The sequence below is a fragment of the Herbiconiux daphne genome (assembly GCF_024979295.1).
Taxonomy (GTDB): domain Bacteria; phylum Actinomycetota; class Actinomycetes; order Actinomycetales; family Microbacteriaceae; genus Herbiconiux; species Herbiconiux daphnes.
The window spans coordinates 1-57,366 of the sequence record NZ_JANLCJ010000012.1 but is presented as its reverse complement, the minus strand read 5'-3'; the positions used below and the strand labels follow the sequence as shown (position 1 = coordinate 57,366).

The 57,366-nt window shown below is 71.0% G+C and carries 53 protein-coding genes, 1 tRNA gene and 1 pseudogene (1 of these 55 only partly in view); 25 read left to right on the top strand and 30 right to left on the bottom strand.

The genetic code is table 11. The features are described from left to right. From coaD to N1032_RS20750, 3 genes are all read right to left on the bottom strand, one after another. On the bottom strand, positions 1-41 hold the beginning of the coding sequence (gene coaD, locus N1032_RS20760; RefSeq protein ID WP_259541974.1) for a pantetheine-phosphate adenylyltransferase. The gene continues 451 nt to the left of window position 1, outside the view; 41 of the gene's 492 nt are visible here — the first part of the coding sequence; it begins with the start codon at positions 39-41; its stop codon lies beyond the left edge, outside the window. Between the two features lie 34 nt (positions 42-75). Further along, positions 76-891 (bottom strand): hypothetical protein, encoded by an 816-nt coding sequence (locus tag N1032_RS20755; RefSeq protein ID WP_259541973.1) that lies wholly within the window; start codon positions 889-891, stop codon positions 76-78. Between the two features lie 106 nt (positions 892-997). Continuing rightward, complete coding sequence (locus N1032_RS20750; RefSeq protein WP_259541972.1) at positions 998-3,307, bottom strand: ATP-dependent DNA helicase RecG; 2,310 nt, start codon at positions 3,305-3,307, stop codon at positions 998-1,000. 61 nt (positions 3,308-3,368) lie between these two features. Between N1032_RS20750 and N1032_RS20745 the strand changes: the two genes are divergently transcribed. Further along, positions 3,369-3,968, top strand: a complete 600-nt coding sequence (locus tag N1032_RS20745) for an RsmD family RNA methyltransferase (RefSeq protein WP_259541971.1) — start codon at positions 3,369-3,371, stop codon at positions 3,966-3,968. A gap of 54 nt (positions 3,969-4,022) precedes the next feature. Here the strand turns inward: N1032_RS20745 and N1032_RS20740 are convergent, their stop codons facing one another. After that, positions 4,023-5,192: a thiamine-phosphate kinase gene (locus N1032_RS20740; protein WP_407933064.1), complete on the bottom strand. Its 1,170-nt coding sequence runs from the start codon at positions 5,190-5,192 to the stop codon at positions 4,023-4,025. Between the two features lie 27 nt (positions 5,193-5,219). Between N1032_RS20740 and N1032_RS20735 the strand changes: the two genes are divergently transcribed. Next, the gene (locus N1032_RS20735; protein WP_259541969.1) at positions 5,220-5,735 is read left to right on the top strand and encodes a DUF3515 domain-containing protein; all 516 of its coding nucleotides are present in this window, start codon (positions 5,220-5,222) and stop codon (positions 5,733-5,735) included. 32 nt (positions 5,736-5,767) lie between these two features. Here N1032_RS20735 and N1032_RS20730 read toward each other — a convergent pair whose 3' ends face one another. From N1032_RS20730 to N1032_RS20680, 11 genes are all read right to left on the bottom strand, one after another. Further along, complete coding sequence (locus N1032_RS20730) at positions 5,768-6,856, bottom strand: D-alanine--D-alanine ligase family protein (protein ID WP_259541967.1); 1,089 nt, start codon at positions 6,854-6,856, stop codon at positions 5,768-5,770. Beyond that, positions 6,768-7,916: an NAD(P)H-dependent glycerol-3-phosphate dehydrogenase gene (locus N1032_RS20725; protein ID WP_259541965.1), complete on the bottom strand. Its 1,149-nt coding sequence runs from the start codon at positions 7,914-7,916 to the stop codon at positions 6,768-6,770. Before N1032_RS20725 ends, N1032_RS20730 begins: the two co-directional genes overlap by 89 nt. After that, positions 7,913-8,728, bottom strand: coding sequence for a lysophospholipid acyltransferase family protein (locus N1032_RS20720; RefSeq protein ID WP_259541963.1), 816 nt, complete (start codon positions 8,726-8,728; stop codon positions 7,913-7,915). Before N1032_RS20720 ends, N1032_RS20725 begins: the two co-directional genes overlap by 4 nt. A gap of 4 nt (positions 8,729-8,732) precedes the next feature. Further along, positions 8,733-10,103, bottom strand: a complete 1,371-nt coding sequence (gene murA / locus N1032_RS20715) for a UDP-N-acetylglucosamine 1-carboxyvinyltransferase (RefSeq protein WP_259541961.1) — start codon at positions 10,101-10,103, stop codon at positions 8,733-8,735. 110 nt (positions 10,104-10,213) lie between these two features. Beyond that, positions 10,214-10,810: a 3-isopropylmalate dehydratase small subunit gene (gene leuD, locus N1032_RS20710; RefSeq protein WP_259541959.1), complete on the bottom strand. Its 597-nt coding sequence runs from the start codon at positions 10,808-10,810 to the stop codon at positions 10,214-10,216. Positions 10,811-10,812: 2 nt separating this feature from the next. Next, a complete protein-coding gene (leuC, locus tag N1032_RS20705; RefSeq protein WP_259542029.1) occupies positions 10,813-12,252 on the bottom strand; it encodes a 3-isopropylmalate dehydratase large subunit in 1,440 nt (479 codons plus the stop codon). A 961-nt stretch (positions 12,253-13,213) separates the two neighbouring features. Continuing rightward, a complete protein-coding gene (locus tag N1032_RS20700; protein ID WP_259541958.1) occupies positions 13,214-14,143 on the bottom strand; it encodes a hypothetical protein in 930 nt (309 codons plus the stop codon). Positions 14,144-14,469: 326 nt separating this feature from the next. Further along, positions 14,470-15,549, bottom strand: a complete 1,080-nt coding sequence (locus tag N1032_RS20695) for a TerC family protein (protein WP_259542027.1) — start codon at positions 15,547-15,549, stop codon at positions 14,470-14,472. A 246-nt stretch (positions 15,550-15,795) separates the two neighbouring features. Next, a complete protein-coding gene (locus N1032_RS28455) occupies positions 15,796-16,545 on the bottom strand; it encodes a PadR family transcriptional regulator (RefSeq protein ID WP_407933060.1) in 750 nt (249 codons plus the stop codon). Beyond that, positions 16,542-17,387: a DUF4097 domain-containing protein gene (locus tag N1032_RS20685; protein ID WP_259541956.1), complete on the bottom strand. Its 846-nt coding sequence runs from the start codon at positions 17,385-17,387 to the stop codon at positions 16,542-16,544. Before N1032_RS20685 ends, N1032_RS28455 begins: the two co-directional genes overlap by 4 nt. A 117-nt stretch (positions 17,388-17,504) precedes the next feature. Beyond that, complete coding sequence (locus tag N1032_RS20680; RefSeq protein WP_259541954.1) at positions 17,505-18,233, bottom strand: M23 family metallopeptidase; 729 nt, start codon at positions 18,231-18,233, stop codon at positions 17,505-17,507. A gap of 110 nt (positions 18,234-18,343) precedes the next feature. On the opposite strand from N1032_RS20680, the gene N1032_RS20675 reads away from it, so the two are divergent. The 4 genes from N1032_RS20675 (at position 18,344) to N1032_RS20660 (ending at position 22,360) form a co-directional block, all read left to right on the top strand. Further along, complete coding sequence (locus N1032_RS20675) at positions 18,344-20,176, top strand: glycoside hydrolase family 15 protein (protein WP_259541952.1); 1,833 nt, start codon at positions 18,344-18,346, stop codon at positions 20,174-20,176. A 96-nt stretch (positions 20,177-20,272) separates the two neighbouring features. After that, on the top strand, positions 20,273-21,421 hold the full coding sequence (locus N1032_RS20670; protein WP_259541950.1) for an inorganic phosphate transporter: 1,149 nt from the start codon (positions 20,273-20,275) through the stop codon (positions 21,419-21,421). Further along, positions 21,418-21,807: a hypothetical protein gene (locus tag N1032_RS20665; RefSeq protein ID WP_259541949.1), complete on the top strand. Its 390-nt coding sequence runs from the start codon at positions 21,418-21,420 to the stop codon at positions 21,805-21,807. The genes N1032_RS20670 and N1032_RS20665 overlap by 4 nt, the downstream gene beginning before the upstream one ends. A 58-nt stretch (positions 21,808-21,865) precedes the next feature. Beyond that, positions 21,866-22,360 carry an FBP domain-containing protein gene (locus N1032_RS20660; protein ID WP_259541948.1) on the top strand — a complete coding sequence of 165 codons (495 nt, stop codon included), beginning with the start codon at positions 21,866-21,868 and terminating at the stop codon, positions 22,358-22,360. A 12-nt stretch (positions 22,361-22,372) separates the two neighbouring features. Here the strand turns inward: N1032_RS20660 and N1032_RS20655 are convergent, their stop codons facing one another. The 4 genes from N1032_RS20655 to N1032_RS20640 all read right to left on the bottom strand — a co-directional run bounded on the left by N1032_RS20655 (position 22,373) and on the right by N1032_RS20640 (position 24,327). Then, the gene (locus tag N1032_RS20655) at positions 22,373-22,579 is read right to left on the bottom strand and encodes a hypothetical protein (protein ID WP_259541943.1); all 207 of its coding nucleotides are present in this window, start codon (positions 22,577-22,579) and stop codon (positions 22,373-22,375) included. Between the two features lie 43 nt (positions 22,580-22,622). Continuing rightward, entirely contained in the window at positions 22,623-23,147 is a 525-nt protein-coding gene (locus tag N1032_RS20650; RefSeq protein WP_259541941.1) for a hypothetical protein, read from the bottom strand. A 104-nt stretch (positions 23,148-23,251) separates the two neighbouring features. Then, a tRNA-Glu gene (locus N1032_RS20645) sits at positions 23,252-23,324 on the bottom strand. 52 nt (positions 23,325-23,376) lie between these two features. Further along, on the bottom strand, positions 23,377-24,327 hold the full coding sequence (locus N1032_RS20640) for a diacylglycerol kinase family protein (protein WP_259541939.1): 951 nt from the start codon (positions 24,325-24,327) through the stop codon (positions 23,377-23,379). A 58-nt stretch (positions 24,328-24,385) separates the two neighbouring features. Between N1032_RS20640 and N1032_RS20635 the strand changes: the two genes are divergently transcribed. Next, the gene (locus N1032_RS20635) at positions 24,386-25,024 is read left to right on the top strand and encodes an MBL fold metallo-hydrolase (protein ID WP_259541937.1); all 639 of its coding nucleotides are present in this window, start codon (positions 24,386-24,388) and stop codon (positions 25,022-25,024) included. Between the two features lie 78 nt (positions 25,025-25,102). Here the strand turns inward: N1032_RS20635 and N1032_RS20630 are convergent, their stop codons facing one another. Together N1032_RS20630 and N1032_RS20625 are read right to left on the bottom strand one after the other, a co-directional pair. Continuing rightward, positions 25,103-26,557 (bottom strand): phytoene desaturase family protein, encoded by a 1,455-nt coding sequence (locus tag N1032_RS20630; protein WP_259541936.1) that lies wholly within the window; start codon positions 26,555-26,557, stop codon positions 25,103-25,105. A 58-nt stretch (positions 26,558-26,615) separates the two neighbouring features. Continuing rightward, the gene (locus tag N1032_RS20625; protein ID WP_259541934.1) at positions 26,616-26,972 is read right to left on the bottom strand and encodes a nuclear transport factor 2 family protein; all 357 of its coding nucleotides are present in this window, start codon (positions 26,970-26,972) and stop codon (positions 26,616-26,618) included. A 210-nt stretch (positions 26,973-27,182) separates the two neighbouring features. On the opposite strand from N1032_RS20625, the gene N1032_RS20620 reads away from it, so the two are divergent. The 15 genes from N1032_RS20620 (at position 27,183) to N1032_RS20550 (ending at position 45,486) form a co-directional block, all read left to right on the top strand. Beyond that, positions 27,183-28,907, top strand: a complete 1,725-nt coding sequence (locus N1032_RS20620; protein WP_259541933.1) for a class I adenylate-forming enzyme family protein — start codon at positions 27,183-27,185, stop codon at positions 28,905-28,907. Between the two features lie 55 nt (positions 28,908-28,962). Continuing rightward, complete coding sequence (locus tag N1032_RS20615; protein ID WP_259541928.1) at positions 28,963-29,478, top strand: sigma-70 family RNA polymerase sigma factor; 516 nt, start codon at positions 28,963-28,965, stop codon at positions 29,476-29,478. Further along, positions 29,475-30,356 carry an anti-sigma factor family protein gene (locus N1032_RS20610; protein WP_259541927.1) on the top strand — a complete coding sequence of 294 codons (882 nt, stop codon included), beginning with the start codon at positions 29,475-29,477 and terminating at the stop codon, positions 30,354-30,356. The genes N1032_RS20615 and N1032_RS20610 overlap by 4 nt, the downstream gene beginning before the upstream one ends. A gap of 88 nt (positions 30,357-30,444) precedes the next feature. After that, positions 30,445-32,856 (top strand): excinuclease ABC subunit UvrA, encoded by a 2,412-nt coding sequence (locus N1032_RS20605; RefSeq protein WP_259541926.1) that lies wholly within the window; start codon positions 30,445-30,447, stop codon positions 32,854-32,856. 143 nt (positions 32,857-32,999) lie between these two features. After that, entirely contained in the window at positions 33,000-34,364 is a 1,365-nt protein-coding gene (gene aroA / locus N1032_RS20600) for a 3-phosphoshikimate 1-carboxyvinyltransferase (protein ID WP_259541925.1), read from the top strand. Continuing rightward, positions 34,361-36,388, top strand: coding sequence for an AMP-binding protein (locus N1032_RS20595; RefSeq protein WP_259541924.1), 2,028 nt, complete (start codon positions 34,361-34,363; stop codon positions 36,386-36,388). Before aroA ends, N1032_RS20595 begins: the two co-directional genes overlap by 4 nt. Continuing rightward, positions 36,385-37,623, top strand: coding sequence for an acyl-CoA dehydrogenase family protein (locus tag N1032_RS20590; RefSeq protein ID WP_259541923.1), 1,239 nt, complete (start codon positions 36,385-36,387; stop codon positions 37,621-37,623). Before N1032_RS20595 ends, N1032_RS20590 begins: the two co-directional genes overlap by 4 nt. Then, a complete protein-coding gene (locus N1032_RS20585) occupies positions 37,620-38,495 on the top strand; it encodes an SDR family oxidoreductase (RefSeq protein ID WP_259541922.1) in 876 nt (291 codons plus the stop codon). Before N1032_RS20590 ends, N1032_RS20585 begins: the two co-directional genes overlap by 4 nt. 96 nt (positions 38,496-38,591) lie before the next feature. Next, positions 38,592-40,808, top strand: coding sequence for an FAD-dependent oxidoreductase (locus N1032_RS20580; RefSeq protein ID WP_259541920.1), 2,217 nt, complete (start codon positions 38,592-38,594; stop codon positions 40,806-40,808). A 155-nt stretch (positions 40,809-40,963) separates the two neighbouring features. Continuing rightward, entirely contained in the window at positions 40,964-41,185 is a 222-nt protein-coding gene (locus tag N1032_RS20575; protein WP_259541918.1) for a hypothetical protein, read from the top strand. A gap of 47 nt (positions 41,186-41,232) precedes the next feature. Next, entirely contained in the window at positions 41,233-41,925 is a 693-nt protein-coding gene (locus N1032_RS20570) for an FMN-dependent NADH-azoreductase (RefSeq protein WP_259541913.1), read from the top strand. A gap of 87 nt (positions 41,926-42,012) precedes the next feature. Continuing rightward, positions 42,013-43,674, top strand: a complete 1,662-nt coding sequence (locus tag N1032_RS20565; RefSeq protein ID WP_259541912.1) for a sensor histidine kinase — start codon at positions 42,013-42,015, stop codon at positions 43,672-43,674. Further along, positions 43,671-44,342 carry a response regulator transcription factor gene (locus tag N1032_RS20560; RefSeq protein ID WP_259541910.1) on the top strand — a complete coding sequence of 224 codons (672 nt, stop codon included), beginning with the start codon at positions 43,671-43,673 and terminating at the stop codon, positions 44,340-44,342. Before N1032_RS20565 ends, N1032_RS20560 begins: the two co-directional genes overlap by 4 nt. Positions 44,343-44,468: 126 nt before the next feature. Then, the gene (locus tag N1032_RS20555; RefSeq protein ID WP_259541908.1) at positions 44,469-44,795 is read left to right on the top strand and encodes an SHOCT domain-containing protein; all 327 of its coding nucleotides are present in this window, start codon (positions 44,469-44,471) and stop codon (positions 44,793-44,795) included. Positions 44,796-44,877: 82 nt separating this feature from the next. Continuing rightward, a complete protein-coding gene (locus N1032_RS20550; protein WP_259541905.1) occupies positions 44,878-45,486 on the top strand; it encodes an HD domain-containing protein in 609 nt (202 codons plus the stop codon). A 103-nt stretch (positions 45,487-45,589) separates the two neighbouring features. Here N1032_RS20550 and N1032_RS20545 read toward each other — a convergent pair whose 3' ends face one another. Then, positions 45,590-46,231: a type II toxin-antitoxin system PemK/MazF family toxin gene (locus N1032_RS20545; protein ID WP_259541903.1), complete on the bottom strand. Its 642-nt coding sequence runs from the start codon at positions 46,229-46,231 to the stop codon at positions 45,590-45,592. 149 nt (positions 46,232-46,380) lie between these two features. On the opposite strand from N1032_RS20545, the gene N1032_RS20540 reads away from it, so the two are divergent. Beyond that, positions 46,381-47,721, top strand: a complete 1,341-nt coding sequence (locus N1032_RS20540) for a hypothetical protein (protein WP_259541901.1) — start codon at positions 46,381-46,383, stop codon at positions 47,719-47,721. A gap of 63 nt (positions 47,722-47,784) precedes the next feature. Here the strand turns inward: N1032_RS20540 and N1032_RS20535 are convergent, their stop codons facing one another. The 7 genes from N1032_RS20535 to N1032_RS20505 form a co-directional block, all read right to left on the bottom strand. After that, a complete protein-coding gene (locus tag N1032_RS20535; protein ID WP_259541899.1) occupies positions 47,785-48,804 on the bottom strand; it encodes an iron-siderophore ABC transporter substrate-binding protein in 1,020 nt (339 codons plus the stop codon). A gap of 130 nt (positions 48,805-48,934) precedes the next feature. After that, positions 48,935-49,735, bottom strand: coding sequence for an ABC transporter ATP-binding protein (locus N1032_RS20530; protein ID WP_259541897.1), 801 nt, complete (start codon positions 49,733-49,735; stop codon positions 48,935-48,937). Continuing rightward, complete coding sequence (locus N1032_RS20525; protein ID WP_259541895.1) at positions 49,732-50,811, bottom strand: FecCD family ABC transporter permease; 1,080 nt, start codon at positions 50,809-50,811, stop codon at positions 49,732-49,734. Before N1032_RS20525 ends, N1032_RS20530 begins: the two co-directional genes overlap by 4 nt. After that, positions 50,808-51,845: a FecCD family ABC transporter permease gene (locus N1032_RS20520; RefSeq protein WP_259541893.1), complete on the bottom strand. Its 1,038-nt coding sequence runs from the start codon at positions 51,843-51,845 to the stop codon at positions 50,808-50,810. Before N1032_RS20520 ends, N1032_RS20525 begins: the two co-directional genes overlap by 4 nt. After that, positions 51,842-52,879, bottom strand: coding sequence for a siderophore-interacting protein (locus N1032_RS20515; RefSeq protein ID WP_259541892.1), 1,038 nt, complete (start codon positions 52,877-52,879; stop codon positions 51,842-51,844). Before N1032_RS20515 ends, N1032_RS20520 begins: the two co-directional genes overlap by 4 nt. 14 nt (positions 52,880-52,893) lie before the next feature. Further along, entirely contained in the window at positions 52,894-53,313 is a 420-nt protein-coding gene (locus tag N1032_RS20510; RefSeq protein ID WP_259541890.1) for a hypothetical protein, read from the bottom strand. 103 nt (positions 53,314-53,416) lie between these two features. Then, the gene (locus N1032_RS20505; RefSeq protein ID WP_259541888.1) at positions 53,417-54,202 is read right to left on the bottom strand and encodes an aquaporin; all 786 of its coding nucleotides are present in this window, start codon (positions 54,200-54,202) and stop codon (positions 53,417-53,419) included. Positions 54,203-54,478: 276 nt separating this feature from the next. Between N1032_RS20505 and N1032_RS20500 the strand changes: the two genes are divergently transcribed. Both N1032_RS20500 and N1032_RS20495 read left to right on the top strand, forming a co-directional pair. Further along, positions 54,479-55,261: a YoaK family protein gene (locus tag N1032_RS20500; RefSeq protein WP_259541886.1), complete on the top strand. Its 783-nt coding sequence runs from the start codon at positions 54,479-54,481 to the stop codon at positions 55,259-55,261. Between the two features lie 80 nt (positions 55,262-55,341). Next, positions 55,342-56,073: an alpha/beta fold hydrolase gene (locus N1032_RS20495; RefSeq protein ID WP_259541884.1), complete on the top strand. Its 732-nt coding sequence runs from the start codon at positions 55,342-55,344 to the stop codon at positions 56,071-56,073. Positions 56,074-57,017: 944 nt separating this feature from the next. Here the strand turns inward: N1032_RS20495 and N1032_RS20490 are convergent. Next, positions 57,018-57,366: pseudogene (locus N1032_RS20490) on the bottom strand (hypothetical protein); the annotation flags it as partial.

Genomic DNA, 57,366 nt, shown 5'->3' with positions numbered 1-57,366 from the left:
ATGGGATCGAACGAACCGGGGACCACGGCGACATTGCTCATGGCCCCAGGCTATCAACGCGGCATTTCCCGGAGGTTACGACGACGAGAGCGAAGACGTGCGCGACTCCGACACCCGAGGCTGCGATGCCGAGGCCGGCGCGACAGACACCGTCTCGACCGACGGCGACACGGATGCCGCCACCGCGGTCTCCGGCACGCTGCCGGCCGCCGCCTTCTCCCGCTCCTTCTGCACGAACGTCGTGCAGAGCTCGATCGTCGACGCGAGCAGCGCGTAGAGACGGTCGTCGGGGTAGGGCGCGCACGCCGACCGCACGCCGTCGACCGCCATGGCGATCGTCACGTGCGTCTGCCGCGCCGAGATCTCGGCCCGCCGCCACCGCAGGTTGCGGTCGAGAAAACGCCGGGCCCAGGCTTCGGCCTCGGGCGCCTCGTCGAGAGCGGCCTGCAACTGCTGGTCGACGTCGACCCACTCGCTGCCGCCCGACTTCGTCAGAGCCTCCTGGCACACCAGTGCTCCCACCGCGAGCGCGTGCTGCCGATCGATCGATGCGATCGGGATGGCCGCCGACGCCGCCGTGATGGCGATGATGGAGTCGAGTCGCGGGTCGTCGCTGGTCAGCCCGATCACCGACGGGATCAGGGGCGCCAGCTTCGAGCGGCCCTCGTTCGACGTCAGGTCGTTGACCGCCCGCGCCATGTGCGCGAGACCGGCGTGCGTGCACGACGGATGATCGCTCCAACGCTCTCCGGCGAGGAAGGAGGCGAACTCCATGAAGCACGCGCCTGAGCGCGGCGAGCGGTGCCGGCCCGCGGAGAGCACCGGCATGATGTCGGGGCGCAGCATCTCGCGTGCGGAACCTGTGAATCGTCGTGATTTCGTGGTTTTCATACCCACCTCATCTGCACTTATGTCCACGTGTGTCCACGTGTGTCCACTGTGCCCCCGCGCGCGCGATTTTTCAATGGGTTACCGAGGGGTAAACGGCCCGCGTCGATCAGTTCTTGGCGAGGAAGCTCTCCTCGGTCTCGCGCAAGCGGCGTTCGAGGGCGTCGAGGAGGGCCGGATGCGCCTCGAGACCGGGATCGGCCGCCACGATCTCGAAGGCCACGGCCCGGGCATCCTGGATCACGTCGGCGTCTTTCACCACTCGCAGCAGTCGCAACGACGACCGGCCGCCCGACTGCAGACTGCCGAGCACGTCGCCCTCGCGTCGCAGCTCGAGATCGATCTCGGCCAGCTCGAAACCGTCGAGCGTGGCGGCCACGGCGTCGACCCGTTCGCGGGCGAGCGAATCGGCCTCGGCGTGGGTGACGAGCAGGCACAGACCGGGCACTCCCCCACGGCCGACGCGGCCTCGCAACTGGTGCAGCTGGCTCACGCCGAAGCGATCGGCGTCGAGCACAACCATGGTCGAGGCGTTCGGAACGTCGACGCCCACCTCGATGACCGTCGTGGCGACGAGCACGTCGATCTCTTTCGCGGCGAACGCCCGCATCACCGCGTCTTTCTCATCGCTCGGCATGCGGCCGTGCAGTGCTTCGATGCGGGCCCCGGCGAGCGCCGGCACGGTCTGCAGCAGCCGGAGGGTGTCGACCACGTTCGCCTTCGGCGGAGCGGGAACGGATGCCGGCACGGCGGATTCAGGCCCGGCGCCGTCTGACCCGCCGTCGCCCGCGCCCCCCGCGCCGTCGTCGGGCCCGGGGCCGTCGAGCCCGTCGCCCGAGTCGTCGGCCGGATCGATCGCCGGGCACACCACGAACGCCTGCCGGCCCTGGGCGAGCTCTTCGGCCACCCGCTGCCAGATGCGGCCGGCCCAGGCGGGCTTCTCGCTGAGCGGCACGCTGAAGCTCTCGATGCCCTTCCGGCCCGCCGGCAGCTGCGTGATGGTCGACACGTCGAGGTCGCCGAACACCGTCATCGCCACCGTGCGCGGAATGGGGGTCGCCGTCATGACGAGCACGTGCGGCGGAGTCGTGCCCTTCTGGCGCAGGGTGTCGCGCTGTTCGACGCCGAACCGGTGCTGCTCGTCGACGACCACGAGGCCGAGGTCGTAGAACTGCACGGCATCCGACAGCAGCGCATGCGTTCCGATGACGAGTCTCGCCTGCCCGGTGACCATGCGCAGCAGGGCCTTCTTGCGCTCGGCGGTCGAGAGCTGACCGGTGTGAAGTGTCGGCATCAGCTCGGCCGAGAGGTCGGGGCCGAGCACCTTGACGATCGAACGCAGGTGCTGCGAAGCGAGCACCTCGGTCGGGGCGAGCAGCGCCGACTGGCCGCCGGAGTCGGCGACCGCCAGCATGGCCCGCACGGCCACGAGCGTCTTGCCCGAGCCCACCTCGCCCTGCAGCAGGCGCATCATGGGGATGTCGCCGGCGAGGTCGCGCGCGATCTCACCGCCGACGGTCTGCTGGTCGCCCGTGAGCCGGAACGGCAGCGACCGGTCGAACCGCTCGAGGTAGCCACCCGGTTTCGGCGGGCGAGGGGTGGTGCGCACCGCATGAGCGGCTCGGCGCTGCCGCACGAGCGCGGTCTGCAGCACGAACGCCTCATGAAAGCGCAGGGTCTCGCGCGCCTTCATGTAGTCGGCGTCTTTCTCGGGCCGGTGGATGAGCTCGTAGGCGCGCTGGGCCGTGAGCAGGCCCCGCTCGTGCCGCACGTCGTCGGGCACGAGGTCGGGGATGCCTCCGCGGGCTCCGTCGAGCACGATCGCCACCGACTTCGCGACCTGCCAGCTGGTGATCGACGCCGTCGCCGGATAGATGGGGATGGGCATCTCGGCCCAGCGCCGCGCGGCCGCGTCGTCGAGGGCGGCGCCGGCCGCGCCATCCACTCCGCTCAGGGCGGCCGCCGCATCGGCGAGCGGGTCGAAGAGCTCGTAGTTGGGGTGCGCGAGTTGCAGCGCACCACGGTATTCGGTGACCTTGCCGGCGAAGATGCCGCGGGTGCCCGGCCGCAGCTCGCGGGCGCGGTAGGCCTGGTTGAAGAAGGTGAGGCTGATGATGCCCTCGCCGTCGGAGATGGAGACCTCGAGGATGGTGCCGCGCCGCGCGCGCATTTGGCGCTCGCGCACGTCGCGCACCTCGGCGACGATGGTGACCGTCTCGTTGAGGGGCAACTTCGCGATGGCCGTGAGCTCGCCCCGGCGGGCGTAGCGCCGCGGGTAGTGGCTCAGCAGGTCGGCCACCGTGCGCATGCCGAACGCCTTCTCGAACGCGGCGGCGGTGCGGCCGCCGAGCGCGCCCGGGAGCTTCGCGTCGAGGGCGGCGGTCACCTCGTGCCGTGAGGCGGGGGCCGGGCTGGTCATGCCCGCAATTCTAAGCGCCGCGGCCGACACCCCTGCGGGCCCTCGCGATAGGGTGCTCTGCGTGACCCGCATCATCGCCGGCTTCGCCGGTTCGCTCTCGCTCGCCGTGCCGCGCTCGGGCACGCGGCCCACCAGCGACCGGGTGCGCGAGGCCATCTTCTCGGCGCTCGAGGCGCGCGGCGGCCTCGGCGGAACGCGGGTGCTCGACCTCTACGCCGGCTCGGGCGCGCTCGGCCTCGAGGCCGCGAGCCGGGGGGCGGCGACGGTGACGCTGGTCGAGAAGAACGCCGCCGCTGCGCGCATCGCTCGGCAGAACGCGGGCGTCATCGAGAAGGCCTTCCAGAAGGCGGCGCGCAGCGCGGCTCCGGATGCCCGACCCCGCATCGGCGTGTCGGTGGCGGCCGTGCAGAGCTACCTTCGAGCGCAGCCGGTCGTGCCGGGGGCGGGGTTCGACGTGGTGCTCATCGATCCGCCCTATGACCTGCCCGACGAGGAGCTCGCCGAGGCCCTCGCGGCGGTCACGCCCCTGCTCGCTCCCGACGCGGTGGTGCTGGTGGAGCGCAGCAGCCGCTCCCCCGAGCCCACGTGGCCCGCGGGCCTCGAGCTCGATCGCTCGAAGAGCTACGGCGAGACCGTGCTGTGGTGGGCGTCTCCGGCCTGAGTGGCGGCCACTCCTGAGCGTCAAGCCGGCCCCGCGCGTGAGCGCGTCAGCGCGTCAGCCCGACTGGCCGTCCCAGTCGGCGTAGGGGTCCCAGCCGCCGAGATCGTCGTAGCGGCGATCGCCGATGAGCGCGTCGAAGGCGCCCGGAGTCACCGGCGCCACGACCGAGCCGAGCGACCGGAAGCCGTCGGGCAGCGCGACATCCGCCGGGAACGTCGCGAGCAGGGCGTGATCCTCGCCGCCGGCGAGCACGAAGTCGACCGCGCGGTCGCCGACCACCGCGTCGAGGTCGAGCAGGTCGCGCGCCTCCCGCGCGATGGCGCCGGGGTCGAAGGCGAGGGCGCAGCCGCTGGCGACGGCGATGCGGCGGGCGTCGAGCATGAGTCCGTCGGACACGTCGAGCATTGCCGTCGCTCCGCCGAGCGCCGCCGCCACTCCGAGCGCGATCGGCGAGATCGGGGCGAGCTGCGCCTCGACGAGGTCGGCGTGCTCCAGGCGCAGGGCGAGGCCACGCTCGGCGTCGGGTTCGAGCGCCTCGGCCGAAGCCGTCGCTGAACCCGTCGCCGAAGCCGCCGGTGAACCTGCGCCGAGCGCCGTCGCGCCGTCATCGGCACCCGCTACCGCCGCAGCACCCGCCACCGCCGCCCGGCGCGCATCGCGGAAGAGCAGCCAGATGCCCGCCCCCGCCCGCCCCAGGTCGCCCGACACCGCGATCACGTCGCCGGGCCGCGCGCCCGACCGCGTCACCGGATGGCGGCCGCCGAGGTCGCCGAACGCCGTCACCGCGAGCGTCAGCGTGTCGGAGACCGACAGATCGCCGCCCACCACACCGCAGCCGGGCGCGGCCGCGGTGCAGGCATCCCGAAGCCCGTCGGCGATGCCGAGCAGGGCCGAGACGGGCGTGCCGAGCGGTGCGGCGATGGCCACGACGAGCGCCGTCGGCCGGGCGCCCATGGCGGCGACGTCGGCGAGGTTCGACATGGCGGCCTTCCAGCCCAGATCGTGCGGCGTCGACCAGGCCGTGCGGAAGTCGGGGCCGTGCACCATCATGTCGGTGGTCACCACGTATCGCCCGTCGGGGGCGGCCACCATCGCCGCGTCGTCGCCCGGGCCGAGCAGCTCGGCGTCGGCGTGCGGCAGTCGCGGAAAGATCTTCTTGAGCGTCTCACCCTCGCCCAGCTGCGCGAGCGTCGGGTCGTTCGCAGCTAAACCGAAGTCGGGGATCACCTCTAAACGGTAGCCTGAACTGCCATGCCCGCACGCACCCTCTTCGCCACCCGCCCGGGCCGTTTCGTCGGCATCGTCGCCCTCGCCGCCCTCTCGGCGGGTCTGCTGAGCGGATGCGCCGGCACCGTCGCGCTCGAACCGGCCGCGGATGCCACCAACCCGACCTGCGCCGACGTCACCGTGCGCCTGCCCGACACGGTGGCGGATGCCGCGCGCCGCGAGACCGACGCCCAGGCCACCGGCGCCTGGGGCGATCCGGCGTCGATCCTGCTGCACTGCGGCGTGACCCCGCCCGGCCCCACCACGCTGCCGTGCGACAACGTCAACGGCGTCGACTGGATCCGCGACGACTCCGACGACCCGATCTACACCTTCACCACGTTCGGCCGCGATCCGGCGGTCGAGGTGGTGCTCGACTCGAACGTCGTGTCGAGCAGCTCGACACTCGTCGACCTCACGCAGGCGGTCTCGGTGATTCCGCAGACGAGCGCGTGCCTCAACGTGGGCGACACCTCGCCCATCCCCACCGACGCGCCCTAAGCGGTCAGCGCCCAGCGCTAAGCACTCAGCCCTCAGCGCTCGAGCGCCAGCCCGATCAGCTCGTCGATCAGCCGCGGATACGACAACCCGGTCGCGATCCAGCACTTCGGGAACATCGAGATCGGCGTGAACCCGGGCATCGTGTTGATCTCGTTGATGACGAAGCCGTCGGCGGTGAGAAAGAAGTCGACCCGCGCGAGGCCGGCCCCGTCGATGGCGGTGAAGGCGCGCGCGGCCAGCTCCTGCATCGTCGCGAGCTCTTCGGGCGTCAGCGCCGCGGGGCAGACGAGGTCGATACCGGGCGCGTCGAGGTACTTGGCGTCGAAGTCGTAGAACTCGCGATCGGTCATCACGATCTCGCCCGCCACCGACACGCGCGGGGCACCGCCGTCGCGGCCGCCCAGCACGCCGCACTCGACCTCGCGGCCCACGACCGCCTGCTCGATCAACACCCGGGAGTCCTCCCGCAGCGCGATCGTCATCGCGTCACCCAGCTCCGCGGGTGCCGACACCTTGCTCACGCCGACCGACGACCCCGCGCGAGCGGGCTTCACGAAGAGCGGCAGGCCGAACCCGGCGACCGACTCGGCCACGGCATCCGGAGCCGTCTGCCACTCCCGAGCCGACACCGTGCGCCACGGGGCCACCGCGATGCCGGCCGCTTCGAAGACGGTCTTGGTGAAGTGCTTGTCCATGCCGAGCGCCGACGCCAGCACCCCCGAGCCCACATAGGGCACGCCGATCAGCTCGAGCAGCCCCTGGATTGTGCCGTCTTCGCCGAACGGGCCGTGCAGGATGGGGAACACCACGTCGACGTCGCCGAGCGACCGGATGCCGCCGCCGGCATCCTGAACCGAGAGCTCCCGCGTCGCCGTCGAATCGGGCCACAGGATGCGGGTGCCGTTGTCGAGCACCCGCGGCAGCGCATGGATGTCGAGCCGGAACTTCGCGGGGTCGTCGTCTTCGAGCACGAAGGCGCCGTCGGCCGTGATGCCGACCGGGATCACGTCGTAGCGCGACCGGTCGATCGCCTCAAGAACTCCGCCCGCGGTTGCGCAGCTGATCGAATGCTCGCTGGAGCGACCTCCGAAAAGCACCACGACCGTTGTCTTGCTTGGCATCGAGAGTCCTTTCGCCCTGAGGCCCCGAGTCGTCGTCGGTGGTCAGGTGGGGGGCTATGTCTTTCGGATCGAGCGTACCGGCCAGCACTTCGCTCACCTGACGGCAGATGGGCATGTCGACGCCCTTCGCGCGGGCGAGCGCGAGCACGGGGGCCACCGAAGCCAGGCCCTCCGCGGTCTGCTGCATCGATTTCACGACGTCGGCGAAGCTGTAGCCCTGGCCGAGCAGGCGCCCGGCGGTGTTGTTGCGCGAGAGCGACGATCCGCTGGTCGCGATCAGGTCGCCGAGCCCCGCGAGCCCGGCGAGGGTCTCCGGATGCCCGCCGTAGGCCACCGCGAAGTCGGTCATCTCGACCAGACCCCGCGTGATGATCGACGCCTTCGTGTTCTCGCCGTAGCCGACGCCGTCGACGATGCCGATCGCCACCGCGATGAGGTTCTTGAGCACGCCGCCGAACTCGGTGCCGATGACGTCGGTGTTGATGAACGAGCGGAAGTAGCGGTTCGTCGCCACCTTGGCCACGGCCTCGGCGGTCTCGATGCTCGTCGACGACACCACGGCGGCGGTGGGCTGCTCCTTCGCGATCTCGAGGGCGAGGTTGGGCCCGGATGCCACGGCGATCCGGTCTCGGTCGATCTCGAGCACCTGCTCGAGCACCTCGCTCATGCGAAGGCCCGTGCCCTTCTCGACGCCCTTCATCAGGCTGATCACGGGCACGCCGTCGGGGATGAGCGACTTGATCTCGACCAGGTTCTGCCGCAGCGACTGGCTCGGGATGGACACGAACACCATCTGGGCGCCGGCGAGCGCTGCCGCGACATCCGAGGTCGCCGTCACCGCGAGCGGCAGGTTGACGCCCGGCAGGTAGTCGCTGTTGCGCTTGGCCTCGCGGATCTCTTTCGCGAGCTCGGGGCGCCGCGCCCAGAGCGTCACGTCGGAGCCGCCGTCGGCGAGCACCTTGGCGAACGTGGTGCCCCAGCTGCCGGCGCCGAGAACGGTGACGCGCGGGCGGGGCGGAGCGGCGCCGCGCTGAGGCGAACGGCCGGGGGTCTTGCTCACTCGGCGGCCTCGGCCTTTCCCGGCTGCTCGAGGCGGCCGTATTCGGTCTGGTTGTGGGCGGCCGGGTTCCAGCGCACCGCCGGCGCCTTCTCGTTGCGGAGGCCTTCGAGCAGACCGGTGATCGCCGTCATCAGGCGGTCGGTGGCCTCGATCAGGGCCTTCTGGTCGATGGGCTTCGCGCGCAGGTCATCGAGGTCGACGGGGTCGCCGAAGACGATCTCGATGCGTTTGCGCGGAAAGAGGCTGAGCTTCTTGGAGTAGCGCGGCAGCACGGCCTGGGTGCCCCAGTGGGCTGCCGGGATGAGCGGGATACCGTGCTCGAGCGCGAGCCGCACGGCGCCGGTCTTGCCGCGCATCGGCCACAGGTCGGGCTCGCGCGTGAGCGTGCCCTCCGGGTAGACGATCACGCCCTGCGCGTGCTCGACCAGCTGGTTCGCGGCCGAGAACGGCTCGTTGTTGCGGCCGGAACCCGAGCGCTGCACGGGGATCTGCCCGCTCTTGCGCAGCGCGAAGCCCACCACGGGGATGCGGAACAGCGAGTCCTTCGCCAGGAATCGCGGCGCCCGGCCGAGGTTCCAGACCGCCCAGGCCATGATGACCGGGTCGATGTTGGAGTAGTGGTTCGGGCTCAGCACGAACGGGCCCTCAGCCGGCAGCTTGTGCGCGTCGCGCAGGTGCAGTTTCGCGATGACGTTGAGGAACGGGATGACGACGGCGGCGAGCGCGGTGAACGCCACGGTGCGCTCGGTCTTCTTGCGCTTCTGCAGCTCGTGCCCGGCAGTGGGCGCGGCGGGAGTCGGGGAGGACGCCACCGGTCTACTCGGCGAAGTAGAAGTCTGCTCCGAGCTTCTCCAGCTTTCCGACGAAGTCGCCGTAGCCGCGAGCGATGAGCCCCACGTTGCTCACCGAGGACTGGCCCTTCGCCGTGAGGGCGGCGATGAGGTGGCTGAAGCCGCCGCGCAGGTCGGGCACCTCGAGCTCGGCGCCGTGCAGCGGCGTCGGTCCGGTGATCACGGCCGCCTGCTCGAGCGCGCGGCGCGGAACACGGCGGTTCGGGTCGGCCAGGCCGTCTTTGTGCACCTCGATGTTGGCGCCCATCTTGATCAAGGCATCCGTGAAGCCGAAGCGGTTCTCATAGACGGTCTCGTGCACGATCGAGGTGCCCTGGGCCTGGGTGAGGGCGACGATGAGGGGCTGCTGCCAGTCGGTCATGAAGCCGGGGTGCACGTCGGTCTCGATGACGACGGGCTTGAGCTCGCCGCCCGGGTGGTAGAAGCGGATGCCCTCTTCTTCGATGTCGAACGCGCCACCGATCTTGCGGAAGACGTTGAGGAAGGTCATCATCTCGGACTGCTTGGCGCCCGTGGTGAAGATCGAACCACCGGTGGCGAGCGCGGCGCTCGCCCAGCTGGCGGCCTCGTTGCGGTCGAACAGGGCGCGGTGGTTGTATCCGTTGAGGCTCTCGACGCCCTCGATGAAGATGGTGCGGTTGGGCTCGACCGAGATGATCGCGCCCATCTTCTGCAGCACGGCGATGAGATCCATGATCTCGGGCTCGATGGCCGCGTTCTTGAGCTCGGTGGTGCCGTCGGCGCGCACGGCGGTCAGCAGCACCTGCTCGGTGGCGCCGACGCTCGGGTAGGGCAGGTGGATGTTGGCGCCGCGCAGGCCGTTGGGTGCGGTGATGTTGATGCCCGACGGCAGCTTGTCGACGACCGCGCCGAAGGCCCGGAGCGCGTCGAGGTGGAAGTCGATGGGGCGGTCGCCGATGCGGCAGCCGCCGAGATCGGGGATGAAGGCGTGACCGAGGCGGTGCAGCAGCGGGCCGCAGAACAGGATCGGGATGCGGCTGGAGCCCGAGAGTGCGTCGATCTCGGCGCTCGTGGCGGTGGCGACGTTCGTGGGGTCGAGCTGCAGCACGCCGGTGGCGGCGCTGCCCGTGATCTTGACGCCGTGGATCTCGAGCAGGCTCGACACCACGTGCACGTCGCTGATGTCGGGGACGTCGCGCAGGGTGCTCGTGGTGTCGCCGAGGAGTGACGCCACCATCGCCTTGGTCACGAGGTTCTTGGCGCCTCGCACGTCGATGGTGCCTCTGAGGGGTCGGCCGCCGTTGATCACGATCGTGTCGGACGTGAGTCCGACCCGCTCGGCTGCCTTTCGCGCATCCTGGACGAGACTGTTCACTGACATCACCTGCACTGTCTGGTTGGCGTCTTGTCGACGTTCTGTCGGTTCGACGCTGGTTTCGTTGTGTTTTCGCGACCCTGGTGCTGGTTCTCAGCGGCTGCCGGTCGTTATTTCACGGGAAGGGTTCGAGGTCTCCAACTCGCGCGGTGGCTCTCGAATTCCGTGATCGCCGCCTCGTCGCGGAGCGTGAGCCCGATGTCGTCTAGACCCTCGAGCAATCTCCACCGAGTGTAATCGTCGATCGCGAAGGAGACTGTGAGGTCGCCCACCGTGGCGGTTTTCTCGATCAGGTCGACCGTGATCTCCACGCCCGGCTGGGCGTCGATCGACGCCCAGATGCGCTCGATGTCGGCCTCGTCGACCTGCCCGGTGAGGAGGCCCTGCTTGCCCGAGTTACCGCGGAAGATGTCGCCGAACCGCGCGCTCAGCACGGCGGTGAAGCCGTAGTCGCGCAGCGCCCAGACGGCGTGCTCGCGGCTCGATCCGGTGCCGAAGTCGGGGCCGGCCACGAGCACGCGGCCGTTGCGGAAGGGCTCCTGGTTGAGCACGAACTCGGGGTCGTTGCGCCAGGCGGCGAAGAGGGCGTCTTCGAAGCCGGTCTTCGTGACGCGCTTGAGGTAGACGGCCGGGATGATCTGGTCGGTGTCGACGTTGCCCCGCTTCAGCGGCACGGCGACGCCCGTCAGGGTGCTGATCTTCTCCATGGCTAGGCACCCACCGTTTCGCGCGTGGCGGCATCCTGTTTCAGGTCGCTCACGCTCGAAAGCGTGCCCCGGATTGCGGTGGCCGCGGCCACGAGCGGAGACACCAGGTGCGTGCGGCCGCCCTTGCCCTGCCGGCCCTCGAAGTTGCGGTTCGACGTGCTGGCACAGCGTTCGCCCGGTGCGAGCTGGTCGGGGTTCATGCCGAGGCACATCGAGCAGCCGGCGAAGCGCCACTCGGCGCCGAACTCCTCGACGATCTTGTCGATGCCCTCGGCCTCGGCCTCGATGCGCACGCGAGCGCTGCCGGGAACGACCATCACGCGCACGTTGTCGGCCTTCTTCTGGCCCTTGATGACGCTCGCGAATGCCCGCAGGTCTTCGATGCGGCTGTTGGTGCACGAGCCCATGAAGACGGCGTCGACCGGGATCTGCTTGAGCGGCGTGCCGGCCTTGAGGTCCATGTACTCCAGCGCCCGCTCGGCGCTCGCGCGCTCGTTGGGGTCGATGATGGTCGACGGGTCGGGCACGCTGTCGCTCAGCGAGACGCCCTGGCCGGGGTTGGTGCCCCAGGTGACGAAGGGTTCGAGGGTGTCGGCGTCGAGGAAGACCTCGGCGTCGAACACGGCGTCGTCGTCGGTGCGCAGGGTGCGCCAGTAATCGACGGCGTCGTCCCAGTCCTGGCCCTCGGGCGCGTGCGGGCGGCCCTTCAGGTAGTCGAACGTGATGTCGTCGGGCGCGACCATGCCCGCACGGGCACCGGCCTCGATCGACATGTTGCAGATGGTCATGCGGCCATCCATCGACAGGCTCCGGATGGCGCTGCCGCGGTATTCGAGCACGTAGCCCTGTCCGCCGCCGGTGCCGATCTTGGCGATCACGGCGAGGATGATGTCTTTCGCGGTGACGCCCGGGCGGAGGGTGCCTTCGACGGTGATGGCCATCGTCTTGAAGGGCTTGAGGGGCAGGGTCTGGGTGGCGAGCACGTGCTCGACCTCGCTCGTGCCGATGCCGAACGCCATGGCGCCGAACGCGCCGTGGGTGCTGGTGTGGCTGTCGCCGCAGACCACCGTGATGCCGGGCATCGTGAGGCCGAGCTGTGGGCCCACCACGTGCACGATGCCCTGCTCGACGTCGCCGAGGGAGTGCAGGCGGATGCCGAACTCCTTGGCGTTCTTGCGAAGCGTGTCGATCTGGGTGCGGCTGGTGAGGTCGGCGATCGGCTTGTCGATGGCCCAGGTGGGGGTGTTGTGGTCTTCGGTGGCGATGGTGAGGTCGGGGCGGCGCACGGGGCGGCCCTCGGCGCGCAGACCGTCGAAGGCCTGGGGGCTCGTGACCTCGTGCACGAGGTGCAGGTCGATGTAGAGCAGGTCGGGGCTGCCGTTCTCGCCCTTGACGACGAGGTGGTCGTCCCAGACCTTCTCGGCGAGGGTGCGGGGCGGGATGCCGGCGGCGGCTTCGGCGTCCGCTTCGGCGTCGGCGTCGGCGTCGGGCTCGGGGTCGGCGGGGGTGGCGGCGTCCGGGGTGGGGGTCGGGCTGGCGGTCGTCGCCGAGGCGATGCCGTCCGCGGCGGCGGGAGCCGGGTCCGTCGCGGTCGGTGCCGGCGCGGGGTCGGTCGTGAAGCCCGCGGTGGGGGCGAGTTCGGCCTCGGCGGCGGCGATCTCCTCCGAGAAGCGGGACTCGACGGCGTCGATCTCGGCTCCGGTCACGTCGCCCGATGCGAGGCCCGCGCGGGCTTCGGCGGCCTGTTCGGCGATCTCGACCTCGGGGGCGGTGATCGTGGCGGCATCCGTCGACTCGGCCGTGATGATCGCGTCGACGATGGCGTCGGCCTCGAGACTCGCCTCGACCTCGGCGGCGGATTCGGCGAGGTCCACGGGCTCGGCCGCTGCGGCCTCTGCCTCGGCGATCTCGTCGGCCAGGTCGGCTTCGGCGGCGGCGGCCCGGGCGTCGGCCGTCAGCAGCTCGCGGATGTCGATGGCGACGGTGTCGGCAGAAACGGTGTCAGCAGAAGTGGTGTCGGGCGTGTTCTCAGGGGCGTTGGCGTCCGCGCCGCGCTCCGGAGTCGATGGGGTGCTCATAGGTTTGCATGTCCTTCGGGGAGTAGGGGGTCAGCCAACGACAAACTCCGCGACGAGGGAGGCCTGGAACTAGGACTCGTCGCGGCAACGAAGGAGAAGCCGACCGAACAGCACCTCCCGATCGTACCACCGCCCTCCGCGCCCGCCCGTGCCCTCTTTCACGCCCGCACCGCGCCCTCTCTCAAGCCCGCACGGTGCCGTCTGGCACGCCCGCGCCGTGCCCCCTCTCCCTCCCCTCGAGAAGTCACTTTCCGTTGCAATCGAACCGGGTTTGCGACACATTTCGACTTCTCGAGGGGTGGGGTCTCGGCTTGCCGGCGACACCTCAGGGCCGCCAGCCCGCGAGGCGCAGGGCACGCTCGGCGCGTGCGGCACCCGAGTCGGGCGTGTGCGTCATGCCGTACTTGCGCACAGAGACGTAGCGGTAGTCGGCGAGGGCGAACTCCTCGCGGCGGGTGATGTCGCGGTCGTGCTGAGCGGCGTCGGTGCGGTGGTGGTCTCCGTCGTACTCGACGATCACCCGCCAGAACGGGTAGACCATGTCGGCGCGACCGATGAGCTCGCCTGAGAGATCGTGGATGTCGCGATTCAGCAGCGGCTCCGGGAGGCCGCGGCGCACCATGGCGAGCCTGAGCCTGGTCTCTTGACGGGACTCCGCCCCGTCACGCACGGCGGCGAATGCCTCCCGCACCCGGCGCGCATGCCGACCGGAATACGACGACACCCGCTCGGCCAGTCGCAGCAGCGGCACATAGGGGCGGCGCTCGGCGGTGTCGTAGCGCGGCGTCAGCACGAGGTGGTCACCGGCGGCAACGAGGTCGTCGAACGACAGGACGCCGGCGAGAGCGATGAAGGTGTCGGCCGGCCCTGTCACGCGCAGACCGTACCTCCGCTCGAAGGGGGTGCCGCACGGCGACGTGTGACCGACGACGCCGTGCACCCGCACCCGGGTGGCGGGCGCGACCGTGGACACGTGCAACTCGACGCTCTGCTGCAACCGTTCCGGGAGCGGCACGTGCCAGAGCAGGGCGGCCGTCGCGTGACTGAACGCGGTGTCGGCGCGCAGTCGCAGGTCGAGCGCGCGGCAGAGAGGAAGGAGGCCGGGCGCATCGTCGCGCGGCATCCGCACGCCGGGGAACGGCGCTGCGAGGTCGGGGCCGCGCATCCTCTGTTCGCCGACTCCCGCGGCGCGCCCCTCAGCGGTCGTGAACGCGCGATCGCGCAACGCATACGGCAGAACGGAACGATGTGGCATGCCGCTACTGTGCCCGCTGCCGGGCCGCCCTGCTGCGTCATCCGCAGATCTGTGGACAACGCCCACCCGCCCACCCACGAGAAGTCAAAATGTGCGCCAAACCGGCACGAGTTACACCGAAAAGTGACTTCTCGGCGAGGTGGGAGCTGGCGCACGAGAAGTCAGGATGTGTGCCGAATCGGGCCGAGTTGGACCGAAAAGTGACTTCTCGGCGAGGTGCGGGTTGCGTGCCCCGCTGAAGCGGCCGCGAGAAGTCGAAATGCGGCCCAAGTCGGCCCGGGTTGGAACGGAAAGTGACTTCTCGGCGGGGTGGGGGAAGGGAGGGGCTACTTGTCGCGGTCGGGAGCCTCAGGGGCGGGGGCGGGGGCCGCGGCCTCGGGGGCGGGGGCGGGGGCGTCGCGGTCGGGGTGGGCGGCGTCGGCGAGTTCGGCGGCCGGGGACTTGCCGTCGCGGCGCATCTTGATGAGGGAGGCGACCGTGGCGACGGCCATCGAGAGGATGATGACGGCGAGCGAGGTCCAGGTGTCGATCTCGGGGATCCACTCGATGTGCTCGCCGCCGTTGATGAAGAACACCTCGTTCTCGTGCAGGGCGTGGAAGACGAGCTTCACGCCGATGAACGCGAGGATGAACGCGATGCCGTAGTGCAGGTAGACGAGCTTCTCGAGCAGCCCACCGAGCAGGAAGTAGAGCTGCCGCAGCCCCATCAGCGCGAACACGTTCGCCGTGAACACGATGAACGGCGACTGCGTGATGCCGAAGATGGCGGGGATGGAGTCGAGTGCGAACAACAGGTCGGTCGACCCGAGCGCGAGGAACACGATCAGCATCGGCGTGAACATCTTCTTGCCGTTGAAGGTGGTGCGCACCTTCGCGCCGTCGAAGTCGGGGGCGATGTTGACGCGCTTGCGCAGCATGCGCACGAGGCCGTTCTCGCCGTCGCCCTCGTCTTGCTTGCCGAAGGCCTGCTTCCACGCGGTGTAGAGCAGGAACGCGCCGAAGATGTAGAAGATCCAGCTCAGGGTCTCGATCAGCTGTGCGCCGATCAGGATGAAGATGCCGCGCAGCACGAGCGCGATGATGATGCCCACCATCAGGGCTTCCTGCTGGTATTTCCGCGGCACGTTGAAGCGCGACATGATGATGACGAACACGAACAGGTTGTCGATCGACAGGCTGTATTCGGTGAGCCAGCCCGCCAGGAACTGCCCCGCGTGCTCCCCGTCGGCGAAGAGCAGCATGAGCAGCGCGAAGATCAGCGCGAGCACCACGTAGAACACGACCCAGAGCGTGGCCTCTTTGAACGAGGGCACGTGCGGCCGCTTGAACGCGATGATGAGGTCGGCGGCCAGGATGAGCACGAGCACGACCAGTGACGTGATCTCGAATGCGAGGGGAAGCTCCAGCACGAGGGCCTTTCGAAAGTGGGATGCGGGCAGCACGAAGCGCCGAAAGTCTCTCCCGCGCGATCGCCGCGATCGTGACCACGGCCGAGACCGTGACCATATCCGTGACGAGAACGCCGCTGCCCCCGGGTGCCCGGCGACGGACACCGTGATGACGATGACAGCGAAGTGGGATACTCCCCTTCTCCCAGCGATACTACAGGGGGCGAGGGCCCCCTGCAGTCCGCCTGCTCGAGCCGCCGGCGCCTACTCGGCGCGGGCTCCCCTGAGCTCGTCGCGGAACTCGCCGCGCACCTCGTCGAGCCGGAGCTTCAGGCGCGACACCAAGTGCGGGTCGAGCTCGCCCCGCCCGGCCGCCGTGCGCAGGTCGAGCCGCAGCTGCTGCCGGAACTCGGTGATCGTGGCATCCGCATCGCGCAGCGCCCTGGTCGAGTCGGCGCGGGTCGAGCCCGCTCCCCCGGTGCCCGTGCCGCCGCCCGCCGACGCGCCCGAGCCGCCTGCGCTGCCCGAGCCGCTCGAGCCGTCCGAGCCGCTTGCGCCGCCCTGGCCCGACGCCGCACCGGATGCCGCGGAGGCGGTTCCGGCCGCCCACCCGGCCTTGGCGCTCGAGCGGGCCTCGCGGGCCGCCGACGCCAGATCGGCCTTGAGGCTCTTCATGGCCTGGTTGACGCCCGTGCGCACCTCGTCGGCCAGCCGGCGCACCGAGTCGGAGAGTTCCGCCTCGATGTCGTCGAGATCGCCGCGGCGGGACTCGAGCTCGGCGCGACCGGCATCCGTGATCGAGTAGACGGTCTTGCGCCCGTCGGCCGACTTGGTCACCAGCCCCTCTTCTTCGAGCTTCGCGAGCCGCGGGTAGATGGTGCCGGCGCTCGGGCTGTAGGTGCCGCCGAAACGCTCGCTCAGCGCCTGGATGAGCTCGTAACCGTGCTTGGGCGACTCGTCGAGCAGGCTGAGCAGGTAGAGCCGCAGATGGCCGTGGCCGAAGACGGGGGTCATACCGAGGCCCCCTCGTCGAACGACGGGCCGGGGGCCGGCGTCGGCTCGTCGCGGAAGATCACCGTGATGTTGCCCGACACCGAGTTGGCGCGGAACTCCGTCCACGACCCGTCGAGCGTGCCGGTGACGCCGTTGTAGCCCGCGCCGCGGAGGCCCTTGATGGTGCTGGGGCCGAGCTGCAGCGTGCCCGAGACCGAGTTCACGTTGTAGCGCGCGGCCACCTCGGGGTCGAGGCGCACGGTGAGATCGCCCGAGACGGTGTTGTTCTGGATCTCGTCGGGCGTGCCGGTGGAGTCGACGAACACCTCGGCCGAGACGCCGTCGGACGAGAACCGGCGGATGGCGCCCGACGCGGCGATGTCGCCCGACACCGTGTGCGCGTTCACGAGCCCGGTGTGGTCGCGGATCGAGATCTCGCCGTTGACACTGTTGACGTCGAGGTCGCCCACCACCTGGTCGACCACGATGTCGCCCGACACGGTGCTGATGCGGGCATCCGTGGCGAGGCCCGAGATGAGACCGCTCGCCGAGATGACCCCGAACTTGAGGGCCACGTCGCGGGGCACCATGAGGCTGATGTCGACACGCGCGTTGCTGCGCCACGACCTGAACACCTCGATGAAGTTGTCCCACCGGAGTTGGGGGTGGTCGATCTCGAGGTGGTCGCCGTCGATCGAGATCTTGAGGTCTTTGCCGGTGACCGAGTGCACCTCGATGCGCGCGCCCGGCTCGTCGTGGCCGATGACGTCGACCTGGCCCGCGATGAGGCCGATCTTCAGCGAGCGCACGAGCTCGATGTCGATGACTTTCGGACCGTTGACGATCCACTTCTCCAATGCCACGGTTTCTCTCCTGCCTACCACGCGATATATCGCGTCTTCGATGAGAACACGTTATATCGCGAGTTCGGCGAAGTCAAGATATATCGCGACTAGAACATCGAGAGACGAGGGGCCGGCTCAGGGGGCGATGCCGTGCTCGGTCAGGAACGGGATGGGGTCGTAGCGCACGCCGTCGGCGCCGTAGAGCTCGAAGTGGGTGTGCTCGGTGGTGGCGTTGCCGGTGCGGCCGGTGAGGCCGATCACCTGGCCGGCCGTGACGATGGATCCCACGCCCACGGTGAGCGAGCCGTCCTGGAAGTGCATGTACATGCTGCAGACCGCCGCGCCGCCCACCTTGTGCGCGATCGAGAGGTAGACCCCGCCCGTGCCGCCGTCACCGGATGCCGCGATCACGACGCCGTCGGCGATGGAGTGCACCGGCACCCCCGGCCCGTTGAGCATGTCGATGCCCTTGTGGAAACCCTCCGCGCGCGGCCCGAACCCGTCGGACATGCGGTTGCCGTCGGGATAGACGGGCGAGAACGCGACCGACTCGGCGACCGCGTCGGAGCCGGCCTGGCACTGCGCTCCCCCGTAGCCGCCCTCGCTCGTCGACACCGCGACGGCCTTCGGCGTCGGAGTCGGGGTGGGGGTCGGCGTGTGCACGACGTAGCCGTCGCGCGACACCGAGGGCGCTGCTCCGTCGAGGGCGGCGAACGACTGCTCGCCGCCGACGGCCGCGTCGATCTCGACGTTGTCGAACGAATCCGGGGTCGTGAGTGACGCGGCGGGCACCGACGTGGCGACGGCGACACCGAACACGAACGTCATGGCGACGACGCCGAGCAGTGGGCCTTGGTACTTCATCCGCCCCATTCTGTTACGGGCGTCTGCACAACACAACCGAGCACCACTCCGAGCCACACACCCGAGCGCGTCTGCGGCCGGATGCCAGCCGAGGTTGACACAATCAGCAGATGGCACTTCCCATCGAGGACTACGCGATCATCGGAGACTGCCACACGGCGGCTCTCGTCGGCACGAACGGCAGCATCGACTGGCTGTGCTTCCCCCGGTTCGACTCCCCGTCGACCTTCGGGGCACTGCTCGGCACCGAGGAGCACGGGCGGTGGCTGGTGGCCCCGACCGATGCGGCCGCGACATCCACTCGTTCCTATCTCGGCGACACGTTCATCCTCGCCACCCGGTGGGAGACGCCGACGGGGGTGGTGGAGGTGATCGACGCGATGCCGCACGGTGATCGCCGGGCCGATGTGGTGCGGCGGGTGCGTGGGCTCTCGGGCACCGTCGAGATGCGGCAGGAGGTCGCGATCCGGTTCGGCTACGCCGACGCGCTGCCCTGGATGCGGCAGGCGCCCGAACACGGCGTGAACGCGGTGGTGGGGGTGGCCGGGCCCGACGCCGTGGTCATCCGCGGGCCGAGGCTGGTGGCGACGAACCACTTCCACGAGTCGGTGTTCACCGTAACCGAGGGCGAGCACGTCGACATCGTGATGACCTGGTTCCCCTCGCACCGCCTGCCCCCGGCCGCGGTCGACGTCGACGAGCGGCTCGAGTCGAGCGCCGCCTGGTGGCGGGAGTGGGCCGCGGCGGGCGCCATCTCGGGCCCCTACGCCGACGCGGTCACCCGGTCGATGCTCGTGCTGAGGGCGCTGACCCACGAAGACACCGGCGGCATCGTGGCGGCCGCCACCACGAGCCTGCCCGAGCAGTTCGGCGGCTCGCGCAACTGGGACTACCGCTACACCTGGATCCGCGACGCCTCCCTCACCGTCGCCGCCCTCATGCTGCACGGCTACGAAGACGAGGCCGGCCACTGGCGGCGCTGGCTGCTGCGGGCGATCGCCGGCGACCCCGCCGACATCCAGATCATGTACGGCCTGTCGGGCGAGCGGTTCCTGCCCGAGTACGAGCTGACGAGCCTGCCAGGCTACAACGGCTCGTCGCCGGTGCGGGTGGGCAACGGCGCCTCGGGGCAGTATCAGGGCGACATCTTCGGCGAGCTCATGGTGGCTCTGCGCGAGGCCCGGCGCATCGGGGTCGACGAAGACGAGTTCTCGTGGCCGCTGCAGCGGGCCCTGCTCGGCTACCTCGAGCAGAACTGGCAGCGGCCCGACAACGGCATCTGGGAGATCCGCGGCCCGCAACAGCTGTTCACCCACTCGCGCGCCATGATCTGGGCGGCCTTCGCGTGCGGCGTCGAGGCCGTGCGCGTCTACGGCCTCGACGGCGACGTCGAGCGCTGGGAGCACTTGCGCGACACCATCCGGGCCGAGATCGAGACCCGGGGCTACGACCCGGTGCGCAACACCTTCGTGCAGCACTACGGCACCACCGAGGTCGACGCCTCGCTGCTGCTGCTGTCGCAGATCGGGTTCGTCGAGCCGAACGACCCGCGCATGCTCGGCACCGTCGCGGCGATCGAGAACGACCTCATGCGCGACGGCCTGCTGCTGCGCTACCGCACCGAGTCGGGGGTCGACGGGCTGCCCGGCGGCGAGCATCCGTTCCTCGCCTGCTCGTTCTGGCTCGTGCAGCAGTACGCCCACTCCGGCCGCACCGACGACGCGGCCGCGCTGATGGACCATCTGGTGTCGCTGGCCAACGACGTGGGCCTGTTGTCGGAGGAATACGACGTCGTGAACCACCGCCACGTGGGCAACACCCCGCAGGCGTTCTCGCACCTCGCCCTCGTGCGGGCGGCCGACGCCATCGCGACCGCGCTCGGCACGAGCACCGTGCGGGTGCCGGCGACGGATGCCGGAAACCCGCCGTTACTCGAGAGTTAACCTGCGCCCCCGAGCGAGGCACCGGCTGCGGGCATAGGCAGGTCGGTGGGGCCGCGACCGCGGCTCCTGCCGAACAGCCGACGGAAGGCCGCCCGCATGGATGTGCTCATCACCGTTCTTCTGGTCGTCGCGATCGCCCTGGTGTTCGATTTCACCAACGGCTTCCACGACACCGCCAACGCCATGGCGACCTCGGTCGCCACCGGCGCCCTGAAACCCCGGGTAGCCGTGACGATCTCGGCCGTGCTGAATCTCGCCGGCGCCTTTCTCTCGACCGAGGTGGCGAAGACCATCTCGGGCGGCATCATCAACGAGGGCGAGAACGGGGTCGACATCACGCCCACGATGATCTTCGCCGGACTGGTGGGCGCGGTGCTCTGGAACCTCACCACCTGGTATCTCGGCCTGCCGTCGAGCTCCACCCACGCCCTCTTCGGCGGCCTGATCGGCGCCGCCATCATCGGGGCGGGGTTCGACGCCGTGAACTTCGCCGTGGTGCTCTCGAACGTGGTGATTCCGGCACTGCTGTCGCCGCTCGTGGCGGGTTCGGTGGCGCTCGTGGCGACCTATGCCGCCTATCGCATCACGAAGCAGGCGAAGGCGCGGGGCTCGGAGACCGGGTTCCGGCACGGCCAGACCGTGTCGGCGTCGCTCGTGTCGCTCGCGCACGGCACCAACGACGCCCAGAAGACGATGGGCGTCATCACCCTGACGCTGATCGCGGCGGGCTATCAGGATGCCGGTTCGGGGCCGCAGTTCTGGGTGATCGTCAGCTGCGGTCTCGCCATCGCGCTCGGCACCTACCTCGGCGGCTGGCGCATCATGCGCACGGTCGGCAAGCGCATCACCGACATCCAGTCGCCTCAGGGATTCGCCGCCGAGACGAGTTCGGCGGCCACGATCCTGGTGTCGTCGCACCTCGGCTTCGCGCTCTCGACCACCCAGGTCACGTCGGGCGCGGTCGTGGGCGCCGGTCTCGGCCGCCGGCTCGCGACCGTGCACTGGGGCATCGTCGGGCGCATCGCCACCGGATGGCTCGTCACCCTGCCCGCGGCCGCGCTCGTCGGCGGGCTGGCGGCGTGGGCCGCGTCGACCAGCACGGTGGGGCTCATCATCGTGGTGGTGCTGGCGCTCGCGGTGGGCACCACGTTCTTCGTGCTCGCGCGCAAGCACCCGGTGAACCACGAGAACGTCAACGACGTCGACGAAGCGGGCGCGGAGCCCGAGAAGGCGGGTGCACGATGAGCGGGCTGATGCTGAGCGATCAGATGGCAGGCGGGCAGGTCGTGAGGGCCGCCGTGGTCGCCTCGGGCGAGGGGCAGTTCCTCGGGGTGGACTGGGGGTCGTTCGTGGTGGTGTTCGTGGCAGCGTTCGCCGCGACCATCGCGGTGGTGGCGTCGTATGCGCTCGGGCTGCGGCTGCTGTCGCTCGGCGGCGGTGGTGGCGGCGGTGGCGGCGGTGGCGTGGATGCCTCGGGTGGCAGTGGCGGCGGCGCGCATGGCTCTGGTGGCAGTGGCAGCGGCATCCGGCACCGCCCGGTGGCCGCGACCGCCGGCGCCTGGGCCTGCTTCGCGTTCGGTGTCGCGGCCGTGCTCTACGGGCTCTATCTGATCATCCCGCAGTTCCACTGACCCTCGGATGCGTGCGGGCCGACTTGCAGCGCGCACGCATCCGATTAGGCTCGAACCGATGCAGCCACTCACCGAGGCGGAGATCCGCGGGTCGTTCACGAACACGAGCGCGCACGAGCTCGCCCACATGACCCTGCCGGGGTTGCACGAGATCGTGTGGGAAGACCGCGAGTTCCTCGGCTGGCGCGACGCGCACGCCATCCACCGCGGCTACATCGTCTACTGGCGCGACGGGCGGCCCACCGGCATCCTGCTGAAGGCCGCCGGCTCGCGCACCCGCCCCGGCATCTCGGCCATGTGCTCGCTCTGCCGCACTCCCCTGCCGGGCGGTCAGGTCACCCTGTTCACCGCGCCGCGTGCCGGCCAGGCCGGCATCGACGGCAGCACGGTGGGCTACTACATCTGCTCCGACCTCACCTGCTCGATGCTCATCCGCATCGTGCCGCCGAAGTCCGACATGCAGCCCGACCCGGCCGAGATCATCTCGTCGCGCGCCGAGGGCCTGAGCTCCCGGCTGCACTCGTTCACCGACGACGTGCTGCGCGCGAGCTGAGGCACAGGCTGATCAGCCGTCGTTCTCCTCGAGGGTCTCCTCGTCGGTCGACACGGCCTCGTCGGGGTCTTCGGGCTCGTCGGCGATCGTCGGGTCGACGCCCGAGGGCACCGCCTCGGTGGTGGGACCGTTGCCCACGACGCCTTCGCCGTCGGGGTAGCCCGCGCCGTCGGGGTATTCGATGTCGCTCAGGTCGACCGGTTCGTTTGTGTCGCTCATGCTCTGTCCTCGCTCATCACGTGCCGTCGCCGGCCCGGGTTCGTCACCCGTGTGCCAGAAGCTTAACCACGATCACGACGGCAGCGAACACCAGCTCGCCGACGAACACCGCGAGCTTCGCCCACCAGGGCAGCCGCGCGCGGGCGACGGCGGCGAAGGCGATCACACCGAGGCCGAACGCCATCGTGGTGATGGCCACGAAGATGGCGATGCCGAGATCGAGCAGGCCGATGCCCGCCGCCACCAGGAACCCCAGCGGCACGACCGCGGTGGCGAGACCGGATGCCGACACCCCGATGTAGCGCGCCATGGCCTTCGCGCTCGGCAGGCGCCCGTCGACGGCCAGCTCGGCGATGACATCGGCGAAGAAGCCCGCCAGCACGGCGCCGATCACGCCGATCAGCAGGGCGATCGCGACCGTCCACGGGTCGGTGTCGTCGACGTGCACCCCGAACGCGAGCAGCACGGCGAGGCCGGTGAACGTGACGTAGATGCGCTCGCGCACCCGCGGTTTCACCTCGGTGGGGTCGCCCAAGCGCAGATCGTTCTGTCGGGAGGTCTTCGCCATGCCTCAATAGTGCCGTGCAACAGGGCTCGCACCGTGCCCGACGGCTCGCGCGGCGCCCGCGGCACGAAAAAAGCCCCCGGCATGGCCGAGGGCTTTTCTGGTTGTGACCCCAGCGGGATTCGAACCCGCGTTACCGCCGTGAGAGGGCGACGTCCTAGGCCGCTAAACGATGGGGCCGCGTTGACAACTCATCGAGTATGCCACAGACCACAGGGCGACTCAAATCGGCTCACACGAGCACGGCGAGCGCGCCCGGCACCACCTCGATGGTGAGCGGAAGCGGCCCGAACCGCTCGCCGTCGGCGTAGCCGACGATGCCCGGGCACGACACCGTCACGCGCCTGCCGCGCCGGAACTCGACGATGTCGAGCCCGGCGTGAGCGCCCGAGAAGACCTTGGGGAACAGGCGGATGAACCGCGTGCGCGACACCGGTTTCACGATGAACACGTCGAGCAGCCCGTCGTCGAGCAGCGCGTCGGGAGCGATCTTCATGCCCCCGCCGATGGTGGTGTTGTTGGCCACCGAGAGCAGGCACGAATCGACGTCGCTGCTCGCGCCGTCGATCTCGAGATGGTAGCGGCGGGCCTTGAGCGTCACGAGCTCGGCCACGAGCGCCCTCACGTAGCGGGCCGCTCCCTTCGGGAAGCGCATGCCGTTCGCCCGCTCGTTCACCCTGGCGTCGAACCCCGCCGAGAGGGCACCCGCGAACCACCGCGCGCCGGCGACCTGGCCGGCACCCGACGACTCGTCGACCCCGGTCACGCGCGCCGCGTCGACCACGCGCGGCGCCCGTTCGAGAGCGTCGCCGAGAGCCGCGATCGCGGCATCCGCATCGCCCGTCGGCAGTCCGAGTGCGGCGGCGAAGTCGTTCCCGGTGCCCGCCGGCACGATGCCGAGCGGCACGCCCGTGCCGGCCACGAGGTTGACCCCGAGATTGACCATGCCGTCGCCGCCCACCACCACGAGGGCATCGGTGGGCTCGGCGAGCGCCTCGCGCGCCACCCGCACGAGACCGTCGAAGTCGGGGGCGCTGAGCGGCCTCACGTCGTGCCCCCGGGCTTTCAGCGCCGCCACCGTGGCGGGGCCCACCGGGCGCGATCTGCCGAACGAGGCGTTGGGATTGATCGCGACGACGATCCGCAGCGCTTCGCCGTCGTGCGCCGACTGGGGTGAGACCATACCGACTGATTATTCCCCACCTTGCGACAACCCCGGCGCGGGTGTTGAGTCGTGCATCATGAGACTCACGAAGTTCGAACACGCCGCCCTTCTGCTCGAACAATCCGGAAAGAAGCTGTTCATCGACCCGGGGTCGTTCACGACCGCGATCACGGATGCCGCCAACACCGTCGCCGTCGTCATCACCCACGAGCATCCCGACCACTGGACGCCCGACCAGCTGCGGCGCATCCTCGACGCCTCCCCCGACGCCACGATCTACGGCCCGGAGGGGGTCGTGCGGGCGGCCGGCGACTTCGCGATCACCCGGGTCGACCCTGGTGAGACGGTCGAGACCTCCCCGTTCACGCTGCGGTTCTTCGGCGGCCGGCACGCGGTCATCCACTCGTCGATCCCCGTGGTCGACAACGTCGGAGTGCTCGTGAACGACCAGCTCTACTACCCGGGCGACTCGTTCTTCGTGCCCGAGGGCCTCGACGTCGACGTGCTCGCGGTGCCGGCGGGGGCGCCGTGGCTGAAGATCGCGGAGTCGATGGACTACCTGCTCGAGGTGAAGCCCCGCCGAGCCTTCGGCACGCACGAGATGGTGCTGTCGGTTGCCGGCAAGTCGATGGCCGCCGACCGCCTGCGCTGGGCCACCGAGCAGGGCGGCGGCGAGTACCTCGACCTGCAGCCGGGCGACTCGGTCGACCTGTAGCCCGGGCTGGGCCGGGCGGAGGGCGCTGCGGTGTTCCCGGCATGGCGGGCTGGCGGGCAGCCCGCGCGACGCCGCCCGTCAGGGCGCGAGCGACGGCGGCTCGGTGATGCCGAACACGTCGCGCAGCGCCTCGCGCGCGGCCTGCCAGCCCGCCATGCCGTGCACGCCGGGCCCGGGCGTGGTCGATGCCGAGCAGAGGTACACGCCGTCGAGCGGTGTGCGCCACGGGGTCGCCGAGAGCACGGGCCGCGCCAGCAGCTGCCCGAACGTCGCGGCGCCGCTCGCGATGTCGCCGTCGACGTAGTTCGCGTTGTAGAGCTGCAGGGCCGAGGCCGGAATGGCGGCCGAGGCCACGATCCGGTCGCGGAAACCCGGGGCGAACTGCTCGATGCGCTCGGTGACCGCCTCGGTCATGTCGCGCCCCGAGCCCCGCGGAACATGCGTGTAGGCCCACACCATGGCGTGCCCCTCCGGCGCCCGGCCGGGGTCGAACGCGCTCGGTTGCGACAGCAGCACGAACGGCGTCGACGGATGCCGCCCCTGCGCCACTTCGCGCTCCGCGGCGTCGACCTCGGCGGCACCGCCACCGAGATGCACCGTGCCCGCGAGCGCCACCGCGGCATCCGCCCACGGCACCTCGCCGTCGAGCACGAAATCGACCTTCGACGCCGCGTCGCCGTAGCGGAACTCGCGCAGCGCCCGGCGGTAGCCGCGGGGCAGCAGGTCGCCCCCGATAGCGTCGAGGGCCCGGGGCGTCACGTCGAGCAGCACCGCGTGCGCCGACGGCAGGTCGTGCAGCGAGTCGATGCGCGTCTCGGTCACCACCTCGCCGCCGTGCGCCACAAGGTCGGCGACGAGGGCGTCGACGATCGCCTGCGATCCTCCCACCGGAATCGGCCAGCCGCCCGGCGTGTGCGCGAGCGTGCCGAGCAGCAGCGCCGTGCCGCGGGCTCCGAGCGAGCCCACCCGCCCGATCGAGTGGGCGCTCACGCCGGCCAGCAGCCCGCTCGCCGCGTCGGTCGAGAACCCCGCGGCCGCCGAGCCCGCCGTCGCGAGGGCACGGGCTCCGAACTCCGCCGCGACCACCGGATGCCGCGGCCGCCGCACGAGCGGCCCCATCGTCAGGTCGACCACGGCGTCGTGGTGCCGCACGAGCGGTGCGAACAGGCGGCGCCAGGCCTCCCCGTCGGCGCCGAGACCGTCGGCCGTGCGCTCGAGGTCGCGCCATGCCAGAGCGGCGCGGCCCCCGGCCAGCACCTGCGCGTAGGAGACATCCGGAATCGCGAACGACACCCGCTCGTCGAGGCCGAACGCCTGGAAGAACGGCGACGCGAGCGCCATCGGGTGCACCGCCGAGCACACGTCGTGCAGGTGCCCGGCGAGCGTCAGCTCAGCCGAGCGCGCTCCCCCGCCGGGAGCGCCGGCCGCCTCGAACACCCGCACCGAGAGGCCCGCCCGCGCCATCGTGACCGCGGCGGCGAGTCCGTTCGGCCCGCTGCCCACCACGGCGACATCGACCGGACCTGTTCCCATGCGGCCAGACTACCCACCGGCCCGCAGGCGCCCCTCCCGCCTCGCGCGGGCGCTGTGCTCAGTCGGTCTTCTGCTCCATCCACCACTCGGTGAACGAGGTCGCACGGCCGTCGGGCGCGAGCTTGATCAGCCACAGGTTGCTGTAGACCGGGCCGCCGGAATAGACGGTCGTGGCCTGCACCACGGCGAGCTCGTCGTCGGCGATCACGGGCTGCCACGAGAACGTGGTGTCGCCCGGGTCGTCGCGCGCGTCGAGCCAGCCGGCCACGATCTCGTCGGGGCCCGTCCACGGTTCGGCGTAGGGCTCGGTGCGGTACTCCGCGTCGGGTGTGAACAGCGCCCGGATGTCGCCCGGGTCGTTCGACTCCCACGCGCGCCGGTAGCCGTCGATCCATGCGCTCACGTCTTGGGCCATGAGCCATGGTCGCCCACCGGTGGAGCCCGCCGCAAGAGCGCCGCACGTGCCGCCGCACGAGCGCCGCGCGTGCGCCCGCGCGAGGCCGCCTCGAGGGCACGGCGACCGCGCGGGAATGGCACGGGCCCCCCGCCCGGTTGTATACCTGACTGGTAGCAGAGCCCGCCGGACAGCAGAGCCCGACTGAGAGCACAGAGAGCAGAGGCCTTCATGAGCATCATCGCCGACGACGTCGTGGAGACACCTTCCCGGCCCGGCAATTCCGACTACGACCCGTCGGCGTTCCGCGCGGTGTTCGAGCAGCACTTCACCTACGCGTCGGCCGTCGAGCGCAACACCCACCGCTACGCCAACCGCACGGCGATCACGGACTCCACCACGGGCGAGTCGTGGACCTACCGGCAGCTCGGCGAGGTCGCCGGCGCCCTCGTCGCCGGCCTCGCCGCGCGCGGCATCGGTGTGGGCGACATCGTCGGCTACCAGCTGATGAACCGGCCCGAGTTCGCGTTCCTCTACGTGGCGTCGCAGGGTCTGCGGGCGGTGTCGTCGCCGATGAACTTCCGGCTGGCACCGGCCGAGACGGCGCACATCCTCACCGAGTCGAAGCCCCGCATCTTCGTCTACGAGGCCGCGGCCGCGGCGGATGTCGCCACGGCGCTCACCCTCACCGACCACGTTCCCGACACCCTCGTGGCCGTCGGCGACCCCGAGGCCGTGGCCGCGGCGGCACGCCTCGTGCCCGGCACCGTGCCCTTCGCCGACCTGCTGGTCGACGGGGCCCCCAGCTTCCGGGCCCCCGAGGGCGGCACGGTGTGGGACGAGACCTCCCGCCTCTACACCAGCGGCACCACCGGCATGCCGAAGGCCGTGCCGCTCACGAGCCTCAACGAGGTGCTCACCGCCCACGACGCCATCATGCATTTTCCGCTCGGGCCGACCGACAAGACCATGAACATGTCGCCCTGGTTCCACCGCGGCGGCAACTACTGCGCGGGCCCGAACACGGCGTTCTACGTCGGCTCGGAGGTCGTCACCCTGCCGCAGTTCGAGCCGGGCCTCGTGCTCGACCTGGTCGAGCGGCACGGGCTCACCTATGTCATCGGCGCCCCCACCAACCTCGAGCGCCTGGCCGACGCGCAGGAGGCCTCGCCCCGCGACCTCTCGTCGCTCTCGGGCATCGTCACCATGGGCGCACCGCTCGAGCGCGCCGCCGCCCTGCGCTACCAGCGCACCATCACCCCGCGCATCGCGAACGGCTACGGCACCACCGAGGCGTTCTGGAACACCTACCTGCGCCCCGACGACCTGCCCGACGCAGCCGGAGCATCCGGTCGCGCCTGCCTCGACGACGACGTGGTCGTGGTGAACGTCTACCCCGACAGGATGGCCGACCCCACCGACACCGTGCCCCAGGACGGCACGACGGTGGGCGAGGTCATCATGCGCTCGGTGAAGAGCGGCTACTCCTACATGCACAACCCCGAGGAGCAGGCGAAGAAGTTCCGCGACGGCTGGGTCTACCCGGGCGACCTCGCCACCTGGAACGACGACGAGATCGTCACGATCGTCGGCCGCAAAGACGACATGATCATCTCGGGCGGTGAGAACGTGCACCCGGTGCAGATCGAAGAAGTGCTCGCGGGGCATCCGGATGTCGCCGATAGCATCGTCACGGGTCTGCCCGACCCCGAGTGGGGCGAAGTGGTGGTGGCCTACATCCAGCCGCGGCCCGGAACGCTCGCCGACCCCGTGCAGGCCGCCGCCGAGCTCGACCGCTTCGCGCTCGCCAGCAACGCCCTCGCCCGCTTCAAGCGACCCCGGCGCTATGCCTTCGTCGACGAGCTGCCCTACACGGCCACCGGCAAGAAGCAGCACTTCTTGATGAAGCGGCAGGCTCCGGATGACGCGGCGAACGGTGTCTTCGTCACCGTGTGATCCGCAGAATTGAACGCAGCGGCCCGCTGTCGCGTTGTGCAGGGTGGAGGTGCGTATGTCGGATGAGCAGGCGGAGTTGCTGCGCGCCATTCACGACGCCCACGGTCCGGCGCTGTTGCGCTACGTCGTGCGCCTGACCCACGACCACAACTTCGCGCAAGACGTGGTGCAGGAGTCGCTGCTGCGGGCGTGGAAGAAGCCCGCCATCCTCGAGCAGAGCGACGAGTCGGCGCGCGCGTGGCTGTTCACCGTGGCCCGCAACCTCGTGATCGACGACCGGCGCAGCGCCCGTCACGCCCACGAGTTCAGCACCGACGAACTACCCGAACCGGCGGCGCGGTCGCAGCGCGACGAGACCGACGCCGTGCTCGACAAGTGGTTGCTCGCCGACGCGCTGCTCTCGCTCTCGCTCGAGCACCGCACGGCGGTGGTCAGCTCCTACTATCTCGGCCACACCGCAGCCGAGATCGCCGAGCGCGAGAACGTTCCCGTCGGCACGGTGCGGTCGCGCACCCATTACGCCCTGCGCGCGCTACGGCTCGCGCTGCAGGAGAGGGGGGTGACGGAATGAGCGGCGACGACATCTCCCGCGACAACCCGTATCGCGACGACCCCCGCCGCGACGGCCCTCACGCCGATTCCTACCGCGAGTGGGACGCCTCCTACGTGCTCGGCATGCTGACTCCCGACGAGCGGCGCGCCTTCGAGCGGCACCTCGCCGGCTGCCCCGGGTGCACCGCCGCGGTGGCCGAGCTGGCGGGGCTGCCTGGCATCCTGAGCGCTCTGTCGCCCTCGGAGGCGTCGGCCCTGCTCGAGCCCGACGCCTCGGCGACGGCGGATGCCCGTCTGCTCGGGTCGAGCCACCGGCCCGAACTCGTGCAGGGCCTCGCCCGGTCGGTGCGACGGCGCCGGTCGCGCACCCGGCGTGGCGTGATCGCGCTCATGGCGGGGGCCGGGGCGGTGCTCGCCGTGGGGGGTGTGCTGCTGGGGGTCGGCGTGGGGAGCCTGGGCGGGCCGGATGCGCCACCCGTCGCGGTCTCGAGCTCGACTCCCGCGCCCGAGACTCCGGCCGACGGCGCGATCGCCCGCGCGATGGCGCAGGTGGAGCCCGGCTGGCTCGACGCCGACCTCGCCGTCACCGAGAAGGGCTGGGGAACCCGGTTCGACTGGAACTGCAGCTACCGCGACGCGGCGCCCTCCGGCACGGGCGCGCCCTCCGGGACCGGCTCACCCTACGACACCGGGTCCACCGAGACCACCTCTCCCACCACCTACGATCTCGTCGTGACCGACCTCAGCGGCACGCAGACCACGGTGGCGAGCTGGTCGGTGAGCGGCGGGCAGGCCGGCAACCTCTCGGCCTCGACGAGCATCCCGACCCGCGACATCCGGTCGGTCGACATCCGGGTGGCCGGAACCGACAAGCCGCTCGTGCGCACCACCCTCTGAGACTCGTCGCCCGCGCCGCAGGGCGGGCGTCGGGATCCGAGCAGTTCTCGAGAAGCGCCTGTCGGCGGCCACCCCTAGGCTGACTGCCATGGATTCCACGAGCCACGAACTGATCCGCGTGCAGGGTGCGCGGGTCAACAACCTCAAAGACATCAGTGTCGAGATTCCGAAGCGGCGGCTGACGGTCTTCACGGGCGTCTCGGGGTCGGGCAAGAGCTCGCTCGTGTTCGGCACCATCGCGGCCGAGTCGCAGCGGCTGATCAACGAGACCTACAGCGCGTTCCTGCAGGGCTTCATGCCGGCCCTCGCGCGCCCCGAGGTCGACGTGCTCGAGGGCCTCACGACGGCGATCATCGTCGACCAGGAGCGCATGGGCGCGAACGCCCGCTCGACGGTCGGCACGGCGACCGACGCCAACGCGCTGCTGCGCATCCTGTTCAGCCGGCTCGGGCAGCCGCACATCGGCTCGCCGCAGGCCTTCTCGTTCAACGTCGCCTCGATCTCGGGCGCCGGAGCCGTCACCATCGAGCGCGCGAGCGGCACCACGAAAGAGCGGCGCAGCTTCTCGATCACGGGCGGCATGTGCCCGCGTTGTGAAGGCCGGGGCTCGGTCTCCGACATCGACCTCACCCAGCTCTACGACGACAGCAAGTCGATCAGTGAGGGCGCCATCACCATTCCGGGCTACACGGGCGACGGCTGGATGGTGCGCATCATCATGAATTCGGGCTTCTTCGACCCGCACAAGCCCATCCGCGACTTCACGGCGAAAGAGCTGGCCGCGTTCCTGCACCACGAGCCCGTCAAGATCAAGGTCAACGACGTCAACCTCACCTACGAGGGCCTCATCCCGCGGGTGCAGAACTCGTTCCTGTCGAAAGACAAAGAGGCGGTGCAGCCGCACATCCGGGCGTTCATCGACCGCGCGGTCACCTTCACCACCTGCCCCGAGTGCGACGGCACCCGGCTCAACGAGGGCGCCCGCTCGTCGAAGATCGTGGCCCGAGGCGGTGCCACCGGGGGCACCGGGGGCACGAGCGACGAGGGCGGCATCAGCATCGCGGATGCCTGTGCGATGCAGATCAGCGATCTCGCCGAGTGGGTGCGCCGCGTCGACGAACCCTCGATGGCGCCGCTGCTCGACTCCCTCACCCACATGCTCGACTCGTTCGTCGAGATCGGCCTCGGCTACCTCGCGCTCGACCGGCCCGCCGGCACGCTGTCGGGCGGTGAGGCGCAGCGCATCAAGATGATCCGGCACCTCGGGTCGGCCCTGACCGACGTCACCTATGTGTTCGACGAGCCGACGGTCGGGCTCCATCCGCACGACATCCAGCGCATGAACGACCTGCTGCTGCGCCTGCGCGACAAAGGCAACACCGTGCTCGTCGTCGAGCACAAGCCCGAGACCATCGTGATCGCCGACCACGTGGTCGACCTCGGCCCCGGGGCCGGCACCGCGGGCGGCACGGTGTGCTTCGAGGGCACGGTCGACGAGCTGCGATCGAGCGGAACGCTCACTGGCCGGCACTTCGACGACCGGGCCGCGCTCAAAGACGAGGTGCGCACCCCGACGGGGGCGCTCGAGATCCGGGGAGCGACCGCGAACAACCTGGTCGACGTCGACGTCGACATCCCGCTCGGCGTGCTGACCGTCATCACGGGCGTCGCGGGGTCGGGCAAGAGCTCGCTCGTGCACGGCTCGCTGCCGCGCTGGTCGGGCGGAGCCGAGACCGGCGTGGTGTCGATCGACCAGAGCGCCATCCGCGGTTCGCGCCGCAGCAATCCCGCGACGTACACCGGGCTGCTCGAGCCCATCCGCAAGGCCTTCGCGAAAGAGAACGGCGTGAAGCCCGCCCTGTTCAGCGCCAACTCCGAGGGCGCGTGCCCCAACTGCAACGGCGCGGGTGTGGTCTACACCGATCTGGCGATGATGGCGGGAGTCGCCACCACGTGCGAGGTGTGCGAGGGCAAGCGGTTCGAGGCATCCGTGCTCGACTACCACTTCGGCGGGCGCGACATCAGCGAGGTGCTCGCGATGTCGGTCACCGAGGCCGAGGAGTTCTTCGGGTCGGGCCCGGCACGCCTGCCCGCCGCCCACGCCGTCCTCGCCCGGCTCGCGGATGTCGGCCTCGGCTACGTGTCGCTCGGCCAGCCGCTTACCACCCTCTCCGGCGGGGAGCGCCAGCGCCTCAAGCTGGCCACCCACCTGGGCGAGAAGGGCTCCGTCTACGTGCTCGACGAGCCCACCACGGGCCTCCACCTCGCCGACGTCGAGAACCTGCTGGGCCTGCTCGACCGGCTGGTCGACTCGGGCAAGTCGGTCATCGTGGTCGAACACCACCAGGCGGTGATGGCGCACGCCGACTGGATCATCGACCTCGGCCCCGGCGCCGGGCACGACGGCGGGCGCATCGTGTTCGAGGGCACGCCCGCCGATCTGGTCGCCGATCGCTCGACGCTCACCGCGCAGCACCTCGCGACATACGTCGGAGCGTGACGTGGCGACGCCGACCCGATCGGAGTGACAGTATGGACGGACGAACCTTTTCGATTCCACGCGACTGCCCTGCCCCCTCGAGACGAGATCGACTCGGCGCCGCGAGTTGACGCATAGGAGGTGCAGCTGGCGTGCAGTTGTTCGTGAGTGGATCCCAGACCCCGATCTCCGGCGAACTGAACATCCCCGTTTCGAAGTACCACGCGCATCGCGCCCTGGTGCTGGCCTCACTCGCTCCCGGCCGGAGTGTCATCCGCGGTCTCTCCGAGACCCGTCAAGTGGTGTGGACGATCGGAGTGCTGAGAGCCCTCGGCACGAAGATCGAGATCGAGGGTGACAGCTACATCGTGCACGGCGGTCGCTATCACACCCGGGACGACGTGGTCGATCACGGCTCGATCTCGGCCGAGGGGCTGCTGAACGTCGGCTCGTCGGGCACCACCCTCTACTTCATGACGGGTCTGGCCGCGCTCGCCGACCGCCCCATCACTCTGACCGGAATGAAGTACTTCCGCCGCCGGCCCATCAAGGCCCTGCTCGACGCCCTCGACCAGATCGGGGTGCGCTACACCGCCGAAAACGACTGCCCGCCGATCACCGTGCAGCCGGGCGAACCCGAGGGCGGCCACGTCTCGATTCCGGGCACCCTGTCGCAGTGGCTCTCGGGCCTGCTGCTGCTGGCGCCGTTCGCCCGGCGCGAGACCACCATCGAGGTCATCGGCGAGCTCAACGAGCAGCCCTACATCGACCTCACGGTGCGCATGATGCGGCATTTCGGCCTCGAGGTCGAGCACTCCGACGACTGGCGCACGTTCACCGTGAAGCCCGGGCAGCAGGCCACCCCGGCCGAATACACGATGCCGCCCGACATCGGCTCCGCCGCGTTCGGGCTCGCTGCAACCGCCATCCGGCCCTCGGATGTCGTCTTCCGCGGCCTCACCGCGACCCGCTCGGCCGACACCGATCATCCCGAGGCCGAGTTCCTCGACCTCGTGGCCGCGATGGGCCTGCCGATGGAGCACGACCCCGAGACGGGGTTCGTGCGCGTGCGGCACGACGGCATCGAGCTGGCGCCGCTCGACATCGACTGCCAGCCGATCCCCGACCTGCTGCCGGTGCTCTCGACGCTCGCCACATTCGCCTCGGGCACCTCCCGTTTTCGCAACGTCGCGCACATCCGGCTCAAGGAATCCGACCGGGTCAACGCCATGCTGCAGCTCAACAAGCTCGGCGGCGACCTGACCGACACCGGATCCGAGTTGCTCATCTCGGGGGTCGATTCGCTGCACGGCGCGCCCATGTCGTCGTTCAACGACCACCGGGTGCTGATGTCGCTCGCGGTGGCCGCCACGCGGGCCACCGGTGAGTCGCGCCTGACCTACCCCCGGGCCTACCGCATCAGCTATCCCACCTTCTTGCAGGCGATGACCTCGGTAGGCCTCGAGATGTCGATCGCGGCCCCCGCCGTCGAGGCCAAGTCGCAGTCGCGCCGGGCGCTGGCCTCGTGACGGGCGCACCGAACACCGCCGCCGGAGTCCCCGCCACCGCCCCGACGCCCGCGGCTGCGCCGCGCGCGGCTGCCGCGGCTGCCGCGGCTGCCGTGCCTGCCGTGCCTGCCGGGGCCATCCTCGCGGAGCCGCTCACCGCTCCCGTCGACCGGCTCGCCGCCACGTCCCCTGACGCGACAGCGGTGATCGAGGTCGGCGAACGCCCGCGCACGCTCACGTGGGCCGAGCTGCGGGCCGAGGCCGACCGGGTGTCGGCCGTTCTGCTCGGGCTCGGAGTGAAGCCGGGCGAATCGGTCGCCTTCCAGCTGCCGAACTGGGCCGAGTGCGTCACCGTCACCCTCGGGGTGCTGCAGATCGGCGCCGTGGTCGCCCCCATCATGCCCGTCTTCGGCGAGCGCGAGGTGGCGATGGTGCTCTCGCGCTCTCGCGCCCGGGTGCTCATTCTGCCGCGGTCGTTCCGCCGGCGGCGCCACGCCGACGAGCTCCCCGGAGTCGTGCGGGAGGCGGCATCCCGCGACCTCCCCCTCGCCGTGCAACACGTGCTCGTCGTGCCCGACCTCGACCCCACGGGCACCCCCCGCGCCGGCACCGACCCCGCTGCACCCCCCACCTCCCTCGCGAGTGGTCACTTTTCGCCCCAAAACGCTGCGGGAACCACCAATAGTGACCACTCGCGTGAAGGGGAGGCCACGCCCCCCACCTCCGCGCCCGCCGCGCCCCGCACCTCCGCGCCCCCCACCTCCCCCGCGAGTGGTCACTTTTCGCCCCAAAACGCCGCGGGAACCACCGAAAGTGACCACTCGCGTGAAGAGGAGGCCGCGGGCGACGCCGGGGCGGCCGCCGGGTGGACGTGGCACGACTTCGACGGGGCGCTGGCGGGCGCGCGAGTGGATGCCGCGGCTCTCGAGGCGCGCCGGCCCACGGCCGACGACGTCGCCCAGCTGCTGTTCACCTCGGGCACGACCGGTGAGCCGAAGGGCGTGCAGCACGCCCACCGCACCCTCGGCCTCGCCACCGCCATGGAGGTCGCGCACCTCGGGCTCACGGGCGACGACCGGGTTTACATCCCGTCGCCGCTCGCCCACCAGACCGGGTTCCTCTACGGCCTGGTGCTCAGCTGGCGCCTCGGTGTCGCCGCCGTGGTGCAGCCGATCTGGAGCGCCGAGGTGGCGCTGCGGCAGGCCTTCGGGCAGGCCCGGGCGAGCTTCGTGCAGGCCGCGACGCCGTTCCTGATGGATGTGGTCGAGGCGGTCGAGCACGGCGAACCCGCGCCCTCGAGCCTGCGCATCTTCGTCGCCACGGGGGCCGCCGTTCCGCGCGAGCTCGCCGAGCGCGCGACGCGAGTGCTGCAGACCGCCGTCTGCGGCGCGTTCGGCACCACCGAGACCTGCCTCGGCACTCTCTCGGCGCCCACCGACCCGCCCGGGTCAGCCTGGGGCACCGACGGCCGGCCGCTCGACGGCATCCGCATCCGCATCGTCGACGACGCCGGCATCCCGCTGCCCGCCGGGCGCGAGGGCAACTACGAGCTACTGAGCCCCACGATGTTCCTCGGCTACCTCGACCGCCCCGACCTGACAGCCGAGGTCTTCACCGCCGACGGCTGGTACAAGACCGGCGACCTCGGCATCGTCGACGCCGACGGGTTCCTGCACGTGACCGGCCGGGTGAAAGACGTGATCAACCGCGGCGGCGAGAAGGTGCCGGTGGTCGAGATCGAGAACCTGCTGTTCACGCATCCGTCGGTGAAAGACGTGGCGATCGTGGCGATGCCGGATGCGCGGCTCGGCGAGCGGGCGTGCGCCTTCGTGGTCACCGCCGACGATGCCGAGCCCCTCGAGTTCGCCGAGATGCAGCGGTTCCTCGCGGCCGCCAAGGTCTCGAAGTACTACTGGCCCGAGCGGCTCGAGACCATCGACTCCCTCCCCCGCAACCCGGTGGGCAAGATCCAGAAGAACCTGCTGCGGGAGCGCGTCGCCGCGCTCGTCGCCGGCAGCACGACACGAGAGAAAGCAGAAGCGTGAGCGACACAGTGAGCGACACCCGATTCGACGAGGCGGCGTTCCAGAGCCTGAAGTCCGAGATCGACGCCTGGGTGCGCGGGCCGGGCGAGGTCTGGGCCGAGCGCATCGAGGCCGAGGGCGACGTGCCGCGCGCCCTCTACGAAGAGCTGCGCGACCTGGGCTACATGAGCCTCGCCGCCCCCCGAGAGCTCGGCGGCCGCGGCATCCCGTTCACCCGCTACCTCGAACTGATGGAGATCTTCTCGCGGTCGCATGCCTCCATCCGCATGCTCGCGCACGTCAACAACGGCACCTGGCGCGCGATGGAACCGTTCGCGAACGACGTGCAGCGCGAGGTGATCAAGAAATCGGTGGCCGGAGACGTGCTCGTGGCGTTCACCCTCACCGAGGCGACCGCGGGCACCGGGGCCGACCTGCGATCGACCGTGCGGCGCGAGGGCGACACCTACTACCTCAACGGCGAGAAGCACCTCATCACCTTCGGCGTGAAGTGCGACTACTGGCTGCTGTTCGCCCGCCTCGAGGGCACCACCGGTCAGAACGGCACCGTGGCCCTGCTCGTGCCGAACACCGGGCTGCCGGGCGCCGAGGTCATCGACGACTCCGTCACGATGGGGGTGCGCGGCACCGACCACGCCATCCTGCGCTTCACCGACACCCCGGTGCCGGTGTCGGCGCGACTCGGCGACGAGGGCGACGGGCTGAAGGTCGCGCTCGGCGGATTCCTGCTGCCGAGCCGCGTCTCGGTTGCCATGAGCTGCGTCGGACTCGCCGAACGCGCCCAGGAGCTCGCCATCCACTACGCCCTGAAGCGCGAGACCTTCGGCAAGAAGCTCGCCGAGCGGCCCGTCATCCAGGCCTATCTCGCCGAGAACTACGCCGACATCGCCGCCGCCCGCGCCCTCGTGTTCGAGGCGGCCCGCGCATTCGAGAACGGGGCACCGGATGCCGGCCCCCTCTCGAGCGCGTCGAAGATGATCGCCGTCGACATGCTCACCCGCGTCACCGACAAGGCGCTGCAGATTCACGGCGGACAGGGCTACTGGCACCGTAACCCGATCGAGCGCGTCTATCGCGACGCCCGGGCGCAGCGGTTCGAGGAGGGCACGAACGAGATCCAGAAGACGATCGTCGCCCGCGCCGTGCTGGCCGAGGCCGCCGCCACCGCGGCCGCTCTGAAGGCCGAGGCGGCCGCGGGCGAAGAGGCGCAGCTCGAGGCGGAGGTGCAGGCATGAGCGAGAGCATCCCCGCCCCCGCCGCTCCGCCCCGCGTCGTCGTCATCACCGGCGCCTCGCGCGGCATCGGCCGCCTGCTCGCGCAGAAGCTCGGCACCCAGGGCGCCGCCGTGGTGATCAACTACAAGGTCAACGCCGACCTCGCCGAGGAGTCGCTCGCCGACGTCGTCGCCGCCGGCGGTTCGGGCATCGCGGTGCAGGCCGACATCGAGTCGCCCGACGACATCGACCGCCTCTTCGACGTGGTGCGCGACACCTACGGTCGGGTCGACGCCTTCGTGGCGAACGCCGCCGCCAGCGCGTTCAAGCCCGTCTCGCAACTCAAGGTGCACCACCTCGACCGCAGCTACGCCATGAACACGCGCTCGTTCGTGCTGGGTGCCATCCGTGCGGCCGAGCTCATGCCGACGGGCGGGCGCATCCTGGCCATCACGAGCTACGGCTCCTTGCGCGCGTTCCCCACCTACGCGGCGCTCGGGGCGGCCAAGGCGGCGAACGAGGCCTACGTCAAGTTCATGGCCACGGAGTTCGGCCCGCGCGGCATCACGGTCAACGCCGTGAACGGCGGTCTGATCGACACCGACTCGCTCGACTACTTCTACAATCGGGTGCCCGGCATGGCGCCGATCGAGACGGTGTTCGAGAAGATCCCGCTCGGCCGCCCGGGAACCGCCGACGACATGGCGGATGCCGCCGACTTCCTGCTCTCGGCCAAGGCCGGCTACATCACCGGCCAGGTGCTGCAGGTCGACGGCGGCCTGACGATCGTGTCGCCGCCGTTCTGGGCCGACACCACCGGCGACCTGCGGGCCGCGGTGCTCGGCGACGCCGCACCGGGGTTCGGGCTGCCGGGCCACCTCGCCGACGAGTAGCCTGAACACCCGCACCACCCGCACCACCTGCAGCACCCGCAGCAGCCGCGGCAGCCGCACCACCCTCAGCACCACACGACCAGACGGAGCACCCCGATGCACGGCGACGCCGCCACCCCCGCGCTCGAGCGCACGTTCTCGCCCTGGCGGCTCGGGGCGCTCGAACTGCCGCACCGGGTGATCACCGGCAGCATGCACACCGGCCTCGAGACCCTCGACGACGGCGGCGCCGCCCTCTCGGCCTACTTCGCCGAGCGCATCGAGGGCGGTGCGGCCCTCATCATCACGGGCGGGCTCGCGGTCAACGCCGAGGGCTCCGGCGCCGACGACTTCAGCCGCCTCGGCGACGAGGCGAGCGACGCCCGCTTCGCCGCTGCGGCCGCGGCCGTGCACGCGGCGGGCGGGCTGATCGCGGCACAGCTGTTCCACGCCGGCCGCTACGCCCTGCTCGACGGGGTGACGGATGCCCAGGGCCGCCGAGTGCATCCGGTCGCGCCGTCGCCGCTGCCGTGGCGCGCCGCGGGCGCGGAGGTTCCGGTCGAGCTCGACGAGGCCGGCATCCTGCGCACCATCGACGACTTCGGGCGGGCGGCGGCACGCGCGGTCGACCTCGGGTTCGACGCGGTCGAGATCATGGCGTCGGAGGGCTACCTGATCAACCAGTTCTGCTCGCCGGTGACCAATCAGCGCGACGACGAGTGGGGCGGCTCCGCCGAGCGGCGCCGCCGGTTCGCCGTCGAGGTGCTGCGCGCGGTGCGCCGCGCCGTGGGATTCGACGTGCCGATCATCGTGCGCATGTCCGGCGCCGATCTGGTGCCGGGCTCCAGCACGCAGGACGACACGGATGCCCTCGCCCGCGCCCTCGTGCTGGCGGGCGCCGATGCGCTGAACGTGGGCATCGGCTGGCACGAGTCATCCGTGCCCACCGTGCAAGCCGCCGTGCCGCACGGGGTGTGGCTGCGCTACGCCGAGGCCGTGGCGCGCGCGATTTCGCTGCCCGTGTCGATGCCCGCCGAGGCGGCCACGTCGCTCGCCGACCCCGCAGCGGCCGGGCGGCCCACCGACCCCGGGGCGCTGCCGCTCACCGCGGTTCCCGTGATCGCGAGCAACCGGCTGACCGACCTGCGCGACGCCGAAGACGTGCTCGCCGGCGGCCTCATCACCGCCGTGGCGCTGGCTCGGCCCTTTCTGGCCGACGCCGCGATCGTCGACCGGTCGCGCGACGGGCACTTCGACGCCGTCAACTCCTGCATCGGCTGCAACCAGGCCTGCCTCGACCGGTCGTTCGTGAAGAAGCCCGTCTCGTGCCTGGTGAACCCGCGCGCGGGCACCGAGACGCGCTACCCGCTCGTGCTCACGCGCGCTCCCGCTGCGTTCGCCGTGGTGGGGGGCGGTCCGGCCGGGCTCGTGGCCGCGGCCGACCTCGCCGAGCGCGGCCACCGGGTGACCCTGTTCGAGGCGGATGCGCGGCTCGGCGGCCAGTTCACGCTTGCCGCGCGCATCCCCACCAAAGAGGACTACGCGCTCACCGTGGCGCACTACGCTGCCCGGCTCGAGTCGCTCGGCGCGCGGATCGAGCTCGGCCACGAAGCGACCGCCGACGAACTCGCGGGCTTCGCGGGCGTCGTGGTGGCGACCGGGGTGCGACCGCGCACCATCGACGTGCCCGGCTGGGAGCTGCCGACCGTGCTGAGCTACGAACGCGCCATCCTCGAGGGCGTGCCCGAGGGGCGCGTGGCCATCATCGGCGGCGGCGGCATCGGGGTCGACACCGCGAAGTTCCTCGTGCTCTCGCACGATCCGGCCGAACGGGCGCGGGAGTTCGAGCAGCGTTTCGCCCTTCCGGCGCCGAGCACCTGGCTCGAGGGAGACGACCTGCCGCAGCGCACCCGAGTGCGCGAGCGTCGCGGTCGGCACGCGGCGGAAAGCGCCGGCATGGCGCCGCGGCCGGGCCGAGACGTGACCGTTCTGCGCCGGTCGGGCAAGTTCGGCGCCGGCATGGGCATCACCTCGCGCTGGGTGGCTCTCGGCGAGCTGCGCGACGCGGGAGTGCAGTTCGCCTCCGATCTCGAATACGAGCGCATCACGCCCGAAGGCGTCGAGATCGTGCTGGGCGACGGCGCGCGGCAACTCGTGCCGGCCGACGTGGTGATCGTGTGCGCCGGCCAGGTGTCGCACGACCCCCTCAGCTCGCAGCTCGCGGCCCGCGGCATCCGTCACGAGACCGTGGGCGGGGCACTCGACGCCACCCGCGTCGACGCCGTGCGCGCCACGAGGCAGGGCATCGACGCCTCGCGGGCCCTCGCGGCCTGAGCCGCAGCGGCGCTTCACGCGGACACACCCCTATGGGGGATTCTGGCGGTTCTCGCGACGCCGCTAAACTCGGGCAGCGTCAGCGATCGACGCACACATCGACGCACACATCGACGCACAAATCGACGCCCAAATCGACGCACATGAGGAGAGCAGTGGCAACGATCAACTGGAACGACGACGTGGCCGCGATGGCGGTCTCGCTGCCCTGTTCCGACATCCCGCTCGCCACCCTCGGTGCCGACGAGCTGTCGCGCCTGCACGCGCTGATCGTCGACCTGCGCAGCGATGCCCTGTTCATGACCGCACCCTTGGTCAGCCGCTTCCAGGAGCTGCTGCCGATGGTCGAGCTGCAGCTGGGTCGGCTCTCCGCCTGACCCCCTCCGCCTGACCCCGCCGGCGGCCGTCGGTATAGCGTGTGGTCATGGCTAATCTGTTACATCTCGACTCCTCAGCCGACCTGACGCAGTCACGATCACGGGCGATCGGACACAGCTTCAGCGAGGCCTGGCTCGCCGCGGCCCCCGGCAACACGGTGACCCACCGCGACCTGCACCGCGACCCCCTTCCCCACCTGGCCGACGCGGCGCTGCACTGGCCGCCGCGTCTGCGCCCCGAGGGCTCCCGGCCACCCGCCGACGCCGAGGCGCTGCAGGCATCGCTCATCGCCGAGCTGCTCGCCGCCGACGTGCTGCTCGTCGGCGCCCCGCTCTACAACTACTCGCTGCCGTCGAGCCTCAAGGCCTGGATCGACAACATCCACGTGCCGGCCGTCACCGCGCCGTTCGACGTCGACACCCAGCCGCTCGCCGGCCGGCCCGCCGTGATCGTCACCAGCCGCGGCGCCTCCTACGACCCCGGGTCGCCCACCGACGGCTGGGACCACGAGGTGCCCGCACTCCGACTCATCCTCGGCACGGCGCTCGGCATGTCGGTCACCGTCATCGCTACGAACCTCACCCTCGCGGAGACGGTTCCGGCCCTGGCCGACCAGATCGACCGCAGCCGCTCCGAACTCGTGCAGGCGCACGAACGGGCCGCCGAACTCGGCGCCAGCCTGGGCGCCCCGGCGGCGGCCGCGGGCGTCGCACCAGCCGGGGGCGAGCCGGCGGTCTGACGCGGGCCGGGACTACTCCCCCGGGAGTAGTCCCCGCACGACGGCGAGCGGATGCCGCGGCGCACGCCACGCGGATACGATCGACGCATGCCGCACCCGGGTCGCACTCTCGACGACCAGTGGCGCGAGCGTGCCCGCCTGCGCGCGGAGGCCCGGGAGCGCTGGCACCGTGGCGAGTGGCCGGGACTCGACGAGGCCGACTGGGGACCGCGCTTCCGCCTGCCGCGGTGGGCCACGCTCTGGGTGCCGGTGATCGTGTCGCTCGTGGTGCAGGTGCCGGCCGCGGTGTTCTCGTGGCGGTTCCGTCACATCGTGGGCGCCGCCGCCGACGACCCGGCGCGGTTCGCGGCGCAACTGGGGCTCGCGCTCGTGGGCCCGATCGCACTCGTGTTCGCCCGCCGGTTCCCCGGCCCGGTCGTCGCGGTGATCTCGGCGGCGGCCGGCGCCTACGTGCTCGTCGTAGCCGGTGACACCGCTCCGCCCTACATCGCCCTGGCGTTCGCCATCGTCGGGGCCACCGTGCGTGGGGCGCGCGTCTGGGTGTGGTGCTCGGTCGGCGCCGCCTGGCTGCTCACTCTCGCGCTCGGCATCGCCCTGCGCGTGCCCTGGCAGCCCGCCCTCGTGGTGGCGGTGTCGCTCGGGCTCGTGCTGCTCGTCGTCGTGGGCGAGGCCCTGCGGTCGAGGCGCCGACGCTTCGACGAGCTGCGCCGGCGTTCCGCGGAGCGTCGGCTCACCGTGGTGCAGGCCGAACGCGTGCGCATCGCCCGCGAACTGCACGACGTGCTCGCGCACTCCCTCAGCCAGATCAACGTGCAGGCCGGCGTCGGCCTCCACCTCATCGACTCGCAACCCGACAAGGCGGCCGCAGCGCTGGCCAACATCAAGGAGACCAGCAAGAGCGCCCTCGACGAGGTGCGCTCGGTGCTCGGCGTGCTGCGCGCCGACGTGGAGGGCGGCGCCGTAGGCGGCGTCGAGCCCGCACCGCTCGTGCCCGAGCCCGATCTGTCGCGGCTCGAGGGGCTGGTGGCGTCCGTCGTCTCGCAGGGCCTCGCCGTCACCCTCGACAACGGCATCGGCCGCCGAGGCGGCTCTGGCGCCGGGCCCGGCACTGGCCCCGGTACTGGCCCAGGTTCTGACCTCGCGGGCGGCGCCGTCTCGCCCGACGACGTGCCCAAGGGCGTGCAGCTCGCGCTCTACCGCATCGTTCAGGAGTCGCTCACGAACGTCATCCGCCACGCGTCGGCGACGTCGGCCACCGTGGTGCTCACCGAATCACCAGACGCCTACACCGTCACGATCACCGACGACGGCCGCGGCCCCGGCGCCAACCGCGGCGCCGCCCCCAGCGCGCCCGACCCCGGCCCAGCCGGCCCGGGCCCTGGCCCTGGCACCTCACCAAGCGCGCCCGGCACCTTCGCAACCCGCACCGACCGCAACACCGGCGCCGGCCGCAGTACCAGTGCGTCCGGCTCCGCCGCCCCCAGTCTCCGCCCCGGCCGCGGACTCCTGGGCATGCGCGAGCGGGCCGAACTGCTCGGCGGCCGGCTGCGCGCCGGTGCACGCCCGGAACCCGAAACCGGCTTCGTGGTCGAAGCCGTCATCCCGCGGCATCCGTCGACCACCGCATCACCAGCATCGACCTCACCCACCCCACCCCACCCCACAGCACCGACCGCGAGCCACCCCGCGCCACCCACCCCACCCCGCGCCGCGCCACCGACTGCGAGCCACCCGGAGGACGGGCGATGATCCGGGTGGCCGTGGCCGACGATCAGCAGCTCATCCGCGGCGGTTTTCGCAGCCTGCTCGAGTCGGAGGCCGATCTCGAGGTCGTGGGCGAAGCCGGCTCGGGCGTCGAGGCCGTGGAACTCGTGCGGGCGCAGCGGCCCGACGTGATCCTCATGGACATCCGCATGCCCGACGGCGACGGCCTCTGGGCCACCGAGCAGATCGCTGCCGACCCCCAGCTCGCGGCGACGCACATCGTGATCGTGACGACGTTCGAGCTCGACGAATACGTTGGCCGCGCCATCCGGGCCGGTGCCAGCGGCTTTCTGGTGAAGGACACCGAGCCGGTCGAGCTGATCCGGGCGGTACGCGTCGCGGCGGGCGGTGACGCGCTGCTCAGCCCGGGTGTGACGCGGCGGCTGCTCGAGCGGGTCGCCCACGATCTCGGTCTCACCGCGCCGGCGGATGCCGCGCGGCTGACCGTACTCACCGCGCGCGAACGCGAGGTGCTGGCGCTCGTCGGCACCGGCCTCACCAACGACGAGATCGGCGCGCGTCTGTTTCTCAGCCCGCTGACGGCGAAGACGCACGTGTCGCGCATCATGTCGAAACTCGGCGCGCGTGACCGGGTGCAGCTCGTGGTGATCGCCTACGAGACCGGCCTCGTCGCGCCGGGTCGGCCGGCGTAAGCCGAGCCGACTGCTCCCCCGGGTGTAGGCGGAATGCCACCCGGGGGCAGATTCGCTCCCGCCCGCTCAGCGCGAGGCTGTGCAGGAGAGGTTCCGCACCGGGGCCCGTGAGAGAAGGAATCCACCGTGTTCACCACCGTGTCCACCACTACCACCGCCGCACTGGCATCCGTCGCCGCCCATGCCGGCCCCTTCGTGGGCGGTTTCGGTTGGCTGTTCTTTCTGATCCCGCTGTTCTGGATCGCCGTGTTCGTCATCCTGTTCGCCACCGTCGGCCGGCGCATGCGCCGGAACGCCTGGGGCTACCGGGCGGGCTGGGACCAGCCGGGCCGCCGCGCCGAGTCCACGCTCGCCGAGCGCTTCGCGCAGGGCGACATCGACGAGGTCGAATACCGGGCACGGCTCGAGGTGCTGCGCGCGAACAACCCGTTCCCGCAGGGCCCCGGCCGCTGACCGGCGGTCGCGTCGCCCGGCCCGCGCACAGTGGGCGCGGGCGGCGCTGGCCTCCGGCGACGCGGACCGCGACAATGGAACCGTGCCCAGCCCAGAACTCACCCTCCCCTCGACGCCCGCCTGTCTCGCCGCGGTCGACGTGGCGACCAACTACCACTCCGCCGCGATGCTGAACCACTGCATCCGGTCGTATCTCTGGGCCGCCGACCACGGTCGCCGCAACGGGCTGGCGTTCGACGACGAACTGCTGTTCGTGTCAGCCCTGCTGCACGACATAGGGCTCGTGACCGAGTTCGACAACTACACCTTGCCGTTCGAGAACGCCGGCGGTCAGGTCGCCTGGGTGTTCGGCGCCGGGGCCGGCTGGCCCCGCGAACGGCGGGCCCGCGCCGCCGAGATCATCGTGCGGCACATGTGGGACGAGGTCGACCCGGCGCTCGACCCCGAGGGGTTCCTGCTCTGCATCGCCACCGGGCTCGACATCTCGGGCCGAAACGCCGAGGAGTGGCCGGCCGACTTCCGGGCCGAGGTCGTCGAGGCCTACCCGCGACTCACCCTCGCCGAGGAGTTCGTGCGCTGTTTCGCCGAGCAGGCCGATCGCAAGCCGCTCAGCTCGGCCGCCGACGCGATCGCGAGCGGCGTGGCGGGCCGGCTCGACGCGAATCCGCTCGACACCCGCCGGAACGGCTGAGCCGCCGCACGCGAGTCACTGCGAAAAAAGCTGCAAATCACGACGACCGAGGCCGTATAGGGCGTCGCTCTTCGTGATTTGCAGCTTTTCTGACCGGCTCACGTCAGCGAGAGCTCTTGCGGGCCCCGTAGGGCGGCATCAGCAGCCGAATCGCCCGCACCAGCGGGTTGCCCGAGCGAGCCGGCGCGCCAGCGGGCGAAGCCGCGCCTGCGCGCGGAGCCGCACCGGTGCGTGAAGCCGCGCCCGCGCCCGCGCGCGGAGCCGCGCCCGCACCCGCCGCGCGCCACCCGAACCGCCGGCTCAGCGCCGCTGCCACGAGCGCGAACCGCGCCGCATCCAGCGCGAACGCCTCGCGCCGCATGCCCGCCTGGTGCAACCGGAACACCCGCTCCAGCCGCACCCAGCTCGGCCGTCCCGCCGAATCCCACGCCCCGCTGCCGATCGCGACGTCGTAGACATCGTCGTGCGGCTTCGACGTGAGCTGCATCGCCAACACCGTGCCGCCGCCCTCCCGGGCCACCACGAGCACGGGCCGGTCCTTCCCGCGGCCGTCGTTCTCTTGATAGGGCACCCAGGTCCACACGATCTCGCCCGGATCGGCATCGCCGTCGGTCGAGGGGTTGTACGAGATGTCGACCGCGCCGACCGTCGCCGGGTCGACCTCGACGGTGGCCGACGCCCCGAAGCGGCCCGGGCTGTCTCCTCGGTCGCCGCCGGCGCGCACGGCGGAACTACGGTCGCTCATGCGCCGACGATAACAGGTGCACCAGATGCTTGCCCCACGTCAACGATTTGCGAATTGCCGCCTCCGCCTCCCGGGCACGCGGCGTCGGCGAGGTTAGATGTTGAACGGAAGCCGCCGTTTCGCCGAGGCGGTCCGACGCCAGAGGATCCATGAACCGCACACTCCGCACCCGCGCCAGAGCCGCCGCCACCGCCGTGGTCGTCGTCGCCCTCACCGCGGCGATCTCGCTCGCCGGCGCCCCCGCGGCCTACGCCGACGACTACCCCACCTGGGACGACGTGCTCGCCGCGCAGAACAACGAGAGCGCCAAGCAGTCCGAGATCCAGACCATCCAGAACGTGATCGCCGAGCAGCAGGCCAAGGTGGATGCCGCGGTCGCGCTGGTCGCTCAGCGCACCTCCGAGAACGATGCCGCGCAGGCTGCCCTCACGGCCGGCCAGGTGAAGGCCGATACCCTCGCCGCGAGCGCCGCCGCCGCAGCCACCAAGGCCGACGAGTCGAAGAAGCGCGCCGCCCAGATCGCCGCCCAGTTCGTGCGCTCGGGCGGCCAAGACCTCACGTCGATGCTCATGACGTCGACCTCCGACGAGGCCGACAACCTGCTGTCGCAGCTCAGCTCCGCCAGCCAGCTCACCCAGGCGGTGAGCGCGATCTACGCCGCCGCCGAGCAGGACAAGAACACCTCCCACACCCTCAGCGAGCAGGCGGAGGTCGCCAAGCAGGCCCTCACCGGCCTCGCGGATGCCGCCCAGTCCGCCCTCGAAGAGGCGGCGGCCGCGCAGCAGCAGATGGTCGCCGCGCTGCAGGAGCAGAACGCCCACGAAGACGAACTGCAGGCCCAGCTGACGAGCCTGCAGCAGAACCTGGCCACGACCGAGCAGCAATACCAGGCGGGTGTCGCCGCCCGCGCCGCCGAGGCCGCCCGCCGCGCCGCCGAGGCTGCCGCGGCCGCTGCCGCCGCGTACGGCGGAGGCGCGGCCGCCGGTCTCGTCGTCGGCCCGGTCTCCGAAGACGCGCAGGCCCTCGCCGAGGAGCTCATGGGTTACGTGGCCAACGGCCAGTTCCACGGCTCGAGCCCCGATCACATCTTCGAGATCGCCTGGATCGCCCAGGGTCAGGATGTCGCGAACTGCGGCATCGACGTCACCATCCTGCAGGCCATGGTCGCCGCCGTGCGCGCCTTCGGCAGCGCCGGCGTGAGCGACATCAGCCGCCGGTGCACGGGCCAGATCGAGGGCGCCGGCACGGCATCCGCCCATTACATGCAGGGCGGAGGCCACGCGGTCGACTTCACCTCGGTCGGCGGCGTGCCCACGACCGGCGCGAACGGCGCGTCGCTCAGCCTGATCGCCGTGCTCGACCCCATGATGCCGAACGGATCGCGCGTCGGCCAGCGTCAGTGCCGCATCGCCGCGGGCAACGAGCCCGACTTCGCGAACTTCCGCGACTTCGAAGACACCTGCAACCACCTGCACATCGACGACTTCTAGGCCTGCAGGCCGGTAGGCCCGCAGACCCGCAGACCCGCAGACCCGCAGACCCGCAGACCCGCGCTACTTCGTCGCAGCCGCCAGGGCGTCGACGAGCTGGTCGAGGCCCCACGGCAGCGACAGCGCCGTGGGCGGCGAGACCGCAGCGATGTAGTCGGTGCCGACCAGCTGCGCCACGTGGCCGGCCTGCACGGCCGGGATCACCGACGTCTGCGGCGCCGTGAGGAACGCATCCGCCTCGGCCTGGGTGTCGGAGTAGCTCAGCACCACGTCGGCGTCGAGCTGGTCGAGCTGCTCGTAGCTCAGCGTGTAGTAGAACGTCGAGTCGCCGTTCGCGAGCGCGTCGACCGAGGGGGCGTTGACGAAGCCGAGGTCGAGCATGAACTCCACGCGGGGGTCGGCCTTCTTGTAGACGTAGAACGTGCCGGCGACATCCCACACCGCGGCGATGCTCTTGCCGTCGAACTCCGGATGCGCCGCCGCCTGCTCGGCGAGCTGGTCGTCGATGTCGGCCAGCACGGCCGTCGCCTCGTCGGACTTGCCGAGGGCCTTACCGACGGTCGTCACGACGTCGCGCCACGGGGTGCTCCAGGCCTCGCCCGGGTAGGCGACGGTGGGCGCGATCTGCGACAGCGTCTCGTACTGCTCCTCGGTGATGCCCGAGTAGACGGCGAGGATGACGTCGGGGTCGGCGTCGGCGATCGCCTCGTAGGGCGGCTCGTCGGGCGACTCCGGCAACACGGTCGGCAGCTCGGCGCCGGCCTTGTCGATGGCGTCGGCGACCCACGGCAGCACGCCGTTCTCGTCGCCGGCGTAGGAGTCGAACGGGATGGCGACGGGAATGGTGCCGAGCGCGATGGCGGCGTCCGTGCTGCCCCAGCCGAGCGTCACCACGTTCTGCGGGTCGGCGGGCACGGTGGTCTCACCGAACGCGTGCTCGATGGTGACGGGCTCCCCCGCACCCGCCGAAGCGGTGGCATCCGCGTCGCCCGTGCCGCCGGTCGAGCCGGAGCAGCCGGCGAGCACGAGGGCGGTGGCGAGGGCGGATGCAGCGAGTGTCGCGAGTTTCAGGCGTCGTGGCACGGATTCTTCTCCAGGGGTCGGGTGCTGTGTGGGTGCAGGCATAGCCCGAGAGCGAGATCTCGCACGCGACGCGATGCGCCGAGCAGCGAGGGTTCGATAAGGGTTGCCTTACCTAACCCATGCTAGGGCATCACACGGCGCCGTGGAACCGGCCCTTCGGCACGACCATGGGCGAGTGGCTGACCGGATCGTCGATCACGAGCGCCTCGAGGCCGAAGGCGGTGCGCACGATCTCGGCCGAGATCACGGTGCGCGGCTCGCCCTCGGCCACGATGCGGCCCGCCGACATCACCACGAGGTGGTCGGCGTAGCGAGCGGCGAGATTGAGGTCGTGCAGCACCATCACGACAGTCGTGCCGCGCTGCCGGTTGAGCTCGTGCAGCAGGTCGAGCACCTCGATCTGGTGGGTCACGTCGAGGAACGTCGTCGGCTCGTCGAGCAGCAGGATGTCGGTCTCCTGGGCCAGGGCCATCGCGATCCACACGCGCTGCCGCTGGCCGCCCGAGAGTTCCTCGACCCGGCGGTCGGCGATTTCGAGCGTGTCGGTCGACCGCAGGGCGTGGGCCACCGCGGCGTCGTCGTCGGCGGTCCACTGCCGAAAGAGGCCTTGCCGCGGGAACCGGCCCCGCCCCACCAGGTCGGCCACCGTGATGCCCTCGGGCGCCACGGGCTGCTGGGGCAGCAGGCCGAGCTTCGTGGCGAGTTGCTTGCTCGGGTAGCGGTGCACGTCGACGTCGTCGAGGGTGACGACGCCGGCCTCGGGGCGCAGCAGGCGGGCGAAGGCGCGCAGCAGTGTCGATTTGCCGCACGCGTTCGGGCCGACGATCACGGTGACCCGGCCATCCGGAACCACGACGTCGAGGCCGTCGACGACCCGGCGCCCTTCATAGCCGAGGGCGAGCCCGTCGGCGCGGAGTTCGTGCGACGTCATGCGCTGCCTCTCGATCGGTTGCCGGTGGCCAGCAGGCCGAGCAGCACGGGAGCCCCGATGATGCTCGTGACGATGCCGACGGGCACCTGAAGACCGGGGATGGCGTGCTGGGCGATGAGATCGGCTCCCGTCACCACCACGGCCCCGACGAGTGCGCTCGCCACGAGCGCCGCCGCCGATCCGCCCAGCAGGCGCCGCGCGATCGGGCCCGACACGAACGCCACGAAGGCCACGGGCCCGGCCGCCGCGGTCGCGAGCGCCGCGAACCCGACGGCCACGAGCGTGAGCAGCAGCCGACTGCGGGTGACGCGCACGCCGAGGCCCGCGGCCGCCTCGTCGCCGAGTTGCAGCATCCGGAGCCTGGGTGCGAGAGCGGCGAGCGCCAGAGACAGGATGACGGCCCCCACCGCCGTGACGACGAGCTCGCGCGGCTGCACCGTGCCGATGCTGCCGACGAGCCACACCAGGGCCGATTGTGCGTCGCGCACGTCGGCGCGGGTGAGCAGGAATCCGATCAGCGCCTGGGCGAGGAAGGCCAGAGCGATGCCGATGAGCACGAACCGTGAGCCGACCGCCCCCGCCCGCGCCGCGAGCACGGTGATGAGAGCGGCGACCAGCAGGGCGCCGGCGAAGGCCGCGAACGACACGGCGAGACCGCTCCAGCCGAGCACGAGGATGGCGCCCACGGCCGCCGCGCTCGCCCCCTGCGAGATGCCGATGATGTCGGGGCTGGCCAGAGGGTTCGCGAGAAGACTCTGGAAGACGGCGCCGGCGAGCCCGAACGAGGCACCGACCAGCAGGGCGAGCTCGAGCCGCGGCAGGCGGAGGCCGAGCACGACGAACCGGTCGCCACCGCTGCCCTGACCGAGCAGGGTCGCGATCACGTCGGCGGGTGACACGATACGGTCGCCCAGCATCAGGGCGGCGACGGCAAGCACGACGAGAGCGACGGCGAGCGCCACCGTGACCACGACGTGCCGGGTGCGCCCCACGCGCCGTACGGTGGCGAGGCGCTGCCGGTCGGTGAGGTTCTGCTCCCGCGGCGCCGACGACGGCCGCGCGGCGGGGGCGCTCACCGGATCACCGCCCGGTTGCGGCGCACGAGCACGATCAGCACCGGGGCGCCGATGATCGCCACGACGATGCCCGCCTCGAGCTCGGAGGGTGCGGCAATTAACCGGCCGACGGTGTCGGCCAGCACGAGCAGGATGGCGCCGAGCGGCAGGGAGTAGAGCAGGATCCAGCGGTAGTCGGCCCCCACGAACCGGCGGGCCACGTGCGGCACGACGAGTCCGACGAACACGAGGGGGCCGGCGAGCGCGGTCGCTCCCCCGCAGAGCACGATGATGGCCGCGCCGGCGAGCACGCGGGTGAGGCCGACGCGCTGGCCGAGGCCACGGGCGACGTCGTCGCCGAGCGCCAGCCCGTTGAGGCTGCGCCCGAGCAGCAGCGCCACCACGGCGCCGACGGCGAGGAACGGGGCGAGGGTTCCGGCCGTGCCGACGTCACGCGCCACGAGCGACCCGACCGACCAGAAGCGGTACTGTCCGAGGGTGTCGAGGTCACGCAGCAGCACGAGCGTGATGAGCGAGGTGAGGATGGCCGTGACCGCCGCACCCGCGAGGGTCAGGCTGAGCGGTGTGGGGCCGTTGCGGCCCGAGGCCACGAGGTAGACGAGCACGGCCGCGATCGCCGCCCCGGCGAAGGCGAACCAGATGTAGCCCGACGGCGCGGTCACGCCGAAGGCCGAGATGGCGACGACCACCGCGAGCGACGCCCCGGCGTTGACGCCCAGAAGACCGGGATCGGCGAGCGGGTTGCGGGTGAGACCCTGCATGAGCGCCCCGGCCAGCCCCAGGGCGGCGCCGGCGACGAGCCCGATCACGGTGCGCGGCACCCGCAGGTCGAGCACGACCATCTGCTCGACCGCGTCGCCGCCACGCCCCGCCAGGGCGTCGACGACCGCGGCAAGGTCGATCGAGCGCGAACCGAGGAAGAGGCTCGCGCCGACCGCGACCAGCACGAGCACCAGCAGAAGGACGAAGCCCAGGGTGCGGGTGAGCCGGCGACGCGCGAGAACGGGTGCCGCTGCCGGAGCGGCGCGGGTCACTGCCCCTCGGCCTTGCCGAGCCTCCAGTAGCCCATGAACGCCACCCGGTGCCGGTCGACGCCGATCTCGCTCACCAGCAGTCGGCGCAGGCCCTTGATGACGGCCGACTCCCCGGCGAGCCAGGCATAGAACCGCCCCGAACTGTCGTCGGGCGACTCCCACAGCATCTCGGTGTCGACGTCGATGTCGACGATCTCCTGCACCTCGGCTGCGAGGGCGGGAGCGATGCGGTCGCGTTGCTGCTCGACCCAGGCGCGCACCGCGTCGTGCAGGGTGGCATCGCCGGAGTCGCGGGCGAGCCAGGTCACGCGGGCCTCGGCATCCGTCACGATCTCGACCGCGTCATCGGCGTGCGGCACGCAGATGAACGCCTGCGCTCGCGACCCGGCGGGCAGCGATTCGAGGATGCCGCAGATCGCCGGCGCCGCGGTCTCGTCGCCGGCGAGCAGGTAGTCGGTGGCGTCGCCGGGGTGCCAGTCGAGGCCGGCGCGGTAGTCGTGGCTGCGGCCGTCGGGGCCGACGACGATGATCTCGTCGCCCTCGGCGGCGCGGGCGAGCCAGCGGGCGGCGGGGCCGGCGTCGGTGGGAGGGGTTGGCTCGTCGCGGGCCTCGCGGCCTAGCTCGTGCTCGTGCCGGTGCTCTTGCTCTTGCCCGTGCTGCTCGGCCGGCCCGTGCACGACGAAGTCGACGTCGAGCTCGCGGTCGGAGCACCGGATGCCGCGCACGGTGTAGGTGCGGAAGGGATTGCGTTCGTGGTCGGCGAGTGCCCGCCACCGCTCATACCAGGTGCCCTCGGCCAGGGTGTCGGGGTCGTCCCAGCCGGCGTCGCCGAAGGTGCCGTCGGGGTGCGGCAGCACGATCTTGATGCGCTGGTCGAGCCCGGCCGTGCCGAAGGTCTCGAACTCGGGGCAGGTGAACGTCACTCGCGTGAAGCTCGGGCTCAGCCGCACGATGCGCGCCACCCTGGCCCGGTAAGGCCGGTAGGCCGGGCGGTCGTCACGGACGATCTCGGTCTGCGCTGGGTAGGTAAGCATTACCTAAGTATGCGTTACCCGGGATGTCGTCGCCACTTCGCGAGCAACGCCGAGATGGCCTTGAACCGCGACGACGGGTCGCCGGCGCGCGTCGGGCGGGTGTCGTGCATCTGCACGTGCTCGTGCACCGACTTGCTGTCGATGGGGGCGTGCGGTGTGGTGTCGTCGTCGTCCGTGTGTTCGTCGCCGTGCTCGGGGCGCGGCGCGCCGGGCTTGCCGGCGGAGAGCCACTGCAGGTAGGCGGCATACGGATCGTCGAGGTCGTGCGGGCCGCTGCCGAGCACCGAGGTGTTCGAGGGGTCTGTGTTCGCGGTGTCTGTGTTCGCGGGGTCGCCGCCCGGCTGGTCCGCGTTCCGGCCGGCGGCGTTTTGGCCAGAGCCGTCCTTGCCGCTCTGCGTGGTGCGAGTGCGTCGGTATACCGGTCTGCCGCCCATGGCCTTACCTTCCTTGGGCCCATTGTGGTCCCGAGCGCCGTCGGGCGGTAGGGGCGTCTCGTTGCTGCGCGCTAACGAATCGCGGTCGCCCGCCGGTCTCCGATCACGGCGCCTTCTGGTCGCTGCGGCGGAATCGCGCGAAGAGCACCGAGTAGGTGGCGCCCGCGATCACGGCTCCGAGAATGGGTGCCACGACCGACATCCACAGTTGTTCCAGGGCGACCGGGCCGCCGTAGACGGCGGTCGCGATGGAGCGGGCCGGGTTGAACGACCCGTTCGAGATGGGGATGGCCACCAGGGCGATGAGCGTCAGGGTCAGTCCGATCGTGATCGGGGCCGTCGCCGTGTTGCCCTCGGGGCCGGTGACGGCGAGGATCACCCACACGAACACGCAGGTCGTGATGGTCTCGACCAGCAGCGCCGACAGCAGCGGAAAGCCGCCCGGCGACAGTTCGCCCCAGCCGGTGGAGGCGAAGCCGCCCTTCTGGGCCGAGGCGAGAAACCCGTCCGGGCCGCCGGCCGCGATGGCCAGCAGCAGGGTCGAGGCGAGCAGGCCCCCGACGATCTGGGCCACGATGTAACCGCCGACGTCGCGCCAGGCGAACCGGCGGCCGACAGCGAGGCCGAGGGTGACCGCGGGGTTGAAATGGCCGCCCGAGACCGGGCCGAACGCCGAGGCCCCCACCAGCACGCTCAGACCGAGCGCGAAGGCCACGCCGAGAAAACCGATGTTGAGCCCACCGTCGCCCTTGTCGAACCCAGCCCCGAAGAGGGCGGCGCCGATCACGCCGAACACGAGCACGAAGGTTCCGGCGGCCTCGGCGAGCAGGCGGGAACTGAGAGCCGGAGCGCCGCCGGCGACGGGGGCCTTGCCGGTGGTCGCGGCCATGGGGTCTCCTGAGGGTCGGGGGCTCGAGTGTCGGGGTGCTTGCGGGGTGCTTGGGTCGCGGTGCTTGTAGGTCGGGGCACTCGCGGATCGGTGCGCTCGAGGGATCTCGAGCGGGCTGATGTGTGTCGAGGATGCCGCATCCGGGCGCCCGGGGGTTACTTCGCTTGTCGCATCTGTTTGCTGCGTTCGTCGGGGCGGGCCCGATCGCTCTTCCCTGAGGGTGCCGGGAGCGAGCAGAGTGGAGGCGGCAGACAGTCCCGCCGAGAGGAGACCGCGATGAGCACCTCGAGCCGGCCAGGCGCGGAGGGAGCGTCGCCGGATGGACCGGGCGGGCCGGGCGGGCCGGACGTGTCGGCTGCGCCCGACGCTCCGGACGGCTCAGGTGCGCCCGACGCTCCGGGACTCAGGTCGCGACTCGCCGCGGTCGCGCTCGTGCTCTCGTTCGCGGCCGGTGCCACCGACGCGTTCGCGTTCCTGTTGCTCGGTGGCGTGTTCACCGCGAACATGACCGGAAATCTGGTGCTCGCGGGCCTGACGCAACGGCCGAACTATCCATCGATGATCGTCGGGGTGGTCATCGCGATCATCGCGTTCGTGATCGGGCTCTACGTCGCGCTCAAGATCGCGCGGCCCCGGCCCTCCCCCGCGCGACTGGTCATCGTGCTCGCCCTCGGCCTGGCCGCGCAGGTGGCAGTGCTGATCGGCTGGATCCTCGCGCCCGACCGCTCGAACATGCTCGATCAGGCGCCGTTGATCGCCCTCTCCGGTTTCGCGATGGCCGTGCAGACGGGCGTCTCGAAGCGCATCGAGTCGCGTTCTGGCGTGAGCACCACCTACGTCACCGGCACCATCACGAGCCTCGTGAGCGACTTCGCCGACAAGAAGCCGCAGGCCGGGTTCACCCGCATCGGCGTGGTGGTGGCGCTGGTGATCGGCGCGCTCTGCGGGTCGCTCGCGATGACGGTCAGCACGACGCTCGGCGCGGCACTGCCGGTGGTGCCGGCCGCGCTCGGTCTGGTGCTCGTGCTGCTGCTCGTGCGGCGATGGCCGGCGGTCTGAGACGAAAGACGAGCCACTGGGCAGTAAGACCCATTCAGCTGAAAGACCCAACAGAGACCCACCCAACAAGAGGAGGAGAAATGCCATCCGAGAACACCGCGAGTGCCGCGGCATCCGGAGTCAGCGTCGTCTTGGTGCATGGCGCCTATGCCGACGGGTCGTCGTGGGCAGACGTGATCCCGCTGCTGCAAGACGAGGGCATCGCCGTGACGGCGGTGCAGAACGCGCTGGTGTCGCTCGACGACGACGTCGCAGCCACCCGACGGGCGCTCGATCTGCAGGGTGGACCGACCGTGCTCGCCGGTCATTCGTGGGCGGGAACGGTCATCAGTGAGGCGGGCGCGCACGAGAATGTCGCGGGCTTGGTGTATGTCGCGGCGCGGGCTCCGGATGCCGGTGAGGACTACGGTGCCCTGGCCGGGCGGTATGCGGCGCCGCCGGCATCCGCGGGGCTCGTGCACTCGCGCGGGTTCGCGCAACTGAGCGAGGAGGCGTTTCTGGCGGACTTCGCCAACGGCGTCGACCCGCGGCGGGCGCGGGTGCTATTCGCGGTGCAGGGACGCATCGCCGACACCCTCTTCGCCGCCCGCACGAGTCATGCCGCGTGGCGCGACAAGCCGACCTGGTATGCGGTGTCGAAGCAGGACCGCACCACCACTCCTGACCTGGAACGCTTTCTCGCCGATCGCATGGGCGCAACGACCATCGAGGTCGACAGCGGGCACCTGTCGATGGTGACGCACCCGCGTGAGATCGCGGACCTGATTCTGGCGGCGGTCGCGCACGTGCGGGGCGCGGTGGGCGGGCGGTAGGGCGGGGAGGGGTTGCGCGCCGGCGGCGGGCCGTGGATGGGCTGGCGCGTCGTCGTTTCGGGTCTGCGGTGGTTGAACCAAGGCGCCCCGACCCGGTCACTGCGGTGCGCATAGACGAGCGGTCCCGATTTCGACAGACACGGTCCGACCCAGCACGGCCGGCCGAGGGCGCGGACAGACACGCACAGCCCAGCACCCATAAGCACCTCCCGCCCCAGCACGATCGGCTAGAGCACGGACAGATACACACGCCTCAGCACCCCATAGGTACCACCCGACCCAGCACGGCCGGCCAACAGCACGGACAGACGCGCGCACCCCACCACCCACAAACACCACCCGCCCCACAGGATCGGCTGATAGCACAAACAGATACACACGACTCAGCACTCATGGGCACCACCCGACCCAGCACGGCCGGTCGGCAGCACGGACAGACACGCACAGCCCATCACCCATAAGCACCTCCCGCCCCAGCAGGATCGGCTGAGAGCACGGACAGATACACACGCCTCAGCACCCCATAGGCACCACCCGACCCAGCACGGCGGGCCGATAGCACGGACAGACACGCACACCCACCGCCCACGAATTGTGCCCGATCCAGAATGGTGGGTTGAGCACGGACAAATGCCTACAACCCACCACCCACAGGCACCTGCCGCCCCAGCACGGCCGGCCGGCAGCACGGACCGACGCGCATACTGCACCGGCCGCAGGCGGTTCGGCGTCGCGTTGCGTCGTCAGCGCGGACAAGCGCGCACCCTATCGCCGATAAGCACCAGGCAAGCTAGCGCGGTCGGGCGACAACGCGCCCGCACACCGTCGCCCGCATGCAACGGCGGATGGTGAGGGCGGGTGGCGTGGGTGATCGACGTGAGGGCACGTAGGCGCGGTGGATCAGTGGGTTGTGGGTGGTTTTCAGCGCGCTCGGGTGCCGCCGTTTAGGCGGCGGTGACTTCGGGCGGTTGTGGCTCCGGGGGTGGTGGCTCTGCGGTGGGGGCGCCGGTTCGTGCCGGGGCGGGGAAAGGCGCGGGCGTGAGTGCCGATGCCGTGGCCGTCGTGGGTGGGGTGATGTCGGCGGGTGGGGTGAGGCGGGTGGACGGGTTCGGGTGTGCCGGTGGGGTGGGGAGCGTAGGTGGGTGCGGGCGCGCCGGTGGGGTGGGACGAGCTGATAGTGGGGTGGCGGCGACTGGGGCTGCGGCCGTGGTCGGGGTGGGATGAGCTGCCGGTGGGGTGGTTCGGGTGCGCCAGGTGTGGGCGGCGGTGATGGTTTCGGGGGTGAAGACGATT

Bases quoted from the DNA above. Each gene is read 5' to 3' on its own strand.
- N1032_RS20675 (WP_259541952.1), top strand. From the start codon at position 18,344: ATGGCACTTCCCATCGAGGACTACGCGATCATCGGAGACTGCCACACG.
- N1032_RS20605 (WP_259541926.1), top strand. From the start codon at position 30,445: ATGGATTCCACGAGCCACGAACTGATCCGCGTGCAGGGTGCGCGGGTC.
- N1032_RS20670 (WP_259541950.1), top strand. From the start codon at position 20,273: ATGGATGTGCTCATCACCGTTCTTCTGGTCGTCGCGATCGCCCTGGTG.
- N1032_RS20540 (WP_259541901.1), top strand. From the start codon at position 46,381: ATGAACCGCACACTCCGCACCCGCGCCAGAGCCGCCGCCACCGCCGTG.
- N1032_RS20655 (WP_259541943.1), bottom strand. From the start codon at position 22,579: ATGAGCGACACAAACGAACCGGTCGACCTGAGCGACATCGAATACCCC.
- N1032_RS20530 (WP_259541897.1), bottom strand. From the start codon at position 49,735: ATGACGTCGCACGAACTCCGCGCCGACGGGCTCGCCCTCGGCTATGAA.
- N1032_RS20515 (WP_259541892.1), bottom strand. From the start codon at position 52,879: ATGCTTACCTACCCAGCGCAGACCGAGATCGTCCGTGACGACCGCCCG.
- N1032_RS28455 (WP_407933060.1), bottom strand. From the start codon at position 16,545: ATGACCCCCGTCTTCGGCCACGGCCATCTGCGGCTCTACCTGCTCAGC.
- N1032_RS20650 (WP_259541941.1), bottom strand. From the start codon at position 23,147: ATGGCGAAGACCTCCCGACAGAACGATCTGCGCTTGGGCGACCCCACC.
- N1032_RS20630 (WP_259541936.1), bottom strand. From the start codon at position 26,557: ATGGGAACAGGTCCGGTCGATGTCGCCGTGGTGGGCAGCGGGCCGAAC.
- N1032_RS20625 (WP_259541934.1), bottom strand. From the start codon at position 26,972: ATGGCCCAAGACGTGAGCGCATGGATCGACGGCTACCGGCGCGCGTGG.
- N1032_RS20565 (WP_259541912.1), top strand. From the start codon at position 42,013: ATGCCGCACCCGGGTCGCACTCTCGACGACCAGTGGCGCGAGCGTGCC.
- N1032_RS20615 (WP_259541928.1), top strand. From the start codon at position 28,963: ATGTCGGATGAGCAGGCGGAGTTGCTGCGCGCCATTCACGACGCCCAC.
- N1032_RS20730 (WP_259541967.1), bottom strand. From the start codon at position 6,856: ATGCCAAGCAAGACAACGGTCGTGGTGCTTTTCGGAGGTCGCTCCAGC.
- N1032_RS20570 (WP_259541913.1), top strand. From the start codon at position 41,233: ATGGCTAATCTGTTACATCTCGACTCCTCAGCCGACCTGACGCAGTCA.
- N1032_RS20700 (WP_259541958.1), bottom strand. From the start codon at position 14,143: ATGCCACATCGTTCCGTTCTGCCGTATGCGTTGCGCGATCGCGCGTTC.
- N1032_RS20750 (WP_259541972.1), bottom strand. From the start codon at position 3,307: ATGACCAGCCCGGCCCCCGCCTCACGGCACGAGGTGACCGCCGCCCTC.
- N1032_RS20735 (WP_259541969.1), top strand. From the start codon at position 5,220: ATGCCCGCACGCACCCTCTTCGCCACCCGCCCGGGCCGTTTCGTCGGC.
- N1032_RS20580 (WP_259541920.1), top strand. From the start codon at position 38,592: ATGCACGGCGACGCCGCCACCCCCGCGCTCGAGCGCACGTTCTCGCCC.
- N1032_RS20610 (WP_259541927.1), top strand. From the start codon at position 29,475: ATGAGCGGCGACGACATCTCCCGCGACAACCCGTATCGCGACGACCCC.
- N1032_RS20620 (WP_259541933.1), top strand. From the start codon at position 27,183: ATGAGCATCATCGCCGACGACGTCGTGGAGACACCTTCCCGGCCCGGC.
- N1032_RS20660 (WP_259541948.1), top strand. From the start codon at position 21,866: ATGCAGCCACTCACCGAGGCGGAGATCCGCGGGTCGTTCACGAACACG.
- N1032_RS20640 (WP_259541939.1), bottom strand. From the start codon at position 24,327: ATGGTCTCACCCCAGTCGGCGCACGACGGCGAAGCGCTGCGGATCGTC.
- N1032_RS20585 (WP_259541922.1), top strand. From the start codon at position 37,620: ATGAGCGAGAGCATCCCCGCCCCCGCCGCTCCGCCCCGCGTCGTCGTC.
- leuD (WP_259541959.1), bottom strand. From the start codon at position 10,810: ATGGAGAAGATCAGCACCCTGACGGGCGTCGCCGTGCCGCTGAAGCGG.
- N1032_RS20500 (WP_259541886.1), top strand. From the start codon at position 54,479: ATGAGCACCTCGAGCCGGCCAGGCGCGGAGGGAGCGTCGCCGGATGGA.
- N1032_RS20665 (WP_259541949.1), top strand. From the start codon at position 21,418: ATGAGCGGGCTGATGCTGAGCGATCAGATGGCAGGCGGGCAGGTCGTG.
- N1032_RS20505 (WP_259541888.1), bottom strand. From the start codon at position 54,202: ATGGCCGCGACCACCGGCAAGGCCCCCGTCGCCGGCGGCGCTCCGGCT.
- N1032_RS20560 (WP_259541910.1), top strand. From the start codon at position 43,671: ATGATCCGGGTGGCCGTGGCCGACGATCAGCAGCTCATCCGCGGCGGT.
- N1032_RS20495 (WP_259541884.1), top strand. From the start codon at position 55,342: ATGCCATCCGAGAACACCGCGAGTGCCGCGGCATCCGGAGTCAGCGTC.
- N1032_RS20635 (WP_259541937.1), top strand. From the start codon at position 24,386: ATGAGACTCACGAAGTTCGAACACGCCGCCCTTCTGCTCGAACAATCC.
- N1032_RS20545 (WP_259541903.1), bottom strand. From the start codon at position 46,231: ATGAGCGACCGTAGTTCCGCCGTGCGCGCCGGCGGCGACCGAGGAGAC.
- N1032_RS20755 (WP_259541973.1), bottom strand. From the start codon at position 891: ATGAAAACCACGAAATCACGACGATTCACAGGTTCCGCACGCGAGATG.
- N1032_RS20510 (WP_259541890.1), bottom strand. From the start codon at position 53,313: ATGGGCGGCAGACCGGTATACCGACGCACTCGCACCACGCAGAGCGGC.
- N1032_RS20680 (WP_259541954.1), bottom strand. From the start codon at position 18,233: ATGAAGTACCAAGGCCCACTGCTCGGCGTCGTCGCCATGACGTTCGTG.